Origin of the sequence: Phenylobacterium sp., assembly GCF_035475775.1 — a bacterium.
Lineage (GTDB): Bacteria > Pseudomonadota > Alphaproteobacteria > Caulobacterales > Caulobacteraceae > Phenylobacterium.
The window spans coordinates 1-51570 of record NZ_DATIMC010000091.1; the positions used below are offsets into that span (position 1 = coordinate 1).

Annotated in this window: 52 protein-coding genes, 1 tRNA gene and 1 pseudogene; 30 read left to right on the forward strand and 24 right to left on the reverse strand. The window is 72.0% G+C overall.

Annotated elements, in window-relative coordinates:
- The 10 genes from VLI41_RS11420 to VLI41_RS11465 all read right to left on the reverse strand — a co-directional run.
- A partial coding sequence (locus VLI41_RS11420; protein ID WP_325268201.1) for an MdtA/MuxA family multidrug efflux RND transporter periplasmic adaptor subunit occupies positions 1–1241 on the reverse strand: 1241 nt, incomplete at its 3' end.
- 153 nt (positions 1242–1394) lie between these two features.
- Positions 1395–2687, reverse strand: a complete 1293-nt coding sequence (locus VLI41_RS11425; protein WP_325268202.1) for a 2-hydroxycarboxylate transporter family protein — start codon at positions 2685–2687, stop codon at positions 1395–1397.
- Positions 2688–2692: 5 nt separating this feature from the next.
- A complete protein-coding gene (locus tag VLI41_RS11430) occupies positions 2693–3508 on the reverse strand; it encodes an enoyl-CoA hydratase/isomerase family protein (RefSeq protein WP_325268203.1) in 816 nt (271 codons plus the stop codon).
- Between the two features lie 98 nt (positions 3509–3606).
- Positions 3607–5841 (reverse strand): xanthine dehydrogenase family protein molybdopterin-binding subunit, encoded by a 2235-nt coding sequence (locus tag VLI41_RS11435; RefSeq protein ID WP_325268204.1) that lies wholly within the window; start codon positions 5839–5841, stop codon positions 3607–3609.
- Positions 5838–6314 carry a (2Fe-2S)-binding protein gene (locus VLI41_RS11440; protein ID WP_325268205.1) on the reverse strand — a complete coding sequence of 159 codons (477 nt, stop codon included), beginning with the start codon at positions 6312–6314 and terminating at the stop codon, positions 5838–5840. Before VLI41_RS11440 ends, VLI41_RS11435 begins: the two co-directional genes overlap by 4 nt.
- On the reverse strand, positions 6311–7585 hold the full coding sequence (locus tag VLI41_RS11445) for a cytochrome c (RefSeq protein WP_325268206.1): 1275 nt from the start codon (positions 7583–7585) through the stop codon (positions 6311–6313). The genes VLI41_RS11440 and VLI41_RS11445 overlap by 4 nt, the downstream gene beginning before the upstream one ends.
- Positions 7586–7657: 72 nt before the next feature.
- The gene (locus VLI41_RS11450; RefSeq protein ID WP_325268207.1) at positions 7658–9712 is read right to left on the reverse strand and encodes an NAD(+) synthase; all 2055 of its coding nucleotides are present in this window, start codon (positions 9710–9712) and stop codon (positions 7658–7660) included.
- A 114-nt stretch (positions 9713–9826) separates the two neighbouring features.
- Positions 9827–10273, reverse strand: a complete 447-nt coding sequence (locus VLI41_RS11455; RefSeq protein WP_325268208.1) for a hypothetical protein — start codon at positions 10271–10273, stop codon at positions 9827–9829.
- 89 nt (positions 10274–10362) lie between these two features.
- Entirely contained in the window at positions 10363–10614 is a 252-nt protein-coding gene (locus tag VLI41_RS11460) for a hypothetical protein (protein ID WP_325268209.1), read from the reverse strand.
- Between the two features lie 98 nt (positions 10615–10712).
- Complete coding sequence (locus VLI41_RS11465; RefSeq protein ID WP_325268210.1) at positions 10713–11531, reverse strand: hypothetical protein; 819 nt, start codon at positions 11529–11531, stop codon at positions 10713–10715.
- Positions 11532–11708: 177 nt separating this feature from the next.
- On the opposite strand from VLI41_RS11465, the gene VLI41_RS11470 reads away from it, so the two are divergent.
- Positions 11709–12095, forward strand: a complete 387-nt coding sequence (locus VLI41_RS11470; protein ID WP_325268211.1) for a helix-turn-helix domain-containing protein — start codon at positions 11709–11711, stop codon at positions 12093–12095.
- Positions 12096–12098: 3 nt separating this feature from the next.
- On the opposite strand, the gene VLI41_RS11475 is transcribed toward VLI41_RS11470, so the two are convergent.
- The gene (locus VLI41_RS11475) at positions 12099–12725 is read right to left on the reverse strand and encodes a TlpA disulfide reductase family protein (protein ID WP_325268212.1); all 627 of its coding nucleotides are present in this window, start codon (positions 12723–12725) and stop codon (positions 12099–12101) included.
- On the opposite strand from VLI41_RS11475, the gene argH reads away from it, so the two are divergent.
- From argH to VLI41_RS11495, 4 genes are all read left to right on the forward strand, one after another.
- On the forward strand, positions 12726–14150 hold the full coding sequence (gene argH / locus VLI41_RS11480; RefSeq protein WP_325268213.1) for an argininosuccinate lyase: 1425 nt from the start codon (positions 12726–12728) through the stop codon (positions 14148–14150). It begins immediately after the preceding gene.
- Positions 14147–14464: a hypothetical protein gene (locus tag VLI41_RS11485; protein ID WP_325268214.1), complete on the forward strand. Its 318-nt coding sequence runs from the start codon at positions 14147–14149 to the stop codon at positions 14462–14464. Before argH ends, VLI41_RS11485 begins: the two co-directional genes overlap by 4 nt.
- Complete coding sequence (gene lysA, locus VLI41_RS11490) at positions 14461–15732, forward strand: diaminopimelate decarboxylase (RefSeq protein WP_325268215.1); 1272 nt, start codon at positions 14461–14463, stop codon at positions 15730–15732. The genes VLI41_RS11485 and lysA overlap by 4 nt, the downstream gene beginning before the upstream one ends.
- Positions 15733–15809: 77 nt before the next feature.
- The gene (locus VLI41_RS11495) at positions 15810–17000 is read left to right on the forward strand and encodes a CoA transferase (protein ID WP_325268216.1); all 1191 of its coding nucleotides are present in this window, start codon (positions 15810–15812) and stop codon (positions 16998–17000) included.
- Between the two features lie 34 nt (positions 17001–17034).
- Here the strand turns inward: VLI41_RS11495 and VLI41_RS11500 are convergent, their stop codons facing one another.
- The 4 genes from VLI41_RS11500 to VLI41_RS11515 form a co-directional block, all read right to left on the reverse strand.
- A complete protein-coding gene (locus VLI41_RS11500) occupies positions 17035–17436 on the reverse strand; it encodes a hypothetical protein (protein ID WP_325268217.1) in 402 nt (133 codons plus the stop codon).
- Positions 17437–17507: 71 nt separating this feature from the next.
- Positions 17508–18017 (reverse strand): 2'-5' RNA ligase family protein, encoded by a 510-nt coding sequence (locus VLI41_RS11505; RefSeq protein ID WP_325268218.1) that lies wholly within the window; start codon positions 18015–18017, stop codon positions 17508–17510.
- Entirely contained in the window at positions 18014–18541 is a 528-nt protein-coding gene (locus tag VLI41_RS11510; RefSeq protein WP_325268219.1) for a phosphoribosyltransferase, read from the reverse strand. Before VLI41_RS11510 ends, VLI41_RS11505 begins: the two co-directional genes overlap by 4 nt.
- On the reverse strand, positions 18534–19460 hold the full coding sequence (locus tag VLI41_RS11515; protein WP_325268220.1) for a DUF3426 domain-containing protein: 927 nt from the start codon (positions 19458–19460) through the stop codon (positions 18534–18536). The genes VLI41_RS11510 and VLI41_RS11515 overlap by 8 nt, the downstream gene beginning before the upstream one ends.
- Between VLI41_RS11515 and VLI41_RS11520 the strand changes: the two genes are divergently transcribed.
- From VLI41_RS11520 to VLI41_RS11540, 5 genes are read left to right on the forward strand one after another with little or no spacing between them, the layout of a single operon-like run.
- Complete coding sequence (locus tag VLI41_RS11520) at positions 19431–20159, forward strand: cell division ATP-binding protein FtsE (RefSeq protein WP_325268221.1); 729 nt, start codon at positions 19431–19433, stop codon at positions 20157–20159. The genes VLI41_RS11515 and VLI41_RS11520 overlap by 30 nt on opposite strands.
- Entirely contained in the window at positions 20156–21046 is an 891-nt protein-coding gene (locus VLI41_RS11525) for a cell division protein FtsX (protein ID WP_325268222.1), read from the forward strand. The genes VLI41_RS11520 and VLI41_RS11525 overlap by 4 nt, the downstream gene beginning before the upstream one ends.
- Entirely contained in the window at positions 21043–21672 is a 630-nt protein-coding gene (locus VLI41_RS11530) for a YdcF family protein (RefSeq protein WP_325268223.1), read from the forward strand. The genes VLI41_RS11525 and VLI41_RS11530 overlap by 4 nt, the downstream gene beginning before the upstream one ends.
- A 3-nt stretch (positions 21673–21675) precedes the next feature.
- Entirely contained in the window at positions 21676–22380 is a 705-nt protein-coding gene (locus tag VLI41_RS11535; RefSeq protein WP_325268224.1) for a lysophospholipid acyltransferase family protein, read from the forward strand.
- Between the two features lie 21 nt (positions 22381–22401).
- Positions 22402–22887 (forward strand): hypothetical protein, encoded by a 486-nt coding sequence (locus VLI41_RS11540; RefSeq protein ID WP_325268225.1) that lies wholly within the window; start codon positions 22402–22404, stop codon positions 22885–22887.
- Here the strand turns inward: VLI41_RS11540 and VLI41_RS11545 are convergent.
- Positions 22877–23437: a gamma-glutamylcyclotransferase gene (locus VLI41_RS11545; RefSeq protein ID WP_325268226.1), complete on the reverse strand. Its 561-nt coding sequence runs from the start codon at positions 23435–23437 to the stop codon at positions 22877–22879. The genes VLI41_RS11540 and VLI41_RS11545 overlap by 11 nt on opposite strands.
- Before the next feature lie 31 nt (positions 23438–23468).
- Between VLI41_RS11545 and VLI41_RS11550 the strand changes: the two genes are divergently transcribed.
- The gene (locus VLI41_RS11550; protein WP_325268227.1) at positions 23469–24512 is read left to right on the forward strand and encodes a DUF2125 domain-containing protein; all 1044 of its coding nucleotides are present in this window, start codon (positions 23469–23471) and stop codon (positions 24510–24512) included.
- 1 nt (position 24513) lies between these two features.
- On the opposite strand, the gene VLI41_RS11555 is transcribed toward VLI41_RS11550, so the two are convergent.
- Positions 24514–24783 (reverse strand): BON domain-containing protein, encoded by a 270-nt coding sequence (locus tag VLI41_RS11555; protein ID WP_325268228.1) that lies wholly within the window; start codon positions 24781–24783, stop codon positions 24514–24516.
- 125 nt (positions 24784–24908) lie between these two features.
- Here VLI41_RS11555 and VLI41_RS11560 point away from each other — a divergent pair, with 125 nt between their 5' ends.
- A complete protein-coding gene (locus VLI41_RS11560) occupies positions 24909–25529 on the forward strand; it encodes a class I SAM-dependent methyltransferase (RefSeq protein WP_325268229.1) in 621 nt (206 codons plus the stop codon).
- Positions 25530–25600: 71 nt separating this feature from the next.
- Positions 25601–26500: a Kdo hydroxylase family protein gene (locus VLI41_RS11565; protein ID WP_325268230.1), complete on the forward strand. Its 900-nt coding sequence runs from the start codon at positions 25601–25603 to the stop codon at positions 26498–26500.
- Here VLI41_RS11565 and VLI41_RS11570 read toward each other — a convergent pair.
- Together VLI41_RS11570 and VLI41_RS11575 are read right to left on the reverse strand one after the other, a co-directional pair.
- Positions 26497–27480, reverse strand: coding sequence for a mitochondrial fission ELM1 family protein (locus VLI41_RS11570; RefSeq protein WP_325268231.1), 984 nt, complete (start codon positions 27478–27480; stop codon positions 26497–26499). The two genes, VLI41_RS11565 and VLI41_RS11570, sit on opposite strands and share 4 nt — an antisense overlap.
- 30 nt (positions 27481–27510) lie before the next feature.
- Positions 27511–27587 (reverse strand) — tRNA-Met (locus VLI41_RS11575).
- A gap of 100 nt (positions 27588–27687) precedes the next feature.
- On the opposite strand from VLI41_RS11575, the gene VLI41_RS11580 reads away from it, so the two are divergent.
- The 4 genes from VLI41_RS11580 to VLI41_RS11595 are packed head-to-tail and all read left to right on the forward strand — an operon-like array spanning position 27688 to position 31796.
- Entirely contained in the window at positions 27688–28716 is a 1029-nt protein-coding gene (locus VLI41_RS11580; protein ID WP_325268232.1) for a glycosyltransferase, read from the forward strand.
- A 1-nt stretch (position 28717) separates the two neighbouring features.
- Positions 28718–29644, forward strand: a complete 927-nt coding sequence (locus VLI41_RS11585) for an asparagine synthetase B (protein WP_325268233.1) — start codon at positions 28718–28720, stop codon at positions 29642–29644.
- Positions 29641–30519 carry an asparagine synthase C-terminal domain-containing protein gene (locus tag VLI41_RS11590; protein WP_325268234.1) on the forward strand — a complete coding sequence of 293 codons (879 nt, stop codon included), beginning with the start codon at positions 29641–29643 and terminating at the stop codon, positions 30517–30519. Before VLI41_RS11585 ends, VLI41_RS11590 begins: the two co-directional genes overlap by 4 nt.
- Positions 30520–30530: 11 nt before the next feature.
- Positions 30531–31796, forward strand: a complete 1266-nt coding sequence (locus VLI41_RS11595) for a PQQ-dependent sugar dehydrogenase (protein WP_325268235.1) — start codon at positions 30531–30533, stop codon at positions 31794–31796.
- A gap of 18 nt (positions 31797–31814) precedes the next feature.
- On the opposite strand, the gene VLI41_RS11600 is transcribed toward VLI41_RS11595, so the two are convergent.
- The gene (locus VLI41_RS11600; protein ID WP_325268236.1) at positions 31815–32936 is read right to left on the reverse strand and encodes an NAD(P)/FAD-dependent oxidoreductase; all 1122 of its coding nucleotides are present in this window, start codon (positions 32934–32936) and stop codon (positions 31815–31817) included.
- Between the two features lie 138 nt (positions 32937–33074).
- Between VLI41_RS11600 and VLI41_RS11605 the strand changes: the two genes are divergently transcribed.
- Positions 33075–33995, forward strand: coding sequence for a sulfotransferase domain-containing protein (locus VLI41_RS11605; RefSeq protein WP_325268237.1), 921 nt, complete (start codon positions 33075–33077; stop codon positions 33993–33995).
- Here VLI41_RS11605 and VLI41_RS11610 read toward each other — a convergent pair.
- A complete protein-coding gene (locus VLI41_RS11610; RefSeq protein WP_325268238.1) occupies positions 33983–34480 on the reverse strand; it encodes a hypothetical protein in 498 nt (165 codons plus the stop codon). The two genes, VLI41_RS11605 and VLI41_RS11610, sit on opposite strands and share 13 nt — an antisense overlap.
- A gap of 74 nt (positions 34481–34554) precedes the next feature.
- The gene (locus VLI41_RS11615; protein WP_325268239.1) at positions 34555–38001 is read right to left on the reverse strand and encodes an indolepyruvate ferredoxin oxidoreductase family protein; all 3447 of its coding nucleotides are present in this window, start codon (positions 37999–38001) and stop codon (positions 34555–34557) included.
- 142 nt (positions 38002–38143) lie between these two features.
- Here VLI41_RS11615 and VLI41_RS11620 point away from each other — a divergent pair, with 142 nt between their 5' ends.
- From VLI41_RS11620 to VLI41_RS11660, 9 genes are all read left to right on the forward strand, one after another.
- Positions 38144–38641 (forward strand): Lrp/AsnC family transcriptional regulator, encoded by a 498-nt coding sequence (locus VLI41_RS11620; protein WP_325268240.1) that lies wholly within the window; start codon positions 38144–38146, stop codon positions 38639–38641.
- A 40-nt stretch (positions 38642–38681) separates the two neighbouring features.
- The gene (locus VLI41_RS11625) at positions 38682–39575 is read left to right on the forward strand and encodes a pirin family protein (protein ID WP_325268241.1); all 894 of its coding nucleotides are present in this window, start codon (positions 38682–38684) and stop codon (positions 39573–39575) included.
- Between the two features lie 120 nt (positions 39576–39695).
- Entirely contained in the window at positions 39696–40136 is a 441-nt protein-coding gene (locus VLI41_RS11630; RefSeq protein WP_325268242.1) for a YciI family protein, read from the forward strand.
- 2 nt (positions 40137–40138) lie between these two features.
- The gene (locus VLI41_RS11635) at positions 40139–41317 is read left to right on the forward strand and encodes a serine hydrolase domain-containing protein (protein ID WP_325268243.1); all 1179 of its coding nucleotides are present in this window, start codon (positions 40139–40141) and stop codon (positions 41315–41317) included.
- Positions 41318–41394: 77 nt separating this feature from the next.
- Positions 41395–41793 (forward strand): YciI family protein, encoded by a 399-nt coding sequence (locus VLI41_RS11640; protein WP_325268244.1) that lies wholly within the window; start codon positions 41395–41397, stop codon positions 41791–41793.
- The gene (locus VLI41_RS11645; protein ID WP_325268245.1) at positions 41790–43046 is read left to right on the forward strand and encodes an RNA polymerase sigma factor; all 1257 of its coding nucleotides are present in this window, start codon (positions 41790–41792) and stop codon (positions 43044–43046) included. The genes VLI41_RS11640 and VLI41_RS11645 overlap by 4 nt, the downstream gene beginning before the upstream one ends.
- 61 nt (positions 43047–43107) lie before the next feature.
- Complete coding sequence (locus tag VLI41_RS11650) at positions 43108–43533, forward strand: VOC family protein (RefSeq protein ID WP_325268246.1); 426 nt, start codon at positions 43108–43110, stop codon at positions 43531–43533.
- A gap of 61 nt (positions 43534–43594) precedes the next feature.
- Positions 43595–44278, forward strand: a complete 684-nt coding sequence (locus tag VLI41_RS11655; protein ID WP_325268252.1) for a YceI family protein — start codon at positions 43595–43597, stop codon at positions 44276–44278.
- A 21-nt stretch (positions 44279–44299) separates the two neighbouring features.
- A complete protein-coding gene (locus VLI41_RS11660) occupies positions 44300–44890 on the forward strand; it encodes a DUF2059 domain-containing protein (protein ID WP_325268247.1) in 591 nt (196 codons plus the stop codon).
- Between the two features lies 1 nt (position 44891).
- Here VLI41_RS11660 and pgsA read toward each other — a convergent pair whose 3' ends face one another.
- On the reverse strand, positions 44892–45509 hold the full coding sequence (pgsA, locus tag VLI41_RS11665; protein ID WP_325268248.1) for a CDP-diacylglycerol--glycerol-3-phosphate 3-phosphatidyltransferase: 618 nt from the start codon (positions 45507–45509) through the stop codon (positions 44892–44894).
- Positions 45510–45632: 123 nt separating this feature from the next.
- Between pgsA and VLI41_RS11670 the strand changes: the two genes are divergently transcribed.
- The 3 genes from VLI41_RS11670 (at position 45633) to VLI41_RS11680 (ending at position 51025) form a co-directional block, all read left to right on the forward strand.
- Positions 45633–47177, forward strand: a complete 1545-nt coding sequence (locus VLI41_RS11670) for a tetratricopeptide repeat protein (protein ID WP_325268249.1) — start codon at positions 45633–45635, stop codon at positions 47175–47177.
- Between the two features lie 203 nt (positions 47178–47380).
- A complete protein-coding gene (locus VLI41_RS11675) occupies positions 47381–49066 on the forward strand; it encodes a gamma-glutamyltransferase family protein (RefSeq protein WP_325268250.1) in 1686 nt (561 codons plus the stop codon).
- A 120-nt stretch (positions 49067–49186) separates the two neighbouring features.
- The gene (locus VLI41_RS11680; protein WP_325268251.1) at positions 49187–51025 is read left to right on the forward strand and encodes an ATP-binding protein; all 1839 of its coding nucleotides are present in this window, start codon (positions 49187–49189) and stop codon (positions 51023–51025) included.
- Here VLI41_RS11680 and VLI41_RS11685 read toward each other — a convergent pair.
- Positions 51022–51570: pseudogene (locus VLI41_RS11685) on the reverse strand (hypothetical protein); the annotation flags it as partial. The gene VLI41_RS11680 and the pseudogene VLI41_RS11685 overlap by 4 nt on opposite strands.

Sequence of the window (51570 nt, forward strand, 5' to 3'; positions counted from 1 at the left end):
CGCCGGGAGCCGCCGCGCCCCCCGCGTCCGCCACGGCCGTAGCCGCCCCGCGGCGCCTGGCCGGGCAGCAGGATGCGGCCGCCTTCGGTCAGGCGGTCGCCGCCTTCGGTCACCACCCGCTCGCAGGGGCTGAGGCCCGAAAGGATCACCACCTGCGTCGCGGTGGTCTGGCCGCGCTTGACCGCCCGCATGGTCACGGTCTGGTCCGGCTGGACGATCCACACGAAGTCGCCGTTGGGTCCCGTCCGCACCGCCGTCACCGGCACGACGACGGCGTTGTGCAGCGTATCGAGCTGCACGCGGACATTGACGAACTGATTGGGGAACAGCGCCCCGTCGGTGTTGGGGAAGCGCGCCTTGGCGCGAACCGTGCCGGTGGTCGGGTCCACCTGGTTGTCGAGGGTGGAGAACACCCCGTGGGCGAGCTCGGTCGTTCGCGTGCGGTCGAGGGCGACGACAGGCAGGCTCGCGTGGGCGGCGCGCTGCATGATCGAAGGCGCCTGATCCTGCGGAACCGTGAACTCGACGTCGATGGGGACGACCTTGGTCAGCACCACCAGGCCGTTGGCGTCGCCGGCGGAGATGAAGTTGCCGACGTCGACCGCGCGCAACCCGACGCGGCCGCTCACCGGCGCCACCACGCGGGCGTAGCCGAGATTGAGCCGCGCCGTGCCGACCGCCGCGCGATCGGTGGTGACGACCCCTTCCAACTGCTTCACCGTGGCGGCCTGGGTGTCCACGTCCTGGCGGGCGATGGAGTCCTGGGCGAGCAGGGTGCGGTATCGCCCGAGCGTCAGGCGCGCGTTGGCGAGCTGGGCCTCGTCGCGGGTGAGCTGGCCTTCGGCCTGCGTCAGCGCCATGCGAAGCGGACGGGGATCGATCTCCACCAGCTCCTGGCCTCGGCGGACCGTCTGCCCCTCGCGGAACAGGATCCGGGTGATGGTCCCGGAGACCTGCGGGCGGACGGTGACGGTCGCGGTGGGCGTCACCGTGCCGAGCGCATCCAGCGTCACCGGCACGTCGGCCACCCCGGCCTGGGCGATCCCCACGGTCGTCGGCGGACGCCCGCCGCGGCGGCCGAAGCCGCCCGGGCCGGAGCCGCCGCCGGCGTTGTGGACCAGCGCCCAGCCACCCCAGATCGCGCCGGCCACCAGAAGCAGGACGAGCAGGGCGATCCAGGGACGTGCGGAGGAGATCAGTCTGTAGCGTCGGCGGCGCGGTTCACCTGCCGTCACGTCCATATGGCCTCCACCCGAGCTCGCCGTCGTCCCGTCGGCCCGAAGCTAAACCGTAGCGGACCGCAGAGCGTTCCTCGCCGGTCGCAGATGAGCTCGGCTGAACTGAGGCCAATGGCTTTCAGCGCACGACACTTTGTTTCAAGCGGAAATTACCGCTCATGGGCCAAATCGGGCGAAGGCGATCAGTGCGAGGGTGACGGTGATCGCGCCGGCGATGCGCGTGGCGATCTGCGCGAAGGGCATCAGCTGCATCCGGTTGGCGGCGGTGAGGATCGCCACGTCCCCGGTGCCGCCCTGACCCGAGTGACAGGCGTTCACGATCGCCGCCTCGATCGGATAGAGCCCGACCAGCCGGGCGACCGCGAAACCCGTCCCGACCAGGGTGGCGACGGTGGCCACGATGGTGGCCAGCGTCGGCACGGTGAAGGCGGCGATCAGCTTCTCCCAGGGAGTCTTGGCCGCGCCGATGGCGAACAGCAGCGGATAGGTCACGTTCGCCCGGAAGAAGCGGTAGTTGGCGTAGGCGCCGGCCTCGAGCGCGGGCGAGGCGATGCGGCCGAGCTTGATGGCCACCGCGAGCCCCAGCATCACCACCGGTCCAGGCCAGTCCCAGAGCTTCTGGGTGAGCGCGCCCAGGAGATAGAGCGTCACCACCATGACCAGGGCGGCCCCGATTGTGCGCACGTCCGAGAGCTTGCCTCCCGCCGGAGCCGCACCGCTGAGCGGCGCATCCACCTCGCCGGGCTGCAGACGACCTTCGCCGGTGAGCTGCGGCGCGCGCTTGCCCAGGAAGTTGAGCCCGCCCGCCAGCACGATGGCCGTCAGGCTGCCGAACATCACCGAGGGCAGGACCTCGGCGAAGTAGCCGCCCTGCGGCATGTGGCTGAGCTGGGCATAGCCCACCGACAGCGGGATCGCCCCCTCGCCCACGCCTCCGGCCATGATCGGGACCACGATCTTGAACAGGGTGTGGCTGAAGCCGAGGCCGAGCGCCACGCCTACGGCGCAGCCGACGGCCAGCGCGGCCAGGGAGCCCGCCGCAATCGGCACGATGATCTTCAGGAAGCCCTGGATCAGCACGCGCCGGTCGAGGCCCAGGATCGAACCCACGATGATCGAGGCGATGAACAGGTAGAGGATGTTGGATTGATCGGTGAACCTGCCGACGGCTTCGGTGAGCGGCTTCGGGAGCCATCCGGCATAGACCAGCCACGACGGCAGGAAGGTCGCGAGGATGGCGGGCAAGCCGAGCGTGCGCAGGCCGGGGATCCGCTCGCCGATCTCCGCGCAGGCGAAGCCGCCGAGCGCCAGGACCGCGATGCCCATGGGCAGGTCGGCCGGGACCTGGCCGAGGCTCACGAAGGCGGCGACCAGGCCCGCGATGATCACCGCGACCGGGACCGGCACGATCCCGAGCCGCAGGTCCATCAGCTTCCACCAGAGCGCCACCGGGCTCAGTCGCCCCTGAACTCGGGATCCCGCTTCTCGAAGAAGGCGGCGACGCCCTCCCGATAGTCGTGGCTGCGCGTGGCGAGCAGGAACTGGTCGCGGTCCATGTAGATCGAGGCGTGATGGTTCGCCGCCGCGATGGCCGTGATCGCCTCCTTGGTCATGCGGACCGGCAGTGGCGGCAGCTTCGCGACCTTCGCCGCCCAGCCGCGAGCGGCGGCAAGCGCCTGCCCGTCATCGACGACCTCGTCGCACATCCCCCACACGTCGCACAGGGCCGCATCGGCCGGCTCGCCGAACATCACGAACCGCTTGGCCCGCGCCGGCCCGATCAGGGAGACCAGCCTGGGCAGGGTGCGCCAGCTCATGTTCATGCCCAGCGGGACCTCCGGCAGGCGCACATAGGCTGAGCGGCTCATGATCCGGAAATCACATGCCAGGACCAGGGCGCAGGCCCCGCCGAGGCAGTAGCCCTCGACGGCGGCGACGGTGACCGCCTCGATCGCCTCCCAGGCCTGGCAGAGGTCCGGTCCGCGCATCACCGCGCGGCGGGCCTCCATCAGCGAGGGCTGCGCCGTCCGCCGCCCGGAGCTTCCGAGGTCCGCCCCGGCCGAGAAGTAGCTCTCCGCGCCGGTCAGGATCACCGCCAGGACGTCGGTCCGCAGGCGCAGCAGCCGGGCGACCTCGGTGAGCTCGTCCATCAGGACGGTGTCCAGCGCATTGCGCGCGTCTGGCCGGTGCAGCGCCACCTCGGCGACCGGCCCGTCGCGCCCGACGCGCACCGTCTTCCAGGCTTCCTCGAACAGCCGATCTTCGGCCACAGACACCCCCCAACTGTCATCCCTGATGGCCGCGCCGGCCGTTTGCCGAGGACCCATTGTCGTCAGATGGCGAAGGTTGACCGAAACCGGGGCGACACTCAAACGCCGATGGCGGCCTTCACCTTGTCCGGGCTGATCGGCAGGTCGCGGATGCGCGCGCCGCAGGCGTCGGCGACGGCGTTGGCGAGCGCGGCGGAGGCGGGGCCCTGGCTCGCTTCGCCCGCGCCGAGGAACGGCGCGCCCGGGCGATCGACGACCTGCACCGTCACGGATCGGGGGACATCCTTGAAACGGGCGATGGGATAGGCGCTCCAGTCGAAGCTGGTGCGGTGCGCCTGATCGAAGCCCACCTCCTCCACCGTCGACCAGGAGAGCGCCTGGACGATCCCGCCCTCGATCTGGTTCTGCAGCCCGTTTGGATTGACCACGTCGCCGGCGTCGACCGCGGCGACCACCCGGCCCACCTGCACGGCGCCGGTCTCGTGCTCGACCTCGACCTCCAGCGCCACGGCGCAGTAGCTCGCGAGGTTCTTGTAGCGGGCGAAGGCGAAGCCCGAACCGCGCCGCCCGTCGGAGGGCCGGCGGCCCGCCCAGCCGAACGCCTCGGCGCAGCGGCTGACCACGTCGCGGGCGCGCGGGTCCTCCAGGTGCGCCAGGCGGAAGGCCACCGGGTCGGCCTTCGCCACCCTGGCGAGCTCGTCCATGAAGCACTCGATCGCGAAGCTGTTGAGGTGGGCGCCCAGCGAGCGCAGCGCCGAGGCGCGCAGCGGCGCGTCGCGCACGAAGTGCGAGACCACCCGGCCGGCCGGGACGGCGTAGATCGGAATGGCGTTTCGGTCGCCGCCGCCCTCCGGCATCGGGATCGGGCGCGGCGTCTGCGGCGGAAACGCGGGCTCGACCTCGGCGCCGGCCACGAGGCCGCCCGCGGTGGTCGGCCGACCGTTGTGGCTGTGGCTCCAGACCTCGTAACGGAACTCGGCGATGCGGCCGGACGCGTCGAGGCTGGCCTGCGCCTCGCCGACCTGCGCGCAGCCCAAGGGCTCCCAGCCCATCTCCTGCTCGCGCATCCACTGCATCCGGACCGGCCGGCCGGGAACCGCGAGCGCCGCGAGAGCCGCATCGGCGGCGACGTCGTCGGCGCCGTTGTGGCCATAGCAGCCGGAGCCCTCGACGTGGATGCAGCGCACCTTCTCCGGCGCCATGCGCAGCAGCTGGGCCAGCGCGCCGCGCAGGGGATAGACGCCCTGGGTGTGGGTCCAGACGGTCATCTGGCCGGCCTGGAAGAGGGCCACCGCGCAGGACGGGCCGACCGCGGCGTGCATCAGCCAGGGCCGGCTGTAGCGGGCCTTCACGGTCCGAACGCCGCCTGCGCCGCCGGGCTTGTCGAAGATCACCTGGTCCTGAGAGGCGCCGCCAAGGCCCGCCTGCGGGCGTCCCTCCGGCAGCGGCGGGGCCGTGCGCCGCCAGGGCGCCTGCTGCAGGCGCTGCAGCGCCTGCACCGCCGTCCACTCGCGCTCTGCGATCACCGCGGCGAAGCGGCCGTTCCGCGCGACGGCGACGACGCCGGGCGTCGCCTGCACCGCGGCGAAGTCGGGGGCGGTCAGCTCGGTCCCGAAGCTCGGCCCCCGCACCACCCGGGCGTGCAGCATGCCCGGCAGCCGCAGGTCCTGCACGTAGGCCTCCCCGCCCGTGAGCTTCGCCGGGATGTCCACCCGCGGAAAGTCGCGGCCCATGGTGCGCCGCGGGGCGGCGCGCGAGCGCAGCGGCGCGTTCGGCTGGGCGGCGACGTGCAGCGAGAGGCCCGCCGCGAGCTCGCCGTAGCGGACGGTGCGGCCATCGTGGGATCGGAAGGCGCCGTCGCCGGTCGTGTCGAACGCATCGGGCCCGGAGCCCAATCTCGCGGCGGCCGCCTGGGCGAGCAGCATCCGCACGTTGGCGGCGGCGTTGAGGATCGCCGTGCCGGAATCCTGCATCGAGTGGCTGCCGGCGGTGACCCCCTCGTTGGGGGTGCGGCCGGTGTCGGCGGTGACCAGCCGCAAGCCCTGGGGCGGGACGTCCAGCTCCTCGGCCGCGATCTGGATCAGCGCGGTCTTGATCCCCTGGCCCAGCTCGGCCTTTCCCGTGAAGACGGTGATCCGGCCGTCGGCGTCGACACGGATCCAGGCGTCGAGCCACGGCGTGGTCTTGAGGCTGCCGGGCAGGCCGGGCGCGACCGGCTTTTGCCCGCCGCCCTCCCCGCCGCCTTGGGCGAACGCGGGGCCGGCCAGGCAGAAGGCCACCACCAGTCCGCCGCCCGCCAAGGCCTGGCGGCGAGAGGGCGCCTCCACGCTCATGCCGACGCCGCCTCGACGGGCAGGCCGGCGGCGCGGCGGATGGCGCGCAGGATGCGCATGTGCGTGCCGCAGCGGCAGAGGTTCGGCTGCATGTGGGCGCGGATATGGGCCTCGCTGGGCCTCGGGTTGGCGTCCAGCAGCGCCTGGGCGCGCATGATCATGCCGCCGATGCAGTAGCCGCACTGGGCGGCCTGCTCGTCCATGAAGGCCTTCTGGAGCGGGCTGGGCGCCTCGGGCGCGCCGAGCCCCTCCACCGTGCGGATGGCGCGTCCTTGCGCGGCCGCGACCGGCAGCAGGCAGGAATAGGCGGCCTTGCCGTCCACCTGCACGGTGCACGCGCCGCACTGGCCAAGCCCGCAGCCGAACTTCGCGCCGTTGAGCTGCAGGTCGTTCCTCAGCACGTAGAGCAGCGGCGTCTCGGGGGAGGCGTCCACCGTGTGCTGCCGCCCGTTGACGGTGAGCACGAGGCTCATCCTTCGCCCCCTTGGCGGCGCGCCTTGGCGACGGCCGAAGCCAGGTCCTTCCAGGGCGGCCTGTCGCTATAGCGCGCGCGGACATAGGCGGCGACGTCGGCCACCTGCGCATCGGAGAGCGTCCCCGCGAAGGCCGGCATGTAGGGCCCGCGCGGACCGGTCGCCGGCTGCAGGCCATGCAAGATGACCTGGACCACGTCGGTCGGCCTGTCCTCCTGCGGCGGCGTGGCGAACTGCAGCGGCGGGCGGCCCTCGCGCATCATGGCCGCGCCGGCGTCATGGCAGGCGGCGCAGGCGCCCGCGTAGAGCCTCGCGCCGGCGGGCTGCGCCGCGGCGGCTTGCGCCACGTGGTCGGCCGGGCGCGCCGCGCCCTTGGCCGCCGGCGACGGCTGCATGAGAGTCGCCAGATAGACCGAAAGGGCGCGGACGTCGGCCTCCGGCGCGCGGGCGAGCTCGCGCACCACGCTGCCCATCGGGCCCGCCGCGGCGCTGTGGTCGCGGTCGAAGCCGGTGCGCAGGAAGCTGTACACGTGCTCCGGCGTCCACGGGACGGAGGCCGGCGAGAGCGCGTTGAGGGGCGGCGCGTACCAGCCCTCCTGCACCCCGCCCTGCAGCGGCTTGCTGGTCTCTTCCGCGTCGAGGAAATTGTGCGGCGTGTGGCAGGCCCCGCAGTGGCCGAGGCTCTGGACGAGGTAGGCGCCGCGATTGAACGCCGCGCTGCGCCCCGGCGTCGGCTGGAAGCGGCCCGGATGGAAGAACAGCGCCTTCCAGATCGCGACGGCGCCGCGGATGTTGGCGGGCGGGATCAGCTTGTTCGGCGTGGGCGGCTGGTCCTTCGGCCGCCGGGTCATCAGATAGGCGTAGAGCGCGCCCAGGTCTTCGTCGTCGGCGTAGGCGAAGTGGTCGTAGGGCATGGCCGGATAGAGCTCGGCGCCATCGAAGCGGACGCCGCGGCGGAGCGCGCGGATGAAGGCCTCGCGGCTGTAGCGGCCCAGCCCGGTCCTCGGGTCGGGGGTGATGTTGCGGGTGTAGATCGTCCCGAACGGGCTGTTCAGCGGGCGGCCGCCCGCGAAGGCCTGGCCGCCGTCGGCGGTGTGGCAGCCCTGGCAATCGGCCAGCTTGGCGAGCTCGGCCCCCTTCTCGATCTCCGCGGCGGAGAAGGTCTGCGGCGGAGGCGGCGGCAGGCGCGCCCCGCCCGCGCAGGCGGCCAGCGCCAGCGCCAGGGCGGCGGCGGCCGCCGGCAGCACAGGCGTGTTCCAGGCTGGGCTCATGCGCCGCTCCCGCGCCCCAGGCCGAGCTCGGCCTCGATGCAAGGCAACCCGGGTGACGCTGTACAGTTCCGCTCAGTCGGGAACGTTGGCCTCGAGTTCGTCCACCCAGGTCCGCGCCGTGGCGTCGGAGGGCGCGCGCCAGTCGCCGCGCGGCGAGAGGTTGCCGCCGGAGATCACCTTCGGCCCGTTGGGCAGCGCCGAGCGCTTGAACTGGGAGAGCTCGAAGAAGCGCACCAGGAACACCTTGAGCCAGGCCTTGATGGTCGCCAGGTCGTACTGGTGTCGCGCAGTGTCGGGGAAGTCGGGCGGCCAGGCGCCCAGCGTCCTGTCGCGCCAGGCATGCCAGGCGAGGTACGCCACTTTCGAGGGTCGAAGCCCGAAGCGCGTGATGTAGAACAGGTTGAAATCCTGCAGCTCGTAGGGCCCGACGATCGCCTGGGTCGACTGGATCGCGCCCGAGGCGTCGGCCGGCACCAGCTCCGGCGAGATCTCGGTGTCGAGCACGGAGAGCAAGACCTTCGAGGTCGCCTCGTCGAACTGATCGGTCTTCGCCGCCCAGCGGATCAGGTGCTGGATCGAGGTCTTCGCCACCGAGGCGTTGACGTTGTAGTGGCTCATCTGGTCGCCGACGCCATAGGTGCACCAGCCGAGCGCCAGCTCCGAGAGGTCGCCGGTGCCCAGCACGATCCCCTTCCGCTGGTTGGCCAGGCGGAACAGGTAGTCGGTGCGCAGGCCCGCCTGGACGTTCTCGAAGGTCACGTCATAGACCGGCTTTCCCTTGGCGAAGGGGTGGCCGATGTCCTTCAGGAGCTGCTCGGCGGCCGGGCGGATGTCGATTTCCTCGGCCGTGGCGCCCACCGCCTTCATCAGCGCCCAGGCGTTGGCCTTGGTCTTCTCGGAGGTCGCGAAGCCCGGCAGCGTGAAGGCGAGGATCGCCGAGCGCGGCATGGCGAGCGCATCGCAGGCCTTGGCCGCCACCACCAGGGCGTGGGTGGAATCGAGCCCGCCGGAGACCCCGATCACGATCGAGCGGCTCTTGGTGGCTTTCAGGCGGCGGACCAGGCCCTGCACCTGGATGTTGAAGGCCTCGTAGCAGTCCTGGTCGAGGCGGGCCGGATCGTCGGGCACGAACGGGAAGCGGTCGACCGGGCGGATCAGGCCGACGTCGCTGGTATGCGGCTGGTGCTCGAAGGCCACGCGCCGGAAGCGCATCTCGGGATGGCCCGCGGCGGTCGCGGCGTCGTTGAACGTGGGCGTGCGCAGCCGCTCCAGCCTGAGGCGTTCCACGTCGATGTCGGCGATGGCGATCTGCGGCTTGGCGGGGAAGCGCTCGGTTTCGGCCAGCAGCACGCCGAGCTCGTGAATCGAGCCCTGGCCGTCCCAGGCGAGGTCGGTCGTGCTCTCACCCGGGCCCGCGGCGGCGTAGAGGTAGGCCGCCTGGCAGCGGACCGACTGGGAGGCGCAGAGCATGGCGCGCTCGTCGGCCTTGCCGATCACGATGTTCGAAGCCGAGAGGTTGCACAGGATCAGGCCCCCGGCCAGCGCGCCCAGGCTGGAAGGCGGGGTCGCGGCCCAGAAGTCTTCGCAGATCTCCAGGTGGAAGACGAAATCGCTCAGGTCCGAGGCCGCGAACAGCAGGTCGACGCCGAACGGGGCCGTCTGGCCGGCGAGCTCCATCTCCAGGCCCGCGAGGCCGACGCCGGGGGCGAACCAGCGCTTCTCGTAATACTCTCGGTAGTTGGGCAGGAAGCTCTTCGGGACCACGCCCAGGATGCGGCCCTTCGCGATCGCCACCGCGCAGTTGTAGAGCCGGCCGTTCCGCCGCACCGGCGCGCCCACGACGAGCACGGGGCTCAGCCGCCGGGTGGCCCGCGCGATCTCCGCCAGGCCGGCCTCCACGCGCTCCAGCAGCGCGTCCTGCATGTGCAGGTCGTCCTCGGCGTAGGAGGAGACGCCCAGCTCCGGGAACAGCATCAGGTCGCAGCCTTCGGCGTGGCCCTCGCGCGCCAGCGCCAGGGTCTCGGCGACGTTGGCCGCGGGATCCGCCGTCGACACCCGCGGCGCGCACACGGCCGCGCGCACGAAGCCGTGCCGGTGGATCGAATAGAAGGCGCCCGCGTCAGCCATCCGTGCCCTCGACAGAGCCCGCATGGCGGCGCTCTCTAGCCCTTATCTATTGACGCGCGATCAACCGCGCCACTTTCGGCGCGGCGACCGACCCGAGACAGGGCGGACGCGCAGCTAGTTCGCCGGCATCGGGACTTCGACGTGGTTCGTCGCCGACATAAATCGCACCGCCTTCATCGGCCGCTTCGGCTGCCAGTCGGTCTTCACCTCGATCGCCGTGGGCTTGGCGGCCGCATTGGCGGGCTTGGTCGCGACGACGTCGATCTCATAGACGCCGTCCGGCGGCGCGGCGGGGTAGATCCTCGGCACGAACTCGGGGTCCGTGTAGCCGGGACCGGCCGCCGTGCCAGAGACCTTCAGCGCGAGCACCCCAGCCGTCTTCGCGGGCACGATCGTGGCGGAGTCGATTTTCTCGATCAGGCCCTGCCCCTGGTAGAAGACCTGGGAGCGCCCGAGGTCCCTGGGCTTCGGCGCCGTCTCCTGCGCTTCGCTCGACGACTGCTGGCAGGCGGAGACAAGCATCGCGGCCGTGATGCCTGCGGCCATCATCAGATAACGCATGGGTTCCCTCCCGAATCCCACTTCGCAGGATCGAGGCTGGACCCGCGGACTCATTGTGACAAGGCTGGTGAACAGCGTTCACTCATTCGTTAGGCGTCGCAGGCGCGCACCGCGTGGGCGACATGGAACTCGCCGGTGACCGAGAGCACGATCCAGTCGCCGCAGTGAGCCACCACCGGCCCTTCGGGAGTGTGGACCTGCACCGCGTGCGCTTCGGCCACCGCATGGGCCTCCGCGCCCAGCCACATCCACAGCACGCGCCAGTTCTCGGCGTCGCCAGGCGGCGGCACGCGCAGGGCGGCGCCGTGGTCGAACCGGGGCTGGAAGGCTCTGCCGCGCATGGTCCTTGGGGGGCCGTTTGGGTCCGGGTTGGAATCGCTCGGGTCGGGAGGCCGAATTCGCGGGTGCTTCGGTCACCAAGAGCTTAACCGGCGCGTCTTCAGTGCGGCGGGATGAGGTCGAGCGGCGCCTGCGGGGGCAGGTCGTCGAGCGGCGCGTCGGGTGGATCGTGCAGCTCCGACGGAGGCGGCTCCCACGCCGTCCCGGCGCGCCGGGGCCCATGGACCCGGTGGACGTGAGCCCTGCGTATCGAAAGCTTCGGCTTGTGCGCCGCGCGGTGGGCCGCCGCGTGCTTGCCGGCCCCGGCCTTCGCCCTGTGGAGCTTGGGTTTGGGCGGCACGATCGTGGTGAGGGCCCGCACCTGCCCGAGGCGGTCGGCGGCGTCCGTCCCAGCCGGCAGCGCGGCTCGGGCGAGCGCCAGGTCTCGATCCGGGGCGTCGTGGAACCAGGCTGCGGCGCTGTCGTCGGAACCGTCGGGGGGCACGATGTCGGCCGCGTAGATGTCGAACGCGACGCATTCGTCGAGCCGCGTCGGATCCTGTTGCAGCCGCTTGGCGCATTCGACAGAGGCCTTCATCAGGGCGTTCGGGCCGCCATCGACGAACACCGCACGGACCCGGTCGTAAGCCTCGCGCACCTGCTGCGGTACGGGCTCGGCCGTTGCGAAGCGGACTGGCGATGGGGCCGGCTGCGGCGGCCCTCGGGACTGATCGGGCGGCGGGGTCGCCGCAGGCGGCGGAGCGAGGCTCCGGTCCGACGATCCCAGCCACACGCCAAAGCCGATCGAGGCTCCGAGCGCGAGCAGCGCCGCCAGCACTGCGCCCGGGCGCAAGCCACTCGCCTCCCCATCCTGCGGAGGCGGCGCGATGGGCGCGGCGGGCGTCACCGTCCAGGGATTGAGGTCGTCCGGCATCGTCAAGCCAACTCGGCAGCGGAGCCCGAGGTTGCGCGCTCGGCCACGGTTGCTCTTTTCAAACCCGAAACAATGGCCTTAATCTGGCCTTGCCAGAGCGCGGGCGGTCGTCTGATCGTCACAAGAACGCTCGGCTTTGGGAGCGAGACCGTGCCTGAGCGATCCACAAAGGCGCCTGACCCGATGGATATCGCCCTCGGCGCAGCGGTCCGGATCCGCCGGCGGACCCTGGGAATTTCCCAGGAAGCCCTGGCCGATCAGTGCGGCATCTCCTTCCAGCAGATCCAGAAATACGAGAACGGGGCGAACCGGATCTCCTTCTCGCGGCTGGTGCAGATCGCCCGGGCCCTGCAGTGCCGGGTGGTCGATCTGATGGACGTGCTGGACGGGCCGGACCGGGAGATCGCCGCCGACCTCGACCTCCTGAGCCGCATGCGCACGCCGGGCGCCGTCGAGCTTCTCGCCGCGTTCGAGGAGCTTTCGCCGGAAGCGCGCGCGGCCCTGGTTGCGCTGCTGCGCACCCTGACCGGCCATCCTGACGCCGCGAGACGACTGCGTCAGCTCGCCTGAGGCTCAGCTCGCCAGGGCTTTGTCGATCACCGCCTTGGCGCCGGGTCCGGACCAGTCGGCCTCGCCGGAGATACGGCCGCGCTCCAGGCCATCCTTGCCCAGGATGAGGGTGGTCGGCATGCCGGCCGCCGCGGGCTTCAGGGCCCAGGGCAGCTTGGCGTCGGGATCGTTGTAGAAGGCGAGCGGGGCCTGCTGGGCGATGAAGGCCCTCGCCTCCTTCAGGGCCTCCGGCTTGTCGATGGAGACCGCGACCACCGCCACCGGCTTGCCCTGGTAGGCCCTGGCGAGTCTGGCCAGCGTCGGCATCTCGATCTTGCAGGGGGCGCACCAGGTGGCCCAGAGGTTCATCACGACGACTTTGCCCTTGAAGGCCGCGGCGGTGAGCTTGCGGCCCTTGGCGTCATAGAAGGCGTAGGCGGGTGCGGCCTGGCCGTCGGCCGGATGCTCCAGCTTCCGGGCCACGTCGTGGGTCGGCGCGGCGGGCGCGGAGGCGACGGGCGCCTCAGGGGCCGGCTTGGTCGAAGCCTGCGCCATGATGTACAGAACCGCCGCGACGCCGATCAATGCGGCGCCCCAGAGGGCCCAGGTGAGAAAGCCGCCCCTGGGCTTCGCTGCGGGATGATCGCTCATATGACCGACGACTCCTCCGACGCCCCCAGGACCGCCAAAGCCGGCAAGGGCCAGACCATGTGGGGCGGGCGCTTCTCCGAAAAGCCGGCCGAACTGATGCAGGCGATCAACGTCTCCATCGGCTTCGACCGCCGTCTCGCGGTGCAGGACCTGGCGGGCTCCCGCGCGCACGCGGCGATGTTGCGCAAGGCGGGCGTGATTTCAAGCGACGACGAGGCGGCGATCCAGGATGGCCTGTCGCGGATCGAGGCCGAGATCGCAGACGGGAGCTTCCCCTATCGGGAAGAGTTCGAGGACATCCACATGAACGTGGAGGCGCGCCTCTCCGAGCTGATCGGCCCGGCGGCCGGCCGGCTGCACACCGCGCGCTCCCGCAACGACCAGGTGGCGCTCGATTTCCGGATGTGGGTGCGCGAGGCCTGCGGCCGCACGATCGACCAGCTGAGAGCGCTGCAGCGCGCGCTGCTCGCCAAGGCCGAGGCGCACGCGGCGACCCTGATGCCCGGCTTCACCCACCTGCAGCCGGCCCAGCCGGTGACCTTCGGCCATCACCTGATGGCCTATCTGGAGATGTTCGGCCGCGACGCTGCGCGCTTCGCCGATGCGCGGGTGCGGATGAACGAGAGCCCGCTGGGCGCGGCGGCCCTGGCCGGCTCGTCGTTTCCGATCGATCGCGACGACACCGCCCGCGCGCTGGGCTTCGAGCGTCCGACCGCCAACTCGCTCGACAGCGTCGCCGACCGGGATTTCGCGCTGGAGGCGCTGGCCGCCGGGACCATCAGCGCGATCCACCTTTCGCGGCTGGCCGAGGAGTTGGTGATCTGGATGACGCCGCAGTTCGGCTTCGTGCGGCTCTCCGACGCCTTCACCACGGGCTCCTCGATCATGCCGCAGAAGAAGAACCCCGATGCGGCGGAGCTGGTGCGGGCCAAGGCCGGCCGGCTGCTGGCGGCCTTCACCCAACTGGCGGTGGTCATGAAGGGGCTGCCTCTCACCTATTCGAAGGACATGCAGGAAGACAAGGCGGCGACCTTCGAGGCGTTCGACGCGCTCGAGCTGTCGCTCAAGGCGATGGCCGGCATGGTCGCGGACATGGAGCCGAACGCCGAACGCATGGCCGCGGCCGCTGGCGCCGGGTTCTCCACGGCCACCGACCTCGCCGACTGGCTGGTGCGCGAGCTGGGGCTGCCGTTCCGCGAGGCGCACCACCTTACCGGGGCCGCGGTGAAGCGGGCCGAGCTCCTGGGCTTCGATCTCGCCACACTGCCGCTTTCGGAGTTGCAGGCGCTGCATCCCGGCCTCACAGAAGCGGTGTACGGTGTGCTCACACCGGAAGCATCCGTGGCGAGCCGCAGGAGTTATGGCGGGACCGCGCCCGACCAGGTGCGGGCGCAGATCAAGCGTTGGAAGGAGATCCTCCGATGAGCCGCAGCCGCCCCGCGCCGATCGGCGCGCTCGTCGCGACCGCCCTGCTGGCCTGCGCGCTCTCCGCCTGCGGCAAGATGGGCGAACTCCAGCGGCCGGGCCCGCTGTTCGGCGGCGCGGCCGCGCCCCAGCACGGCCCGATGCAGCGCAACCAGACCCAGGATCCGAACCGGCCGGTGCAGACCGTCGATCCGCGCGACGAGAACGCCACCCCCGCCCCGCCGCGCACCGTGCCGCTGCCCGGGCAGAACTCGCCGGACGCCTCGGGGCCGCCGGGCGCCTTGCCCAATCCCTACGCCAACCCGCCGCGATGAATCACTTCGAGCTCAAGGACGGCGAGCTCACCTGCGAGGACGTGCCGCTCAAGACGATCGCCGAGGCGGTGGGGACGCCGGTCTACGTCTATTCCTCGGCCACGCTGGAGCGGCACTACACCGTGCTGCGCGACGCGCTGCGGGGCGCAGGGCTCGGCGAGCCGCTGATCGCCTTCGCCGTGAAGGCCAACTCGAACGTCGCCGTGCTGCGGACGCTGGCGAGGCTGGGCGCCGGGGCCGACGTGGTCTCGGAAGGCGAGATCCGACGCGCGCTGGCCGCCGCGGTCCCGCCTGAGCGCATCGTCTTCTCCGGCGTCGGCAAGACCGCCGGCGAACTCGCCTTCGCGCTGAACGCCAAGGTCGCCGAGATCAATGTGGAGTCGGAGCCTGAGCTCAGGCTCGTGGACCAGGTCGCCCAGGGGCTCGGGACGCGTGCGCGCATCGCCATCCGGGTCAACCCCGACGTGGCCGCCGGCGGTCATGCGAAGATCGCCACGGGAAAGGCCGAGAACAAGTTCGGCGTCTCCCTCGCCGAGGCCGAGCGGCTCTACGCGAACGCGTCCAACGCCGCGGGCCTAACGCCCGTGGGACTCGCCTGCCATATCGGCAGCCAGATCACCGACCTCGCGCCCATGGAGGCCGCCTTCAGCAAGATGCGCGGCCTGGTCGAGCGACTGCGCGACCAGGGTCTTACGGTCGAGCGGCTCGACCTCGGCGGCGGCCTTGGCGTCCCCTATTTCAACCAGCCCGCGCCGCCGGGGCCTGTCGACTACGCCGCCATGATCGGCCGCGTCATGGACGGCCTCGACATCGGCTTCGCCTTCGAGCCCGGCCGGGTGATCGCGGCCAACGCCGGGGTGCTGGTCGCGCGCGTGATGCACGTGAACGCGCGGCCCGAAGGGCGCAGGTTCCTGGTGCTGGACGCGGCCATGAACGACCTGCTCAGGCCCGCCATGTACGAGGCCTACCACGACATCCGCCCGGTCAGGCCGCGCCCCGGCGAGCCGGTCGCCTACGACGTGGTGGGCCCGGTCTGCGAGACCGGCGACACCTTCACCCGCGACCGGATGCTGCCGCCGCTCGAAGGCGGCGACCTGATCGCCTTCATGACGGCCGGCGCCTATGGGGCGGCGATGTCGAGCGAGTACAACTCCCGCCCCCTCGTCGCAGAGGTGCTGGTGAAGGGCGCCGATTACGCCGTAGTGCGGCCGCGCGAGACCTACGAGGCGATGCTCGCCCGCGAGCGTCCCGCGCCCTGGCTGCAATAGGCGACCGACCGGTTGACCTGGGATTGCGGTTTGGCGCGGACTGGGGCGGATTAGGTTGACGGTGCAGGAGGACGGCGATGTCGAGCGGTCTGTTCGGGGACCTTCTGGTCATTGATTGCGCGAGCTTCATCGCCGGGCCGGCGGCCGCGACGGTGCTCGGCGACTTCGGCGCTCGGGTCATCAAGATCGAACCGCCGGGGATCGGCGACGCCTACCGCAATCTGTTCCGGCTGCGCGGCACGCCCGACGACGTCGACTACTTCTGGACGCTGGACAACCGCAACAAGGAGAGCCTGTCGCTGGACCTCGGGCGGCCCGAGGCGCGGGCGGTGCTGCACGCGCTGGTGACGCGGGCCGACGTATTCATCACCAATGTCCCGATGCCGGCGCGCGGCCGTCTCGGCGTGCGCGCGCAGGACCTGAGGCCGCTGAACCCGCGGCTGATCTACGCGTCGCTGTCGCCTTATGGCGAGCATGGCCCCGAGCGCGACCGCACCGGCTTCGACAGCACGGTGTGGTGGGCCAGGTCAGGCCTGATGGACATGGTGCGGCCCAGCGCCGGGGCGGAGCCCAGCCTCTCGATGCCCGGCATGGGCGACCATCCGACCGCCATGGCGATGTACGGCGCCATCGTCACCGCGCTCTATCGGCGCCAGCTCACCGGCGAGGGCGCGGAGGTGACCACCTCCCTGCTGGCCAACGGCCTGTGGTCCAACTCCTGCCAGGTGCAGGCCGCGCTCTGCGGCTACGAGCTCACCGGCCGGCCGGCGCGTGGGGCGCGCGGCGCGCTCAACGAGATGTACCGCGCCGCCGACGATCGCTACTTCATCATCTCCAGCACCAATCCCGCCCGGGACTGGCCGCTGCTGGCCAGGGCGACGGGCCATGCGGACTGGCTCACCGACCCGCTGTTCGCCACGCCGGAAGCCCGCCTGGCCAACGGAGCGATCCTGGTCGCCCGTTTCGACGAGACGTTCGCCGCTCGGCCGTTCGCGCACTGGGCGAAGATCCTCACCGAGGGCGACGTGACGTTCGGCATCGTCGGCCAGATCTACGACCATCTCGGCGACGAGCAGATCGAGGCCAACGGCTTGTTTCCGGAGATCGCCGACGGCGAAGGCCTGCGCACGGTGGACAGCCCGTTCCAGATCGTGGGCGAGGCCAAGGCGCCGCCGCGCATGGCCCCGGCGATCGGCGCGCACACCGAGGCGCTGCTGCGCGAGCTCGGCTGCTCGCCGGCGGAGGTCGACGCGCTCGCCGCGGGATAGCGGGACCGGCCGCCGCGATCCCCGTCGCCAGCCCCTACATGTCGACGCAGCTGTCCGGATTGACGGCTTTGTAGGCGCTGCGGCTCCAGACGCCTCGGGTCTTCTCGAACAGGGCCGCCGCCGAGGCCGGCTGGGAGGCGCCCTTGTCGTCGAACCCCGACCAGGTCATGTCGGCGACCAGCTTGGCCGAGACGCCCTGGGCCTGCTCCTGCGGCGTGATCACCCGCTGCGCCTTGCAGGAAATGTCGAACATCTCGCATTTCTGGGCGGGGTCCTTCGAGCGGCAGCTCGGATCCGTCGCGGCGACCTCGTTCTTCCAGGCGTGGATCGCGTCCTCGAGGCCGGCGTAGGGATCGTTCGCGCCGCCGTTCGGCTGCCGGCTGCAGCCGGCCAGGAGGATCAGGCCGAGGGCGAGGCCGCCCGTCACGATTTTCAAGAGGTTCGCTCCGATCAGAGGGCCCGTGCTCAAGCCAAAGACTTGCGGCCCAAGTATGGCGAACGACGGCTCTAGGCGAGCAGGAAACGATCCACCTCGCGCCAGCGGCGGCGCACCGTGGTGAACAGGGAGACGGCGTCCACCCGCTGCCGGACCGGCGGATCGAGGCGCCGGCGAAGCTCGGGCTCCAGGGCGCCGAGGTCGAGCCCCTCCCCGAGCGCCACGGTGACGTGCGGGATGACCGTCTCGAACTGGCCGCCGTAGGGCGGGTAGTCCGGGAAGGCGGCCGCGAGCGCGGCGGAGAGCGCGACGATTCCTTCGGCCGGATCGGGCGCGATCCACAGGGCCTCAGGAAAGCGGCCGACCCTGGCGAAGCTGAGGTCGAAGGCGGCGAAGCCGCGGATCACCTCGGCAACGCGCGCCCGCGGCGTGGGGCCGAGCTGGACCGGATCCATGAATGGGTAGAGCACGGTGACGTGCGCCGGCATCCCCTGGCGCGAGGCCGGATCGTGCCGGTCGCGCAGGTCGCCCACGCGCGCGTCGAGCTCGGGAGCCAGCAGCACCAGGCCCGAGGAGCTCAATCGAGCGCCCCGACGTAGGGCAGGCCGCGCAGCGCGCCGGCGACATCCATCCCGTAGCCGACGAGGAAGCGCGCCGGCGCCTCCCAGGCCACGAACTCCGGCTCGATGGCGCGCCGTGCAGGCCAGGGCTTGCGGGCGAACACCGCTGTGGAGACGTCCTTGGCGCCGGCGTCGCGCACCAGGCGGGCGGCCTCGGACAGCGACAGGCCCGTGTCGCAGACGTCGTCGACGATCAGGGCCGTGCGCCCGGCCAGCGGGCGCTGCAGGTCGGCGCGCACCTCGCAACGTCCGAGGCTCGCGCGCTCGTCGCCATAGGAGGCGAGCCACAGCGCATCGAACCCGACCTTGCGTCCGAGCCGCGCGAGGGCGCGGGTGAGATCGGCGCAGAACCAGAGGCCGCCGGTGAGCAGGCAGACCGCCACGGTGTCATCGTCGATGCGCGGCGCGATACGCTCGGCGACGGCGGCCACACGCTGGGCCACCTCGGCCTCGGTGAGCAGGATGGCGGGCGCCTGCTCAGCCATGCTCGGTGAGCGAATCCGGCGTCCCGGGCGGCAGCGGCTGAGCCTCGGCCGGCGTCGGTCCGGACTGCACCGGGAGGCTTGCGCCGACGGCGGCGGCTCGCTGGGCGTCCACGCCCTCGAACCGCACCTCGAGATCCTGCGCGTTGGCCGGCGGATCGGCGATGGCGATGGCGAAATGCCGCTGCGCCTTGGCCGGGATGCGGGCGTCCAGGGGGCGGGCGATCTTGGCCGCCACGGGCTGGCCGGCGCGGTTCAGGAGATTGATGCGGAGCGGCGGGGACTCCACCGCCTCGTCCTTGACGTTGCGGATCGAGCCGGTGACGGAGAGCACCGGCCGGCCGCCCTGGAAGGTGGGCTCCACGTGCACCGCCTCGATGACAAGTCCGAGGCCCTCCACCGGCAGACCGAGGCCCGCGTAGGCGGCCTGGCTCTTCGGCCAGAGCCGCACCACCTGGGCGCGGAACAGGATCGCCGATGTCACCACGGCGATCACGGCCACGGCGGCGGCGGCCCAGATGAAGGCCTTGGCCTTGGCTTCGCGCGCCGGCGAGCCTGCGCGGCCGTCCGGCGCCAGGCGGAACGGCGCGGCCGCGGGTTCGGCGGCGATGAAGGCCAGATCATCGGCGGGAACGGGCGCCGGGGCAGCCTCCGGCGATTCGGCGCTCGCCTCAGGTTCCGGCTCGGCTTCGGGACGAGCCTCGGCGGGCTGCGGCTCCCGGCCAGCCGTCCACCGTGCGCCGCAGTTCGTGCACTTCACGCTCCGGCCCGACGCCGGGATCCGAGAATCGTCGACGAAATAGCTGGTGGCGCACTCTGGACAGGTCAGTATCATTCGAGCGAATCGGACGCTTTCCAGCAACCTCACCCGAGGTCGCCGATTTCGGCCCCCATGTCCAGAAACCCCGACGCCGCTGCGCATCTCGAGAGCGCCCGCGAGATCGTGCGCTTCGATACTGTTTCGATGCGCTATGGCTACGGGCCGGAGGTGCTGCGGGGCCTGGATTTCACCCTGCCGGCCGGCTCGTTTCACTTCGTCACCGGATCCTCGGGCGCGGGCAAGACCTCGCTCTTGCGGCTCATCGCGCTGGCCGCCCGCCCGTCGGACGGCCGCATCGCGCTGTTCGGACACGATATCGGCCGCATGCCGCCCGCCAGCCGGCCGGCGCTGCGGCGGCGGATCGGGGTGGTGTTCCAGGACCTGCTGCTGCTCGACCACTTGTCGGTGTTCGACAATGCGGCCCTGCCGCTGCGCATCTCAGGCGGCAAGGCCTCCAACTACCGGGGCGACGTCGCCGAGCTGCTCGCCTGGGTGGGCCTGGGCGGGCGGATGGATTCCATGCCGCGGACGCTGGCGGGCGGCGAGAAGCAGCGGTTGGCCATCGCCCGAGCCGTGGTCAACCGGCCGGAGATCCTGCTGGCCGACGAGCCCACGGCCAACGTCGACCACGAGATGGCGCTGCGCATCTTCCGGCTGTTCGTCGAGCTCAACCGGCTCGGAACGACGGTGTTGATCGCCACCCACGACCAGGATCTCGTCGCCCGCTCTGGCCGACCGGTGCTGCACCTGGACGGAGGCCGGCTCACCCAGCGGGCCGCCTACGGCGCCGAACCGGCATGACCGCCTTCGATCCCGTCCGCTGGCGCCCGGCGCCCCTGCTGCCGGAGGCGGACGCCCGCGATGGCGCGTTGCTGTTCGTGGTGGCGGTGCTCTGCTTCCTCGCCTGCCTGACGGCGCTTGGCGTGATCGCGTCCGATCGGGCGGCGCGAGGTTGGATCGGCCAGCTCGGCGGCGAGGCGACGGTGATCGTGCGCCCCAGGTCGGGCGAGACGCCGGACGCCGCGGCCGCGCGCGCGGCGGAGGCGCTGGCCGGAACCCCCGGCGTGGCCGAGGCGCGGGCGCTCGAGCCCGCCAAGGCCTACGACCTGATCCGGCCGTGGCTCGGCGACATCGGCGACCTGGAGGACCTGCCGGTGCCGAGGCTGGTCACCGTGACCCTCGACGAAAAGGCGCCCGCCGACGCCGCGCGCCTGGCCGCCGCCCTGAAGGCGCAGGACGTGGACGGCTCCGTCGACGACCACAGCCTCTGGATCGGGGGCGTCAAGCGCTCGGCCAGCCTGGCGCGCGGGCTGGGCGGCGGCGTCTTCCTGCTGATCGGCGCCGCGGCGGCGGCGGTGGTCGCCTTCGCCACCCGGGCGGGGCTGGCGGCGCGCCGCGACGTGGTCGAGGTGCTGCATCTCTCGGGCGCGAGCGGCGCCTTCATCGCGCGTCTCTTCCAGGTGCGGTTCGCGCGCATGGCGGCCATGGGCGGCCTCGCCGGCGCCGTCGCCGCGGCCCTGGTGGGGGCGGTCCTGCGTCTGGCCGGCGGGCCGCACGGCGTGACGCCCGCGCTCCCCGTCTCTTGGGCGGACCTGCTGGCCATCCTGCCCTGTCCGCTGGCGGCCGCCCTGGTCGCCGCTGCGGCCGCACGCTTCACCGCCCAGGGCCTGATCCGGGAGCTCGAATGAGGAGCGTCGCGGCCTTCCTGGTGCTGGCGCTGATCTGGACGTCGGGGCTGCTGGCCTTCGCCGCACGGGTGCAGCAGTCCACGCCCGCGCCCCAGCCGCAGGTGGCCGACGGCATCGTCGTGCTGACCGGGGCGGCGTCCAGCGAGCGGATCGGCGCCGGCGTCGACCTGCTCTCCAACGGCTACGGCAAGCGCGTGCTGGTCTCCGGCGTCAACCGCGAGGCCAGCCGGGAGGACATCCGCAACGTCTCGGGCGCGGTGAAGCGGCTTTACGACTGCTGCGTCGACCTGGGCTTCACCGCCGCGGACACGGTGGGCAACGCGCGCGAAACCGCCGACTGGACCAAGGCCATGCGCTTCAGGAGCCTGATCGTGGTGACGGCGGACTACCATATGCCGCGCGCCATGCTGGAGCTGAAGGCGGTGCTGGGCCGCCAGGGCGTCGCGCTGCAGCCCTTCCCGGTCGCCACCTCGGCGCTCAACGCCCGGCGCTGGTGGCGCTCGCCCACGGCTGCGCGGTTGCTGGTGGTGGAATATTGCAAGTATCTGGCGATCCTCGGCCGCGAGCTCGTCCTGAATCTCGGTCCCCGCGACCGGGGCCCCGCCGCGGCGCCTCAGAAGGCCTGATCCTTGGTCGTCCTCCGCTCGATCCTCTACGTGGCGCTGTTCTACCTCTGGACCGGCCTGGTCGCCGTGGTCTGCACGCCGATCCTGCTCGGGCCGTCGAGCTGGACGCTGGCCATGTTCCACGCCTGGGGCCGCGGCGTCGTCGGGCTGCTGGCGGTGTGCGGCGTCCGGGTGGAGGTGCGCGGCCGCGAGCACATCCCGACCGGGCCCGCGCTCGTCGCGCCGAAGCACCAGTGCATGCTGGACGTGTTCGCCCAGTTCACCTGGCTGCCCGGCTCGGTGTTCGTGATGAAGAAGGAGCTCAACTGGATCCCGTGGTTCGGCTGGTACGCCGCCAAGGTCGGCACCATCGACATCGACCGCGCGGCCGGGGCGAGCGCGCTCAAGCAGATGGTGCGCGAGGCCAAGGCGCTGTTCGCCAGGGGCCGCCAGATCGTGATCTTCCCGGAGGGCCATCGCGGCCAGCCGGGGGTGGCCGGCGACTACAAGCCGGGCGTCGCCGCGCTCTATCGCGAGCTCCAGGTGCCGGTTCATCCGGTGGCGACCAACTCCGGCGTCCACTGGCCCGCCCACGGCCTGATCCGTCATCCCGGGACGATCGTTTTCGAATACCTGGAGCCGATCCCGCCGGGTCTGAAGCGGGCCGAATTCATGCGTGTGCTGGAGGACCGGATCGAGACGGCCTCGAACAAGCTGCTGCGGCTGTAGGGACGCAGAAGAACGGGGGCCGTGATGCAGGGCTGGAGCGAGTTCTACCTAGGCCAGGTCGGCGCTTCGGCGGCGCTGGGCGGGCTGGTGTTCGTGGGTCTGTCGATCAATCTCGCCAAGATCATGGCCTCGCCGCATCTGCCGGACCGCGCCATGGTCGCGCTGGTCCTTCTTCTGTCTGTGCTGCTCGTCGCCTCGCTCGCGCTTGCGCCCGGGCAGCGGCCCTCCGCGTTCGGAGCCGAAGCGCTCGGGGTGGGGCTCGCCGCCTGGGCGGGCGTCTCGTGGTTGCACGCGAGGACGATGCGAAAGGTCGAGCCGGAATTCCGGGCGGCCGCGATTACGGGCGTTCTCCTGGGCCAGGCCTGCGCGATCCTGCTATGGGCGGGCGGCGCGCAACTGATGGCCGGCATGGTTGCGGGCGCCTACGTGCTCGGGACCGGCGTGCTGCTCATCTATGTGCTGGTCTTCATCCATGCCTGGGTGCTGCTGGTCGAGATCAACCGCTGACCGGGCGCGGTGAGGCGGCGGCGAACTCCCGCGCCTCGACCAAGCCCAGCAGCGCCTCCATGCCCTGGTCGCGCACGCCGGCCTCGCGCAGGTGACGCACGAGGTCGCGCAGGTAATCGACGTTGCGGCCCGAGAGGCCGCTGGCGCCGGCGATCAGTTCGGCCTGATGCTCCAGGCTGAGTGCGCCGGCCCACTGGGCGTGGCGAACGTCCGAGACGAACACCAGCGCCTCCACGCGCCGGCCGTCGGCGAGCCGCACGTGGCGGGTGGTCTCGACGTAGGTCTCCGTCGGCTGCTCGCGCTCGCGAAGGTAGGCGTAGACGCCCGGCCAGTCGGTCTCGGTCACCCGGAATCCTGCACCGCGGGTCGCGCCGCCGGGTGCGAGGCCCAGCACCAGGCCCGGCCGCTCGTAGGTGCCGCGATGATGCACCGAATAGATGCAGAAGGCGCGCCGGCGTCCGTGTAGGGTGGCGGCCGTTCGCTCCACATAGGGGAAGCCCGGCCGCCACATCAGCGAGCCATAGCCGAACACCCATCGCTCGCCCGCCATCCGCCGCGCCCGAACCGCCGAAGCCTCAAGCATGTCTCTGCCCGATCCCGCCCCCGCCCGCAAACCGAGCCGCCTCGGGCTCTATGCGCCGATCGCGGTCCTGCTCGTTCTGATCGTCGGCTGGTCGGGGCTCTGGCTGGCGGCGCGGAGCCAGGCGCAATCGCGCATGGACGCCGCCGTCGCGGATCTGGGGCGGGCGGGCTACCAGATCGGCTGGAGAGAGCGCGACATCGGGGGCTATCCCTTCCGGATGGACGTGACGCTCACCGACCTCGAGGTGCGCGAGCCGTCCGGATGGGGCCTCTCCGCGCCCACCCTGGAGGGGGAAGCCTATCTCCTGTCCGCCACCCACTGGATCATCGCCGCGCCGGGCGGGCTCACCTTCGTGCGGCCGCAGGCCGGGCCGGTGAAGGTCACAGGCAGGCTGATCCGCGCCAGCCTCAGCCACTTCGACCAGCGGCCGCCCGCCTTCGACTTCGAGGGCGTCGGCCTTACCTTCCAGCCCGCGCCGGGCGCGCAGCCGTTCTCGCTGTCGGCGGCCGAGCGCGTCGAGTTCCACCTGCGCGCGGGCCCCGACGACCAGGGCGGCGTGTTCCTGAAGGTCGACAACGGCAAGGCCCGGCTGGCGGGCCTGTTCGCGCGCATCGCCGGCGACAAGCCGATCTCCATCGTCTGGAATTCGACGCTCTCGAAGATGAGCGCCTTCGCCGGTCGGGACTGGCCCTCGGCGGTGCGCCATTGGGTCGACGCCGGGGGTCAGATGAGCGTCCGCGAGGCCGGCGTCACGGCCGGCGAAGCCTTGATCGGCTGCAACGCCGGCACGCTGGGCGTGGGCGCCGACGGCCGGCTTCGCGGCGTCCTGGAGGTGACCCTGCGCGAGGCGCCGCGGGCGCTGGGGGCCATGGGCGCGAGCGGCGTGCTGCCGCGCGAGACCGCCGACGAGGCTGCGGCGGTCGCGCAGGCGCGCGAGGGCGCCGACCACGCCGCGCAGGCCACCCTCGACTTCCAGGCGGGCCGCACGACCTTGGGGCCCGTCGCGATCGGACCTGCGCCGAAGATCTATGAGCCGCGTTGAGTTACGGCGCGAGCAGTCCCGTGCCGACGCTGCCGCTCTTGGCCTGCACCAGCAGCCCATTGCGGACGCGCTTGACGCCCAGCACCGCGGCCGCCACCTCCTGGGCTTGCCGGCAGTCGGCCTCCGACCAGACGACGCCGCTCAGGCGGACCTCCCCGTGGTCTGAGGTGACGGAGATATCGGAGGCGTCGAGCCCGGGCGCGTGTCGCAGCCGATCCAGGACCTCCAACCGGATCCGAAGATCGGACGTGGGATATATCGGCTCGGGCATCGCGCGCACCTCCGTACAGACCACCGGCCCTCCAGCCCCAGGATCGTACGCCCGTTGCGAGCTCCACCGGGCTCACAGCTTCGCGACTGCCGCAAGGTAACCCAAAAGCCGTGCGAAAAGATGGCATGGCTTCGCTCTACGACCGCTTGGTCCTGCCGAAGATACTGTCCTGGGCCTGTTCGCAGAACCCGATCATGCGCCAGCGGCAGAAGGTCGTCCCCGCCGCGGAGGGCCGGGTCCTCGAGCTCGGGATCGGGATGGGCCACAACCTGCGCTACTACGATCCCGGCAAGGTGAGCTCGGTCACCGGCGTGGACCCCTCGCCGGAGCTGCGCGCCTACGCCGTCGCGGCCGAGCGGGATCCGAGGCTTTCGGTGACCGTGCAGGACGGAACGGCCGAGGCCTTGCCCTTCGAGGACGCCAGCTTCGACAGCGTGGTCTGCACCTTCACCCTCTGCTCGGTCTGCACGCCGGCGGCGGCGCTTTCCGAGGCGCGGCGCGTGCTGAAGCCCGGCGGTCGCTTCCTGTACTGCGAGCACGGGCTTTCGCCGGACGAAGGCGTGGCCCGGTGGCAGAGGCGGATCGACCCGCTTTGGTCCCGCCTGCTCGGCGGCTGCCACGTCACCCGCCCGGTCACCAAGAGCATCGCGGCGGCGGGCTTCAAGGTGGAGCGGGTCGAGACCATGTACCTGCCGAAGACGCCGAGGATCGCCGGCTGGAACGAGTGGGGCATGGCGCGGCCGTGAGCCCGGCGCGGGGCCGTCGCGGCTCGCCGCGGCCCGGTGTATGGTCGCTGCCCGCAAGTCGCAGGATTTCCGTGAGCCCCCGCCTCCAGAACCGAAGCCGCCGCACGCCCTCCACGCCGCCCACCGAGCGGCCGGTCGCGACCGTGGCCCGCACCGACGTTCACCGCGCCATGGCGCTGCTCGAACACGGCCACGTGCTGATGCTGCCGGACCTGGCGTTCGAGACCGCGGGCGCCGAGGCCGTCATGTACGCCGCGACCTCCGAGGCCGGCGTCAAGAACGTCAGCTTCAATCCGGCGACCGGCGAGCTGAAGGGCGCATCGCTGGAGGGCGAGCCGCGCCAGCGGCTGACGGGCGTGGTCGCCCGCTACTCCGACTGGGCCGAGGCGCTGGTGCGCGATCTGCTGCCGGCCTACGGCAAGGGCCTGCAGAAGGGCCGTGCGAGCTTCCGGCCGCGCGCGGCCGACCACAACCTGTCCAAGCGCAAGGACGACCGGCGCCTGCACATCGACGCCTTCCCTTCCCAGCCGGTGCAGGGACGGCGCATCCTGCGGGTGTTCCGAAATGTCAATCCGGCCGGCGAGGCGCGGAACTGGCGGGTCGGCGAGCCCTTCGCGGACTATGCGGCGCGCTTCCTGCCCCATGGCCGGCCCATGGCGCCGGGCATGGGCGCGATCCTGCAGGCGCTGCACGTGACCAAGGGCCGGCGCACCGCCTACGACGCCCTGATGCTCCGGCTGCACGATGCGGCGAAGGACGACGATGACTACCAGGCGCATGGCCCGCGCTGGGAGGTGGACTTCCCGGCCGGCGCCACCTGGATGTGCTTCACCGACTGCGTGGTGCACGCCGCGCTCGGCGGCCGCTACGCCTTCGAGCAGACCTTCTACCTGCCGGTCGCGGCGATGGGCGATCCGGCCGTCTCGCCGCTCAGGACCCTGGAGGCGATGACCGGCCGCCGCCTCGTCTAACCGGCGCTTCGCCGGGCCAGCATGGCGCGCACCGCCGCGGCGGCCTCGACCGTGGCGTCGAGCGGCGGATGGGACGGAGCCTCGACGCCGTCCTGCAGGAGGCCGATGACACCGCGCTCGGCGAGCGTCTGGGCGAAGCCCTCGTGGCGGCGGCGCAGATTGAGCGCGAAGACCTCCACCGGATGCGGCGTGGCCAGCGCTTCGGAGACCATCGACACCGAATCGCCGGTGACCACCAGCCGGTCGGCCAGCGCCAGCGCGCCGAGATAGGGATTGTCGCCGCTGCGGTCCCAGACCCACGCGGAGGGATCCGCCCGGCCGGCGTCGCGGAAGACGGCGAGCGCCGCTTCCGGGGTGCGCCGGGACGGCACGACGACAAGGCCGCCGCCGTTGCGCGCCCGAAGCGCGCCGAGCCGCCGCTGGAGCTCGCGCGCCTCGGCGTCCCCGAACGGGCTGTTGCTGGTCGGGCCTCCGAGCAGCACCGCCGTCAGCGGCCGCGGCAGACGGGCGAGCCGTTCGCGCCAGGCCCCCGCGGCCTGCGACAGCCGCTCGGGCGTGATGTCGTGCATGGCGGTCAGCACCTTGACCACCTTGGGCCCGGCGATCTCGTCGTGGGCCATGGCGATCACCAGGTCGAAGCCCGCCAGCGGCGCGCGCGGGTCCTGCACGTGGACCAGGGCCGCGCGGCCGCCGGAGGCCCGCTTGACGGCCAGGCCGACGATCGCCGAGCGCCGGCCGCAGGTGACGATCAGCTCAGGCCAGGGCGGGCGGATGTCATCGCCCTTCGCGGCGTCGATTCCCGAGAGCACGCCCGGCCAGCCGGCCGGCAGCCAGCGTTGCGGCCAGCGCAGCGCGACCACCTTCTCGACCACGGTTTCGGCGACGGCCGCGGCCAGCCCGCGCGCCTGGGTCCGCATGCCCGCCTCGCCGGTGGTGATCGCCCAGGCGGTCAGCGGCGAGGGGCGGGACGGCTCGGCCAAGGATCCGATCGCTTGCGTTGCGGAAGGCCGTGGTAGCTGGGGGCGGGCTCGAACCGCCGACCTGCGGGTTATGAATCCGCCGCTCTAACCAGCTGAGCTACCCAGCCACGGCTCGCGCCGGGGCGCGAGGCGCGGGTTATAGGGTTTCGGTTCCGGGCCTTCAAGCGGCTTGGGTTCGCTCTTCAGAACCGCTAGCTTCCGCCCGGGATGAGCGTCCTTCACCTCTTGGGCACGGCCCGCGAAGGCGGCGCGGAGACCTATTTCGTCGACCTGGTCACGGCGCTGAGGCGCGCCGGCGTGGCGGAGGCCGCGGCCATCCGGGCCCATTCCGGCCGCGAGGCGGCGCTGCGCGGAGAGGGCGTCGCGGTGGAGGCGTTCGGCTTCGGGGGCCCGCTCGACCTCCTTACCCGCCCGCAGGCCGCCGGATTCGCCAAGCGTCAGGGCGTCAAGCTGGCGCTGGCCTGGATGAGCCGCGCCGCACGGCACACGCCGAAGGGCCCTTGGGCGCGGATCGCCCGGCTCGGCGGCTACTACAACCTCAAGTACTACAAGGGCTTCGACGTCCTGGTGGCGAACACCGAGGACATAGCCGACTGGATCGTGGGCCAGGGCTGGCCGGCGGGGCGGGTGCGCTACATCCCGAACTTCGCCGCCGCGCCGGAGGCTGTCGCGCCGATCGCGCGGGCGAGCCTGGACACACCGGCCGACGCCCCGCTGCTGCTTGCCATGGGCCGCCTGCACGAGGCCAAGGCGCACGACGTCAGCCTGGCGGCGCTCGCCAGGCTGCCGGGGGCCTATCTGTGGATCGCCGGCGTCGGGCCCGAGGAGGCCAAGCTCAGGGCGCTGGCGCAAGCCCATGGCGTCGCCTCGCGCGTGCGGTTCCTGGGCTGGCGAACCGATCCCTCGGCGCTCTACCGCACGGCCGACGTCTGCCTGTTCCCCTCCCGCTACGAGCCGCTCGGCAACGTGGTGATCCAGGCCTGGGCGCACGGCCTGCCGGTGGTGGCCGCGGAGAGCCAGGGGCCGAAGGCGCTGGTCCGGCCGGAGGAGGACGCCCTGCTGGTCCCGATCGACGACGCCGATGCGCTGGCGCAAAGCGCGCGGCGGCTGATCGAGGAGCTTCCGCTGCGGGCGAAGCTCGCGGCCAGGGGCCTGGCGCGCGTCGAGGCGGAATTCTCCAAGGACGCCGTGGTCGGCCAATGGACCGACCTCTTCGCCGACTACGGGGCGGTCTGAGATGTGCGGGATCGCGGGCCTGCTGGGCGCCCAGCCGGCGGCGCGCGCGGTCGCGCCGCAGATGATCGCGGCGCTGAGCCACCGCGGTCCCGACGGGATCCGCACCGAGGATCTGGCGGGCGCGGCCCTGGCCCATGCGCGGCTCTCGATCATCGACCTGGAAGGCGGCTGGCAGCCGCTGCATGCGGCCGGCTCGACGGTGATCGGCAACGGCGAGATCTACAACTACCTGGAGCTCGACGAGGCGTTCGGGTTCAATGGCGAGCTGGCCACCGGCTCCGACTTCGAGCCCCTCCTGCACCTCTACGCCCGCGAGGGCGAGCGCGCGTTCGACCGGCTGCGCGGCATGTACGCGCTCTGCCTGATCGGCGCCGACGGGCGGGCGTGGCTCGCCCGCGACCCGTTCGGCATCAAACCCCTCTACATCATGGAGCACGAAGGCGGGCTCGCCTTCGCCTCGGAGCCCCGGGCCTTCTTCAAGGCCGGCCTGATGGCGGCGGTGCTGAACGAGGGGCCGGCGCGGGAGCTCGTGGAGCTCAACTATACGCTCGGCGAACGGACGGCCTTCCAGGGCCTGCGGCGCGTCGCCCCGGGCGAGGTCATGGAGGTCCGCGACGGACGGATCGTGAGCGGGCGGCGGCGAACATGGCTCCTCCCCCGTCCCGGAGAGGACCGGGGAGGTGTCGCAAAAGCGACGGAGGGGGCGCAGCCCGACGCCAACACCCCCTCAACCGCTCCGCGGTCCCCCTCCACCGTCCTCTCCGGGACGGGGGAGGAGCGGGAGCTCCTCGACCGCCTCGACGCCGTTCTCGAGGACAGCGTGCGTGTCCACCAGCGCTCGGACGTGCCCTATGGGCTGTTCCTGTCCAGCGGCATCGATTCGGCCGCGATCGGCGCCCTGATGGCGCGGCTCAACGAGCGGCGGTGACCGCCTTCACCTGCGGCTTCGAGGCGGAAGGCGCCAAGGACGAGCGGGCGGCGGCGGAGAAGGTGGCGCGGGCGCTCGACCTCGACTGGCGGGAAACAAGCTTCGGTGAGGCGGATTTCTGGCGGATCCTGCCTGAGGTCGCCTGGGCGCTGGACGATCCCACCGCCGATTATGCGACGCTGCCCACCTACAAGCTCGCCGAAGCCGCCAGGGGGACGCTCACGGTGGTGCTCACCGGCGAAGGCGGCGACGAGCTGTTCGGCGGCTACGGCCGCTATCGCCGGGCGCTGCGGCCGACATGGCTCGGCGGCCGGCCTGCGGAGCCCCGGCCGGCGGACGCCCAGGTCCTCGCCCGCTGGCGCGCCGAGGCCAAGCCGCCGCCCGGGCTTACCGCGCTGCAGCAGGCCCAGTGGGCCGACGTGACGACCTGGCTGCCCAACGATCTGCTCCTGAAGCTCGACCGCTGTCTCATGGCGCACGGGCTCGAGGGCCGCACGCCGTTCCTCGATCCGGAGGTCGCGGCCTTCGCCTTTCCGCTGCCCGACCGCTTCAAGGTGCGCGGGCGCTACGGCAAGTGGATCCTGCGCAAGTGGCTGGAGCGCACCTGTCCGGCCGCCGAGCCGTGGGCGCGCAAGCGGGGGTTCACCGTGCCGGTGGAGGCCTGGATCGCGCCGCGGGCGAAGGCGATCGGAGACCGCATCGCCGGATTCGAGGCGCTCAGGCGTTTGAAGGGAACGGACGAGGTCAAGGCCCTGTTCGCCAACGAGGGCGCGGCCGGGCGCTGGCCGCTGCTGTTCTTCGCGGTCTGGTCGCTGATCCACCTGGAGGGCGCGGAGCCCAGGGCCGCGCTGGAGGCCGCGGTCGGCGCCATCTGAGGAGACGGAGCATGCGCATCTTCCTGTCGATCCTGGTGCTGGCGCTGCTGGCCGCCTGCGGGGCGCCCGACGCCAAGTCCCACGCCAAGGCCGCTGCGTCCCCGGCCTCAGCCTCGGCAGCAGCGTCCGGCGACAACGCCCCCGAGGAGACCGATCCGCCCAACGGCCGCGGCCAGCACCCGGCCTTCCCGGGCCAGACCCGCGCTCCGGCGCTGCACGCGAACGTCGCCTTCCAGATAGCCACCGTGGCGCGCGGGCTCGACCATCCCTGGGGCCTCGCCTTCCTGCCGGACGGGCGGATGCTGGTGACCGAGCGCGTGGGACGATTGCGGATCGTCAGTCGCAACGGACAGATCTCGCCGCCCGCCGCCGGCGTCCCGCCGGTGGTCACCGGCGAACAGTCCGGCCTGTTCGGCCTGGCCCTCGATCCGGGCTTCCGGGCCAACCGCCTGGTCTACTTCGCCTATATGGAGCGCCGCGCCGGCGGATCGGGCCTGAGCGTCGCCCGCGCCCGGCTGACCGAGGCGGGCGGCAAGCCTGCGCTGCAGGGCCTGGCCGTCATCTTCCGCGCCGAGCCTGCGCTCTCGGGCGACGCCAACCTCGGCGGGCGGCTGGTGTTCGCCCCCGACGGGACGCTGTTCGTCACCGTCGGCGATCGCTTCTCGCCGCAGAACCGCGCCAAGGCCCAGACCCTCGACAACGACATCGGCAAGATCGTCCGCATCAAGGCCGACGGCTCGATCCCCGCGGACAACCCGTTCGTCGGCAAGGCCGGCGCGCGCGGCGAGATCTGGTCCTACGGCCACCGCAACCCGGAGAGCGCGGCGATCAATCCCTGGACCCACAAGCTGTGGATCGTGGAGCACGGCCCGCGCGGCGGCGACGAGATCAACATTCCCGAACCCGGCAAGAACTACGGCTGGCCGGTGATCACCTACGGCATCGACTATTCGGGCGCGCCGATCGGCCGGGGGATCACAGCCCACGCCGGCATGGAGCAGCCCATCTACTACTGGGACCCGGTGATCGCGCCCTCCGGCATGGCCTTCTACGACGCCGACCTGTTCCCCGCCTGGAAGGGCAGCCTGTTCGTGGGCGGCCTCGCCTCGACGCACCTGGCGCGGCTGACCCTGAAGGGCGACCGGGTGATCGGCGAGGAATGGCTGCTGCAGGACATGGGCATGCGCATCCGCGACGTGGTCGTGGGGCCCGACGGGGCGCTCTGGCTGCTCACCGACGACTCCGATGGAAAGCTGCTGCGGCTGGCGCCCAAGTGAACGCCCGGAGGAAAGCGGCTACGCCGCGGATTCCAATCCGAGACGAGCCGCGACCTCCTCGCCGATCGCCAGCGAGGAGGTGAGTCCCGGGCTCTCGATGCCGAACAGGGCGACGAGCCCCGCGATCGCATGCGTCTTCGCGCCATCGATGCGGAAGTCGCCCTGCGGCTCGCCGGGGCCGTGCAGCTTCGGGCGGATGCCGGCGTAATCGGGCGTGAGCGACCCGTCCGGCAGGCCGGGCCAGAACTTGCGGATATAGGCGTAGAAGCCGTTGGCCGCGGCGGGATCGACGCCGTAGTCCAGCTCGTCCACGAAGATCAGGTCGGGCCCGAACACCGCCTGGCCCCCGAGATCGCGGCGATAATGGGTGCCGAGCGCGCCCGCGATCGGCGGCGGATAGATCAGGCGCGAAAACGGCGCCTTGCCCACCAGCCGGAAATAGCGGCCCTTTCCATAGTGGCCGGCCGGGATGCTCGCCGGCGGGAAGCCCTCGATGGCGGCGGCCACCGCCTGAGCCGAGAGCCCCGGCGCGGTCACGAGGTAGCGGCAGGTGAGCGTCGCGGGCTCCACGCCCCCGGCCCGGATCTCGAACCCGCCGGCCGGCAGCGGGCGGGCTCCCTCGAACGGGGTGGCGACCACCACCGCCCCGCCCGCGGCCTCGATCTCGCCCTGCAGGGCCAGCATGTAGCCATGGCTGTCGAACACCCCGCTCTGCGGCGAGAGGAGCGCCGCCTCGCAGCTCAGCTCGGGCTCCAGGGCGAGCGCCTCGGCCCTGGAGAGCCTGGCCATGCCCTCGACGCCGTTGGTCGTCGCCTGGGCGAAGATCGCCTCGAGGCGCGCGACCTCGTCCGGTGCGGTCGCGACCACCAGCTTGCCGCAGCGGTCGTAGGCGACCTTGTGCTTGTCCAGAAAGTTGTAGAGCCGGCGGCGTCCCTCGACGCAGAGCCGCGCCTTCAGCGAGCCGGTCGGATAGTAGAGGCCGCCGTGGATCACTTCGGAATTGCGCGAGGAGACGCCCTGGCCGATGGCCGCCTCACGCTCCAGCACGGCGACGGAGAGGCCGCGTTGCGACAACGCATAGCCGACCGCCAGCCCCACGGCGCCCGCGCCGACCACGACGGCCTCGAAGTCGAATTCCATGGCCCCGCCTAGCCTGCCTGACGGGGCAAGGAAACCTCGAGCGCCTCGCCAAGGCGGCCTGACGGTGCGAAGAACGGCGTTCCCTGTGCTGCTCGGGATCGTGTAGGCTCCGCCCGAAGCACCCGGGGGAAAGCCGCCATGGACCAAATCGCGCCGCATCGCGCCCGCAGCCTGGCGGAGTTCGCTGCAATCGCGGGCAAGATGTTCGCGCCGGAAGACGTGGCCGCATCGGTCGCCAGCTACCGGCCGCGAGCGAGCGATGTGATCATCTCGCCGTTCGGCAAGTGCGGCACCACCTGGCTGCAGCAGATCTTCCACACCTTGCGCACCGGCGGCGATCTGGACTTCGACGATATCTCGCGCGTCGTCCCCTGGATCGAGACGGCGGCGATCACCGGGGTCGACCTCGAGGCGCCGCAGAAGGCCGAGCCGCGCGGCTTCAAGAGCCACCTCGGCCATGACCGCGCGCCCAAGGGCGCCCGCTACATCGTGGCTTTCCGGGACCCGAAGGACGCCCTGGTCTCCATGTACCACTTCATGTCGGGCTGGTTCCTCGAGCCGGGGGCGGTCTCGATCGGCGAATTCGGCATGACCTGGTCGGGCCGGGCGGAGCGGGGCTCGGCCTACTGGAGTCACCTGACAGGCTGGTGGGGCCGGCGCGACGATCCGAATGTCCTGCTGCTCTCCTACGAGCAGATGCTGGCCGATGCGGAGGGGACGATCCGGCGGGTCGCCGCGTTCTGCGGCTTGCCCCTCGACCAGGCCCTGCTCGAGCTGACCCTGGAGCGCTCTTCGATCGGCTTCATGCTGGAGCACAAGTCAAAGTTCGACGACCTCCTGATGCGCACGGCCTCGGAGCGGCGCTGCAACCTGCCGCCGGGCAGCGACTCGGCGAAGGTTCGCAAGGGCGGGTCGGGCGCCGGGCGCCAGGAGCTGCCGCCCGAGATCGCCGAAATGCTCGACGAGCAATGGCGGACGCTGGTTGCGCCGCAGCTCGGGTTCGCCGATTACGCGGCCTTCGAACAGGCGCTGCGCGAACGCGCCGTTCAGCCGGCGTAAAGCCGATGCCGGCCGGTCACCACGCACCGGACGCCTGAGGGCCTGGCCTCCACCTCCGCCGTGAGGCCCGGGCCAATGTCGAAATAGGCGGCCTTGCCCGCCGCCCGCACGCCGACGGCGGCCGGCGTGGTGAACCGGCAAGCCGGATAGGGCGGCCCGAGCGGCCCCGCGTGCAGCACCGTGCAGTCGGCGTCGCCGCGCCGACGCGAGAAGGCCGCGCCCTGGAACACGAAGGTGCGCGGCGGGTCCTTCCAGCCACGCTCGAACTCCGCCTGGCTCACCGGCCGGCAGGGCGCGCCCGTTGCGCCCCGTTTGGGGTTGTCGGGATCGGGGGCGCCGGCGGCCACGCCGATCAGGGTCGGGATCACCGCCAGCGTCAGGATCGGGCCGCCGACGCCCACCGCCATGCCGAGACGGGCGATCAGCGCCAGCGCGCGGCCCTTCCGCCGGGACGGCGCGCGCCGGTCGCCAAGATCTCGCGCCATGGCGCGCTCCTCGGTCCTGGGGAGAGACCGGTGAGAGAGTACAGTCGTAATTTATTACGTCAATAAATTTCAGTTCAGGCGCGAACCGGCTCGCGTGCGGCCGCCACCTGGTCCCACTCGCGCCACAGGCGCGCCGCCTCCGCCGCAGCGGGGCCGACCGAGGCCTGCTTGACGTGGCCGAAGCCGCGGATCTGGGCGGGAACCGAGGCGATCTTCACCGCGCTCGCCAGGCGTTCCGGCGTGAGGCCCTCCACCAGACGGGCGAGGCTCGCCTCGTAGTCGGCCAGGAGCCGCCGCTCCATCTTGCGCTCGGCGGTGCGGCCGAAGAGGTCGAACGGAGTTCCGCGCAGGCGCTTCAGCCGGGCGAGCGCCGGGAAGGCGAGGTCCAGCATCCAGCCGCCGAAGGCGATCTTCTTCGGCCGGCCGGCGGCGTCCTTCGGCGCGAGGATCGGCGGCGCGAGCCAGACCTTGGCCTTGCCGCCGCGGAAGGTCTCGGCCCGGTAGGCGGCGAAGCGGCCGTCGGCGTAGAGCCGCGCCACCTCGTACTCGTCCTTGTAGGCCATCAGCCGGTAGAGGTTCACCGCCGCGGCGCGCGCCAGCGCGCCAGACCCGCCGGCCCTGGCCTCGGCCGCCCGGACCGCCGCCACGCGGTCGAGGTAGCGGCGGGCGTAGGCCGCGTCCTGATAGGCGGTGAGCTCCGTCGCCCGATGCTGGATCAGCTCGTCCAGCGGCATGGTCTCAGGGGTCGGGACATCGTCCTCGCGCCGGCCGCGCGCCGCCGGGTCGTGGGCCGCCTTGCGGCCCAGCTCGAACGCCTGGAGGTTGGCCTCGGCGTCGACGCCGTTCAGCCGGATGGCGCGATAGACGGCGCGGCTGGAGACCGGGATCGTGCCCTTCTGCCAGGCGAAGCCCAGCATGATCATGTTGGCGTAGATGGCGTCGCCCAGCTCGGACACCGCCAGGGTCTGGGCCGGCAGGGAGTCGTAGCTCTTGACCGCCGCTTCGATGCGCCGCGCCTGGGCTTCGGAATCGAAGCGCACGTCGCGCTCGGCGACGAAGTCGGCGGTGGGCGTGAAGTCGGCGTCGCCCAGCGCCTCGGTGCGATCCTTGGCGTAGAGGGCCATCGCGTCGGGGCCGGCCGCCACCAGGATGTCGCAGGCGATCAGGACATTGGCGCTGGCCGCCGGGATGCGGCCGCCGAGGTTGGTCTCCTCGGTCTCGCCGAGCCGCACGTGGCTGAACACCGCCCCGCCCTTCTGGGCCAGGCCCGTCATGTCGACCACGGAGGCCGCGCGGCCGTCCACGTGGGCGGCCATGGCGAGGATCGAGGCGACGGTGGTGACGCCGGTGCCGCCGACCCCGGTGAACAGGATGTTCTTCACCCCGGTGAAGCTTTCGAACTCCGGCAGCGGCGTGGACTCCGCGGTCAGCGCCGGCATCGCCTTGCGGTGGGCGTTCTCAGCCCCCTCGAGGGTGACGAACGAGGGGCAGAAGCCCTCCAGGCAGGTGTAGTCCTGGTTGCAGGTGGACTGGTTGATCTTCCGCTTGCGGCCGAACTCGGTGTTGAGCGGCTCCACGGAGACGCAGTGAGAGGTCCGCGAGCAATCGCCGCAGCCTTCGCACACCAGCGGGTTGATCATCACGCGCTGGGCCGCCTGGGGCATCGTCCCGCGCTTGCGGCGGCGGCGCTTTTCGTTGGCGCAGACCTGATCGTAGAGCAGGACCGTCACGCCCTGCACGGCGCGGAGCTCGCGCTGCACCTTCATCAGCTCCGAGCGGGGCTTCACCTCCACGCCGGGCGCGAGATCCGTGACCGCGTCGTAGCGCTCGGGCTCGGCGGCCACGATGACGATCTTGGCGACGCCCTCGGCGGCGAGCTGGCGGGTGATCTGGGCGGGCGAGAAGCCGCCTTCGGCCTGCTGCCCGCCGGTCATGGCGACGGCGTCGTTGAACAGCAGCTTGTAGGTGATGCGGGTCCCCGCCGCGACCGAGGCCCGGATCGCCAGGATGCCGGAGTGGGCGTAGGTGCCGTCGCCGAGATTGACGAAGACGTGCTCCTCCTCGGTGAACGGCGATGCGCCGGTCCAGGTGACGCCCTCGGCGCCCATGTGGCTGGTGAGGTCGGTCTGCGGATCGGAGAAGCTCGCCATGTAGTGGCAGCCGATGCCGGCCAGCGCGCGGCTGCCCTCGGGCAGGCGCGTGGAGGAGTTGTGCGGGCAGCCGGAGCAGAAATAGGGCTTGCGCTGCTGGTCCGACGACAGCGTCACCGCCGCCATGGAGGCCGCCGAGACGCGGGTCAGGTAGTCGTGCACCCGATCCATGTGCGGGCCCGGCGGCAGCCGGTCGGCGATGGCCAGCGCGATTTCCGCCACCGACAGGGCGCCGAGTTCGGACAGCAGCGGATGGCCGTGCTCGTCGGTCTTGCCGATGATCCGCGGCCGGGCGTGGGCGGGTAGGTCGTAGAGCACAGCGCGGGCCTGGGTCTCCACCAGCGGGCGCTTGTGCTCGATCACCATCAGCCTCTGCTGGCCGGCGGCGAAGGCGCGCAGGCCCGCCGGCTCCAGCGGCCAGGGCATGCCCACCTTGTAGATCGAGACGCCGAGGTCGGCGGCTTCGGGGAGCGAAATTCCCATCGCCGCGAAAGCCTCGATCACGTCCTTGTAGGCCTGCCCCTGGCAAACGATGCCGAGCCGCGGTCGCGGCGAGGCCAGCATCACCTTGTCGAGGCGGTTGGCCCGGGCGAAGGCGAGCGCCGCCGGCAGCTTGTGGGCGCGCAGCCGGCGCTCCTTGTCGAGCGGCTGGTCCTTCAAGCGGATGCCGAGCCCGCCGGGCGGCATGCGGAAGCTGTCAGGAAGGATGATCCTGTGACGGGCGAGCGACACGTCGATCGTCGCCCCGGAATCCATGGTGTCGGCCAGCGCGATGAGCGACACCCACAGCCCCGAGAAGCGGCTCATGGCGTAGCCCATCAGCCCGAAGTCCAGCACCTCCTGGACATCGGCCGGCGACAGCACCGGGATCTCGGCGTCCTGGAAGGCGAACTCCGACTGCGAGGGCAGCGTCGAGGACTTGCAGAAGTGGTCGTCGCCGGCCACCGCCAGCACGCCGCCCTTGGGCCAGACGCCGGCAAAATTGGCGTGCTTGAAGGCGTCGCCCGAGCGGTCGACGCCGGGCGCCTTGCCGTACCACATGCCGAACACGCCGTCGTAGCGGGCGCCGGCGAACAGGTTCGCCTGCTGGCTGCCCCACACGGCGGTGGCGGCGAGGTCCTCGTTGAGGCCCTCCTTGAAGACGATGTCGGCCTCGCTCAGGAACCTCTCGGCCCGGTGCGCCTGCTGGTCGAGGCCGCCGAGCGGCGAGCCGCGGTAGCCGGAGACGAAACCGGCCGTGTTGAGCCCCGCCTGCCGGTCGAGCCGGCGCCGGTCGAGCAGCACCCGGACCAGCGCCTGCACGCCGGTGATGAAGACCCGACCCTCAGTGAGCACGAATTTGTCGTCGAGGGTGACTTCCGAGTGCCGCATCGCAATATTCTTCCTTTCGGCCCTCGCGCGCGAATTAGAATGATCATATAAGAACGGAGCAATTGCTTACCAAAAGCGTGCCCGGCCTTCCCTGTTCCGGGGCAAGAACAACGCCTGGAAGCGGCGAGAGAAGGAGGAAAACTTGTCGGAGGCCTTAGACGCCGTCGATGCCAAGATTCTCGACCTGATCCAGCACGACGCGGCCTTGTCGGTCGCCGAGATCGCCGATCGGGTCGGGCTGTCGTCGAGCCCCTGCTGGCGGCGCATCAAGCGGCTGGAGGACGCCGGCGTGATCCAGCGGCGCGTGACCATCCTCGACCGCGAACGCCTGGGCCTCGGCTTCGAGGTCTATTGCACCGTCAAGCTGTCGCTGCCGACCAAGGACAATCTGGACGCCTTCGAACAGGCGATCGCCCGGCTGGCGGAGGTGGTGCAGTGCGCGACCGTGACCGGGGCGGCGGACTACGAGCTGCGCATCGTGACCCGCGACATGCATGCGTTCGACGACTTCCTGCGCGACAAGATCCTCTCGCTGGGCCTGGTCTCCAATATCGAGAGCCGCATCGTCATCCGCTCGGTGAAGAACACCACGGCGGCCCCGCTCGGCCTGATCAGCCCCTATGTGAGCGCGCAGGGCTGAGGCGCCTCCCGCCGCGCCCGAGGCGGGTGTAGGAGGGGCCATGATCTCCCTGGTGATCGACCAACGGCGGCGCGACCTGGGCGGCTTCGAGGTGGGGCGCGTGCTGCCGCACCACGGCGGCAAGATGGTCGGCCCGTTCATCTTCTTCGACCACATGGGCCCGGCGGAGTTCCAGCCGGGCTTTCCGCGCGACACCGATGTGCGCCCGCATCCGCACATCGGCCTTTCGACGCTCTCCTACCTGTTCGAAGGCGAGATGACCCATCGCGACTCCACCGGCGTCGCCCAGGCGATCCGCCCCGGCGAAGTCAATTGGATGACGGCGGGGTCGGGCGTCACCCATTCCGAGCGGTTCGAGGCGCTGCGCGCGCAGGGCGGACGCATGGACGGCATCCAGACCTGGATCGCCCTGCCCCAGGAGGCCGAGGAGTCCGAGCCCTGGTTCGCCCATTACGCGGGCGCGGAGCTGCCGACCTACGAGGGCTCCGGCCTGTGGGCGCGGCTGATCGCCGGCGAGGCTTTCGGGGCGAGCTCGCCGGTCAAGGTCTCCTCGCCGCTGTTCTACGTCCACTGGCGCCTGGACGCCGGCGCGACCGCGCAGCTGGCGGCCGAATACCCGGAGCGGGCGGCCTATGTCGCCGAGGGGCTGATCGAAGTCGACGGCCGCCAGTTCCATGGTGGCCAGATGCTGGTCTTCGAGGCCGGACAGCCGGTCTTGGTGAAAGCTCTCACGCCGGCGGTCATTATGCTGCTGGGCGGCGAGCCGCTGGGCGAGCGGTTCATCGAATGGAACTTCGTCGCCTCGTCCAGGGCGCGGATCGATCAGGCCAAGGCCGACTGGCGCGCCGGGCGCATGAAGCTGCCGGCCGGCGACGACAAGGAATGGGTCCCGCTTCCCGGCGATCCGCCGCCGCCCGCGGGCCCGATGAGCTGAGCGCTGCGACCTCCGGGATCCGAGCTCGGACCTTGGCGGCGCGGAATGAGCGGTTTCTTGGATGAACCTGTCGGGCCGCCGTGCTCTCGTCCGTCCTCGGGGCGAACAAGGAGGAAGACCATGCGCTATCTGATGATCGTCAAGGCCACGCCGATGTCGGAGCGGGGCGAGTTCGGACCGGACGCCGAGAAGATGTTCGCCGAGATGAACGCCTTCAACAACGAGATGATCGCCGCCGGCGTGATGCTGGACGGCGCCGGGCTGAAGCCCAGCTCGGCCGGCAAGCGAATCCGCTTCGAGGGCCGCGGCAAGACCATCGTCACCGACGGTCCGTTCGCCGAGACCAAGGAGCTGATCGCCGGCTACTGGCTGATCGAGTGCAAGTCCATGGACGAGGCGCTCGGCTGGGCCAGGCGCATCCCCTTCGACGACGGCGAGGTCGAGCTTCGGCCGTTCCACGAGCCGGAGGATTTCCAGGGCGTCGCGCCGGACGAGGTGATCGCCCAGGAGCAGGCCTGGCGGGACGAGCAGGCGAGCAAGGCCGCGAAGACCCCGGCCTGATCGTGGCCGCCTTCAGCCCCTCCGGTCTCGGGGCCCTGCAGCGTGTCGTCGACGAGACGGCGGCGCGCGGCGAGGCGCCGGGGCTGGTGGGCCTGGTCTCGCGCGGCGGGGAGACCCACGTCTTCACCGCCGGGACGCTGGCGATCGGCGGCGATCGGCCGATGCGGCGCGACACGCTGTTCCGCATCACCTCCATGACCAAGCCGGTGACCGCCGCGGCGGCGATGATGCTGATCGAAGAGGGCGCGCTGGCGCTCGAGGACCCGGTGGGCCGGCTCGCGCCGGAGCTGGCGGTGATGACGGTGCTGCCGAGCCTCGATGCGCCGCTCTCCGCCGCCGCGCCGTCGCCGCGGCCGATGACGGTCGAGGACGTGATGAGCTTTCGCCTCGGCTGGGGGGTGATCATGGCGCCGCCGGGAACCTATCCCGTCCAGCACGTCATCGCCGAGCAGCAGCTGGTGGGCTTCGGACCGCCCGACCCGAGCGTTCCCTACGGACCGGACGAGTACCTGCGCCGGCTGGGCCAGCTGCCGCTGTTCAGCCCACCGGGCCGCGACTGGCGCTACACCACCGGCTCCAACGTCATGGGCGCGCTGATCCCGCGCGCCGCCGGCCGGCCGCTGCCGGAGGTGTTCAAGGAGCGCATCTTCGAGCCTCTGGGCATGAGCGACACCGCCTTCCATGTCCCGCCGGATAAGCTGCCGCGGCTGCCGCCCGCCTACTCGGCGCAAGGCGTCTACGATCCGCCGGACGGCGCCTGGAGCCGCAGGCCCGCTTTCCCGCAGGGCGACTCGGGGCTGGTCTCCACGGCCGACGATTTCGCGGCCTTCGCCCGCTTCCTGGAGACCGGCCGCGACGCCCGCGGGCGCGCCCTGCTCAGCCCGAAGAGCCTCGCGGCGATGAAGGCTAACCACCTGACCCCCGACCAGGCCAGGCGCGGCGCGCCCTTCCTCGCCCCCGGCCAGGGCTGGGGCTATGGCGTGGGCGTGATGTTCGATGAGAATCCGCAAGGGCTGCCGGTCGGGACCTACGGCTGGATGGGCGGCTTCGGCACCTCCTGGATGACCGAGCCGGGCCGCGGGCTGATCGCCCTGCTGATGACCCAGAGGATGCTCGACGGACCGGGCGGGGCGGCCATGCACACCGCGTTCCACGGCGCGGCGCTCGCCGCCGCGGCCTGAGCCGCTTCGCAAATTTTCGCTTGGCCTTGTCGGCCCCGCGGGGGCTCACTCGTCCTCCAGACAGCGAGGATCGTCCGATGCTCTACACCCTGCTCTGCTACCACTCCGAGGACGTGGTCTTCTCCTGGAGCCAGGAGGAGGACGAGGCGGTGATGGCCGGCCTGAACAAGGTCCAGGCCAAGCTGCACGAAGCCGGCAAGCTCGGCCCATCGCTGCGGTTGATGGCGACCACGACCGCGGCGACGCTTCGCAAGTCCGACCCGCCGGTGGTCATCGACGGCCCGTTCGCCGAGACCAAGGAGCAGCTCCTGGGCTTCTACGTCGTGGACGTGGAGAACCTCGACGAGGCCCTGGCCATCGCCAAGGAGCTCGGCAAGGCCAATCCCGGCGGCGCCTACGAGATCCGGCCCGTGCGCCTGTTCCTGCCCGGCCACCTTCCCGAGACCGCCTTGGAAGGCGTCAAGGAAGACGCATGAACGCCGATCTCGCCTGGATCGATGCGGCGCTGACCTCGGCGCGGCCCCAGGCGATCGGGGCGCTGCTGCGCTATTTCCGCGACCTGGAGACGGCCGAGGAAGCTTATCAGGACGCCTGCCTGAGGGCGCTGAAAGCCTGGCCGCAGAACGGGCCGCCGCGCGATCCCGCCGCCTGGCTGATCATGGTCGGGCGCAACGCCGCGCTCGACGCCAAGCGCAAGAGCGCGCGGCTGGACGAGCTCCCGTCCGAGGAGCGCCTGTCGGACCTGGAGGACGTCGAGGCTCCCCTCGCCGAGCGGCTGGACAGCGCCAACTATCGCGACGATATCCTGAGGCTCCTGTTCATCTGCTGCCACCCGCAGCTCCCCGCGACCCAGCAGATCGCGCTGGCGCTCCGCGTCGTCTCGGGGCTTTCGGTGAAGCAGATCGCCCGCGCGTTCCTGGTGTCCGAAGCGGCCATGGAGCAGCGGATCACCCGCGCCAAGCGCCAGGTGGGCCGCGCCGACATCCCCTTCGAGACGCCGAGCGAAGAGGAGCGCGACGCCCGCCTCTACGCCGTGATGGCGATGATCTACCTGGTGTTCAACGAGGGCTATTCCACCGCCGCCAAGGACGCCGCCGCCCGCATCCCGCTCTGCGACGAGGCGATCCGGCTGGCGCGCCTGCTGCAGCGGCTGTTCCCGTCGGAGCCGGAGGTGATGGGGCTCGCCGCCCTGCTCGTGCTGCAGCACTCCCGCGCCGCCGCCCGGTTCGACCGCGAAGGCAATGTGATCCTGCTTGACGAGCAGGACCGGTCGCTCTGGAGCCGCGAACTGATCGGCGAGGGGCTGGCGCTGATGGACAAGGCCATGCGCCACAACCGGCCCGGGCCGTACCAGATCCAGGCCGCCATCGCCGCCCTGCACGCCCGCGCGGCGCGGCCGGCCGACACCGACTGGGCGCAGATCGAGCGGCTGTACCTGGCCCTCGAGCGGCTGACGCCCTCGCCGGTGATCACGCTCAACCGCGCCGTGGCGGTGAGCAAGGTGGAGGGCCCGGCCGCGGCGCTCGCCGTGGTCGAGCCGCTGGCGGCCGCGCTCGACGGCTACTTCCACTTCCATGGCCTGAAGGGCGCGCTCCTGAAGGAGCTCGGCCGCAGGACCGAGGCGCGGGCCGCCTTCAACCGCGCCATCGCGCTCGCCAACACCGCCGCCGAGGCCGCCCACATCCGCGGCCACCTCGACAGCCTGGCCAAAGATTCCACTGCAGCCTGACGGCCCTGTCGGGATCCGGCGGCCCCGTTCGTCCTGGGGTCGCAAACTGGAGGACCAGACCATGACCACCGACACGATCGAAGCCCCCAACCCGCAGGCGCTCGCCGAAGTGAAGGGCGGCGTCTCGCCCTATCTGACCGTCGATGGCGCGGCCAACGCGTCGGAGTTCTACCAGCGCGCGTTCGGCGCAGAGGAGGTCACGCGCCTCGGCGGCCCCGACGGCAAGTTCATGCACATCCACCTCTACATCAACGGCAGCTCGGTGATGCTGTCCGACGCCTATCCCGAGCACGGCCACCCCTGGCGGCCGCCGGCCGGGTTCACGCTCACGCTCGAGGTGGACGACGCCGACGCCTGGGCCGATCGGGCCGTCAAGGCCGGCGCCACGGTGGTGAACCCCATCTCCGACATGTTCTGGGGCGCCCGCTGGGGCACGGTGCGCGACCCGTTCGGCGTCGAATGGGCCTTCAATGCGCCGAAGGCCTGAGGCAAGGTCCGGCGCAGATCAGGCGGCGAGGGACGTCCCCATGAGAGCGATCGGCTTGTTGATGCTCGCGGGGGTGTCGCTCGCCGCCTGCTCGCCGCAGACCGGAGCGCACAAGGCGGCCCAGCCGCCGCCCGCGGCCGCGCCGGTCAAGGGCGAGCCGGTGGCGCCGGGGCCGCCCGGCCAGACGCAGGCTCCGGCCGCGACCTACACGCTGGACAAGAACCACTCGACGGTGGTGTTCCGCCTGAACCACCTGGGCTTTTCGCACTACACGGCCCAGTTCACCAAGCTCGACGGTCAGCTCGCCTTCGATCCGGCGCATCCGGAGGCCATGCGGGCGAGCGTCTCGATCGACCCGAACTCGCTCGCCCTGCCGCCGCCGCCGACCGGGTTCAGGGCGACCCTGCTCGGCCCCATCTGGCTGGACGCCGGGAAGTATCCGCAGATCCGCTTCGTCTCGACCAAGGTCGAGCGGACCGGGCCGAACACGGCGCGGGTCACCGGCGACCTCACGCTGCACGGCGTCACCAAGCCCATCGTGCTGGAGACCACCTTCAACGGCGGCTATCCGGCCAACATCTACGATGGCGCGCGGGTCGGCTTCTCGGCCCACACCAGCTTCCGCCGCTCGGATTTCGGCGTCGCCTCCGGCCTGCCGGCGCCGGGCACTAACCTGGGCGTGGGCGATCGGGTGGACGTGATCATCGAGACCGAGTGGAATAGCGGCAAGCCGACCGGCAAGTAGCGGCGGCGAAGGAGTCCTGAAATGCGCCGTCGTGGATGGCTTTGCCTCGGCCTTGTCGCCGCGCTGACTGGGGTCTCGCCGGCCGCCCTGGCGCAGGCCCCGCAGGCCGATCCCGCCTTGCGCGCCTCCTGCCGGCGTCTGGTCACGGCGCAGGCCGGCGGAATGGACTTCGGCGCGGTGATCCTGACCATGAGCCAGCGTTTCCTGCCCGCCCTGACGCCCGAGCGGCGCAGCGCCCTGCAGGCCGCGTTCGCACGCCATTCGGATGAGCTGACCGAGGTTGCCGCGGGGGTTTGCGCGAGCAGCCTGACGGCCGACGACGTCGCCGCGCTCACGGACTTCTATGGGACGCCGCTCGGCCAGTCGATCGCCCGCAAGGCGTTGAGCGGCGACCCGCTCACGCCGGAGGAGCACGAGGCGCGGGCGCGCTTCGAGGCCAGTCCGGCCGGCGCGGCGGTCAAGGCCAAGCAGGCCAGGATAATCGTCCAGACGGTGCAGGCCGAGCAGCCGATCTACCGCAAGGCCATGGCCGAGCTGTGCGCCGAGTCCGGCCAATGCCCGGCCGGGCCGCAGACGCCGGCGCCCGGCGCTGAGCCCGCGCCCGCCCACTGAGCTATCGCAGCGCCTTGCGGGTCTGCTCCCAGTACTGCGCGCCGGTGATCAGGGTGACCAGGGCGGCGAGCCAGAACAGCGCATGCGCGCCGGCCGTCGCGGGGCCGCGCAGCGCCGGATCGTCCGGCAGCGAGAAGGCGCCCCAGGCGGCGACGATCAGCTCCAGCGCCAGCGCCGTGAGCTGAAGCGTGGTCTTCCACTTGGCGAGCCGGGTCACCGGCAGCTTCACGCCCTTGCCGGCCCCCACTTCGCGAAGCGCGCTGACCGTGAACTCGCGGAACAGGATCAGGCCGGCCGGCAGCACGACCATCGGCTGGGGGCCGAGCGCCAGCAGGCCCAGCACCGCGCCGCAGACCAGCACCTTGTCGCCGATCGGGTCGAGGATCGCGCCCCAGACGCTGGTGGCGTTCAGCTTGCGGGCCAGCCAGCCGTCGAAGAAGTCGGTCACCGCCGCCACCACGAAGGCGTAGACGGCCCAGCGCTCCAGCGCGAACTGCTGCGGCGCCTCGAGCCGGTCGGCCAGGCCCGGCACCGAGCCGGACGCGGCGGCCAGGGCCACGAACATGAACAGCGCCAGCACCAGGCGCGTCGAGGTCAGGATGTTCGGCAGGGCCTTCATCGACACTCCTTCCGCGGCGCCACTATGGCGCACGGCCCGATCCGCACAACGCGTCTTCAGCGGCCGCGTCTGCGGGGCTATCCTCGACGCGGCGGGGCGGCCCTGAGTTCGAGGAGGCGTCCGGTGCGCGTGTGGTTGGCGAGTCTTCTGGCGGGCGGCGCGGTCCTGGCGGCCGGGTCGGCCCAGGCGCAGCTGCTGCAGTCCTGGCACGACTGCGTGGGCGACGGCCAGGCCGGCCCGCTGCAGCAGATCAACGGCTGCAGCGAGGTGATCCGCTCGGGCCTGGAGACGCCGCCGCACCTGGCGGTGGCCTTCTACAATCGCGGCGTCGTGCTGCAGAGCCAGGGCGAGATCGAGCGCGCCATCGCCGACTACGATCGCGCGGCGAGCCTCGACCCGACGCTGCCCGATCCGCTCGCGGGCCGCGGCGCGGCCCGTTTCGCCAAGGCCGATTTCGCGGGCGCGCTGGCCGACTACGACGCTGCGCTGCGGAGCCGGCCGGCCAAAGTCGACGCCCTGATCGGACGCGGCGCGGCGCACGCGGCGCTCGGCGACTTCCCGGCGGCCATCGGCGACTACGACCGGGCGCTGGAGATCGCACCCGCCTCCACCGAGGCGCTGGAGGCCCGCGGCCTGGCCTACGCCAGGCTCGGCGAGGCCGAGCGGGCGGCGGCGGACGAGAGCCGCGCCATCGCCATCGATCCGCGCGACGCCGCGGCCTACCGCAACCGCGCCAGCCTCGAGGCCGCGCGCGGGGCGCTGCAGCCGGCGCTCGCCGATTACGGGGCGGCGCTGCGGCTCGCGCCGGGCGACACCTATGCCCTGGCCGGCCGCGCCTGGGTCCTGACCCGGACCGGCGATCGGGCGGGCGCGGCGGCCGACTATGCCGCGGTGCTCAGGCTCCGGCCGAACGACGCCTCGGCCCAGTTCGACCAGGGCTTCGCCCGCGCCGCGAACGGCGATGCGGCGGGAGCGGTCGCCGCCTACACCGCGGCCATCGCGCTCGATCCGAAGGACGCCGGCGCGTTCAACAACCGCGGCGACGCCGAGGCGGCGCAGGGGCAATTCCGGCAGGCCAAGGCCGACTTCGACCAGGCGCTGGCGCTTCGGCCCGGCTACCGCCTCGCCCTCGCCAACCGCGCCAGCCTGGCGCTGCAGGCCGGCGACTTCGCGGCCGCCGCGGCCGACTACTCGGCGGTGCTGCAGCAGGATCCGGCCGACCTGGAGGCGCGGCTCGGTCGGGCGATCGCCTATGGCGCCGACAAGAAGCCCACCCTGTCCCTGGCCGACGCCGACGCCGCGGTGCGCCTCGCGCCGGCTTCTGCCGAGGCGCTCAACACCCGCTGCTGGAGCCGCGCGCTGGCCGGCCAGGCGCTGGAGGCGGCGCTCGCCGACTGCGACCGCGCAGTGGCCCTGAAGCCCGACGCGCCGGAGGCCTACGACAGCCGCGGCCTCGCCCGGCTGCGGCGCGGCGACTACGCCCCGGCGCTGGCCGACTACGAGACCGCCCTGAAGCTCAGGCCGCAGATGGCCAGCGCCCGCTTCGGCCGCGGGCTGGCGGAGCTGAAGCTGGGGCGGAGCGAGGAAGCCCGCGCCGACCTCGCCGCCGCGGCGAAGCTCGATCCGGACGTCGCGGCCAACTACGCCCGCTTCGGGGTCACGCCCTAAGCCCTGCGCCGCACCTGATCGCCTACAAGAGAGTCGCGGATATTCCACGATTTGTGGAGCCAAAACCCGCCGCGAGCGGCGACGCAAGCTCATGATACACCTGAGAAAGAACGGCCGGACTGTTCCTGGTTCGTTCAGTATAGCACAACACGGTGCGGCGCCGGCGAGTTGACTCCGCCGTAGCCGCGCGATGGCATCGCGGCATGCCGCAGCTTGGCTTTCCCGCTCCGCTCACCGCGCCGCGCCCGGCCTGGCCGAGGCGGCGGACGCATCCGGTCGTGGGCCGCCGCGGGATGATGGCGGCGGCGCACCCGCTGATCGCCTCGACCGGGCTGAACGTGCTGCGGCGCGGCGGCAACGCCGTGGACGCGGCGGTGGCGGCGGCGCTCACCGCGGCGGTGGTGATGCCGGAGATGTGCGGCCTGGGGGGCGACCTGTTCGCCATCGTCCATCCCGGGCCGGGCGCGGGCGAGCCTCTGGCCTTCCTCGGCAGCGGCGCGGCGCCGGCGGAGGCGAGCCTTGCGATGGTCCGCGCCCGGGCCGAGCGCGGGGCGGACGGGACGCCGAGGATGCCGCTCCGCGGCGGCCTCTCGATCTCGACGCCCGGCATGGTCGACGGCTACCGCGCGCTGCTGGCCCGCTTCGGGAGCCGGCCGTTCGGCGAGCTGGCGGAGGATGCGATCCGGCTGGCCGACGAGGGCGCGCCGCTCAGCCCGCTCGCGGCCCACGTGATGAGCCTGTTCCGGGAGGTGCTGGCCTCGCACACCGCCACCGCGGCGGTGTTCCTGCCGGGCGGAGGGCCGCCGGCCCCAGGCGCCCTGCTGCCGCAACGCGATCTCGCCGCCACCCTGCGGACCCTGGCCCGCGAGGGCCCGGAGGCGTTCTACCAGGGGGCCCTCGCAGGCCGGATCGCCGCCGGGGTGCAGGCCGCGGGCGGCGCGCTCACGGAGGGCGACCTCGCCCGCCACGCCACCACCGTCGAGGCGCCGCTTTCCACCACCTACCGCGGCCGCACGGTCCTGCAGACCGGTCTGCCCAGCCAGGGGTTCATCCTGCTGGAGGCGCTGAACATCGTCGAGCATGCGCCGACCGCCATGCTCGCCCGCGGCGACGCCGAGGCCCTCCACCTGATGGCCGAGGCGCTGAAGCGCGCCTACGCCGACCGCCTGGCCCACGCCCGCGACCCGGCCGCCGGCCCCACCCCGCTCGAGCGGCTGCTCGCCAAGCCCTACGCGGCCGAGGCGTTCGCCCGCATCGATCCGGCGCGAGCGTCCGACGCGCCCGCGCCGGCCCTGCAGGACGGCGACACCACCTACCTCTGCGCGGTGGACGCGGACGGCATGATGGTCTCGCTGATCCAGTCGGTCTCCTCGGCGTTCGGCAGCGGGGTCGTCGCCGGCGGCACCGGCGTGCTGATGAACAACCGCGCCGGCCGCGGATTCGAGCTCGATCCCGCGAGCCCCAACCTCTACGCGCCCGGCCGGAAGACCATGCACACCCTGAACTGCTGGCTGCTGCTGGACGAGGCGGACGTCCCCGTCGTGGTCGGCGGCACCCCGGGCGGCGACGGCCAGCCGCAATGGGGCCTGCAGCTCGTCTCAGGGCTGATCGACGGCGGCCTCGACGTCCAGCTCGCGAGCGAGGCGCCGCGCTGGCAGGTCTGGCCCGGCACCGACCCGCACGACCGGCCCAACCCCTGCCGGCTGCAGATCGAGACGCGGATCGGCGAGGCGGTGCTGGAGGGCCTGGACGCCAAGGGCCACCGCATCGAGCGGCTGCCCGGCTGGGCTGGCCAGGGCGCCGCCCAGCTCATCGCCCGCGACCCCGCGACCGGGGTGCTGATGGGCGGCTCCGACCCGCGCGTGGAGGGGCTGGCGCTGGGTTGGTAGCGGCGGCGGCCCCGCCGCGCGCCCCCGCTCCCCGGAATGGGGAGCAACGCAGCATGGTGAAGAGGTCTCCAACCATGTCGGTTCATGCTCCGGCAGGCCGCGCGGGGCCAGGATGGCGGCATGGAGAGCTGGTTCGACGAACGGTTCGCGCAGGCCACGTCGCGCGACCGGCGCCAGGCGAGGCTGCGGTTCGGGGCGAGCCTGGCCATGACGCTGGTGCTGGCGGTGGCCGGCGACTGGCGCGCCGCGCTGGCCTGGGCGGCGCCGGCGCTGGCTCTGGAGGGCGGGCTGCAGGCGATCATGCGGCCGATCGCCGAGGGCGAGCCGCCGACCCCGCTGCGCGGCTGGGGCGCGGTGATCCTGCGCATGCTGCAGAGCTATGTGTGGATCGCCGCCGGCTTCATCCTGTGGAGCGCGGGCGGGCCGGCGGGACGCGCCTGCGGCATGGGGGTGTTCTCCGCCCTGCTGCTCTATCTGATCGCCCGCAAGGACCGCTCGCCGGCGCTGGCCATCGCCCAGGCCCCGGCGCTGTTCGCGCCGCTGCTGACCGCCATCCTGTTCCCCTCGCGCTGGGGCGCGGAGATGGCGCTGATCCTGATCTCCCTGATCCAGGGCGGGCTGGCCGGCTATGTGCTGCTGGGCGACCTGCAGCGCGGGGCCCAGTCTCAGGCGCCCGTGCGGCGGACGGCTCGGGTCGCGCCGGCAGTTGCTGAGGCCGCCGGCCCGGCGAGCCTCGCCGAAGACACCCCCAGCCTGGAGAGCCTGATCGAGGCCAAGCGCCAGGCCGAGGCCGCCAGCCAGGCCAAGAGCGCCTTCCTGGCGGTGATGAGCCACGAGATCCGCACGCCGCTGAACGGCGTGCTGGGCATGACCCAGGCGCTGGCCGCCGACCCCGCCCTGACCCAGGCGCAGCGCGCCCGACTGCACACCATCCGGGACTCCGGCGAGTCGCTGCTGGCCATCCTCAACGACATCCTCGACCTCTCGAAGATCGAGGCCGGCAAGCTGGAGCTGGAGCACGTGGCCTTCGAGATCGGCGACGTGGCCGAGACCGCGCACGCCTCGTTCAAGGCGCTCGCCCGGCAGAAGGGGCTGAAGTTCAAGCTGTTCGTGGCGGATCGTGCGAAGGGCGCCTACCTGGGCGATCCGACCCGCGTGCGGCAGCTGTTGTTCAACCTGGTCTCCAACGCGCTCAAGTTCACCGACGAGGGCGAGATCAGGCTCGCCGTCGAGGCCGGCGCGAAAGGCGGGCTGGTGCTCAGCGTTTCCGATACCGGCGTGGGCATCGCCCCCGACCGGCTGGAGCGGATCTTCGACAAGTTCGAGCAGGCCGACCTGTCGGCGACGCGCCGGCACGGCGGCGCGGGCCTGGGGCTGGCGATCTGCCGCGAGCTCTGCACGTTGATGGGCGGGACGATCGGCGCCGAGAGCGAGCTGGGCAAGGGCGCCCGCTTCACCGTCGCGCTGCCGCTGGAGCGGCTGGGGGCCGGCGCGGCGAAGCCGGCTGCAGCCCCGAAGCCCGCGGGGCCGGCCGAGGCGCAAGACCTGCGCATCCTGGCGGCCGAGGACAACCCGACCAACCAGCTGGTGCTGAAGGCGCTGCTCGCGCAGGTTGGCGTCGAGCCGGTGGTGGTGGAGAACGGCAGGCTGGCGGTGGAGGCCTGGGAGAGCGGCGGCTTCGACCTGATCCTGATGGACATCCAGATGCCGGAGATGGGCGGCATGGAGGCCGCGCGCGCCATCCGCGCGGCGGAGGCCGCGCTGGGCCGTCCGCGCATCCCGATCGTGGCGCTGACCGCCAACGCCATGGCCCATCAGGTGGCCGAATACGAGGGGGCCGGCATGGACGCCCACGTGCCCAAGCCGATCGACACGGCGCTGCTGTTCGGGACGATCGAGCGGCTGCTCAGCGAACCGGCCGAGGCCGGCGAAGGCGAGCCGGCGCGCCAGGCGGGCTAACCGCGACCCACGCGTGGCGCGGGCCAGCCGATGGAGGCTTCGTGGCCGCGGAAGTTGCGGAGCCACCAGGCCCAGTCCTCCGGCACCAGGCCGAACGGGTCGTCGCGGCCGAGCTCGCGGGCCGCCCACACCGGCCAGTGCGGATTGGCGAGCGCCGGGCGGCCGAGCAGGACGAGGTCGATCAGCTCGTCGCGGATCGCGCGGTCGGCGACCTCGGGCTGCCCGAGGTTCCAGCTGACGCCGACGGGCACGCCGACCTCGCGGCGCACGCGGGCGGCCTTCTCGACCATGAACGCCGGGTCGTTGAACGGGCGGCGCTGGAGCTCGGGGGTGTTCAGGCCGAGACTGAGATCGGCGATGTCGAGGCCGTGGTCCTTCATCCGGCGCACGGCCTCCAGCGCGTCGTCGAACTGGACGCCGTCCTCGTGCAGGTCGTCGGAGCCCAGGCGCATGGAGAGCGGCAGGCGCTCCGGCCACACCTCGCGCACCGCGTCGAGCGCCTCGAGGTGGAAGCGCAGGCGGTTGTCGAACGAGCCGCCATACGA

Excerpts from the sequence above, each read along its gene's own strand:
- VLI41_RS11485 (WP_325268214.1), top strand. The coding sequence starts at position 14,147 with ATGAGCCGCAGCCGCCCCGCGCCGATCGGCGCGCTCGTCGCGACCGCC.
- VLI41_RS11595 (WP_325268235.1), top strand. The coding sequence starts at position 30,531 with ATGCGCATCTTCCTGTCGATCCTGGTGCTGGCGCTGCTGGCCGCCTGC.
- VLI41_RS11580 (WP_325268232.1), top strand. The coding sequence starts at position 27,688 with ATGAGCGTCCTTCACCTCTTGGGCACGGCCCGCGAAGGCGGCGCGGAG.
- VLI41_RS11585 (WP_325268233.1), top strand. The coding sequence starts at position 28,718 with ATGTGCGGGATCGCGGGCCTGCTGGGCGCCCAGCCGGCGGCGCGCGCG.
- VLI41_RS11550 (WP_325268227.1), top strand. The coding sequence starts at position 23,469 with ATGTCTCTGCCCGATCCCGCCCCCGCCCGCAAACCGAGCCGCCTCGGG.
- VLI41_RS11650 (WP_325268246.1), top strand. The coding sequence starts at position 43,108 with ATGACCACCGACACGATCGAAGCCCCCAACCCGCAGGCGCTCGCCGAA.
- VLI41_RS11630 (WP_325268242.1), top strand. The coding sequence starts at position 39,696 with ATGCGCTATCTGATGATCGTCAAGGCCACGCCGATGTCGGAGCGGGGC.
- VLI41_RS11605 (WP_325268237.1), top strand. The coding sequence starts at position 33,075 with ATGGACCAAATCGCGCCGCATCGCGCCCGCAGCCTGGCGGAGTTCGCT.
- VLI41_RS11470 (WP_325268211.1), top strand. The coding sequence starts at position 11,709 with ATGGATATCGCCCTCGGCGCAGCGGTCCGGATCCGCCGGCGGACCCTG.
- VLI41_RS11615 (WP_325268239.1), bottom strand. The coding sequence starts at position 38,001 with ATGCGGCACTCGGAAGTCACCCTCGACGACAAATTCGTGCTCACTGAG.
- VLI41_RS11475 (WP_325268212.1), bottom strand. The coding sequence starts at position 12,725 with ATGAGCGATCATCCCGCAGCGAAGCCCAGGGGCGGCTTTCTCACCTGG.
- VLI41_RS11435 (WP_325268204.1), bottom strand. The coding sequence starts at position 5,841 with ATGAGCGTGGAGGCGCCCTCTCGCCGCCAGGCCTTGGCGGGCGGCGGA.
- VLI41_RS11680 (WP_325268251.1), top strand. The coding sequence starts at position 49,187 with ATGGAGAGCTGGTTCGACGAACGGTTCGCGCAGGCCACGTCGCGCGAC.
- lysA (WP_325268215.1), top strand. The coding sequence starts at position 14,461 with ATGAATCACTTCGAGCTCAAGGACGGCGAGCTCACCTGCGAGGACGTG.
- VLI41_RS11495 (WP_325268216.1), top strand. The coding sequence starts at position 15,810 with ATGTCGAGCGGTCTGTTCGGGGACCTTCTGGTCATTGATTGCGCGAGC.
- VLI41_RS11625 (WP_325268241.1), top strand. The coding sequence starts at position 38,682 with ATGATCTCCCTGGTGATCGACCAACGGCGGCGCGACCTGGGCGGCTTC.
- VLI41_RS11440 (WP_325268205.1), bottom strand. The coding sequence starts at position 6,314 with ATGAGCCTCGTGCTCACCGTCAACGGGCGGCAGCACACGGTGGACGCC.
- VLI41_RS11460 (WP_325268209.1), bottom strand. The coding sequence starts at position 10,614 with ATGCGCGGCAGAGCCTTCCAGCCCCGGTTCGACCACGGCGCCGCCCTG.
- VLI41_RS11600 (WP_325268236.1), bottom strand. The coding sequence starts at position 32,936 with ATGGAATTCGACTTCGAGGCCGTCGTGGTCGGCGCGGGCGCCGTGGGG.
- VLI41_RS11450 (WP_325268207.1), bottom strand. The coding sequence starts at position 9,712 with ATGGCTGACGCGGGCGCCTTCTATTCGATCCACCGGCACGGCTTCGTG.
- VLI41_RS11455 (WP_325268208.1), bottom strand. The coding sequence starts at position 10,273 with ATGCGTTATCTGATGATGGCCGCAGGCATCACGGCCGCGATGCTTGTC.
- VLI41_RS11640 (WP_325268244.1), top strand. The coding sequence starts at position 41,395 with ATGCTCTACACCCTGCTCTGCTACCACTCCGAGGACGTGGTCTTCTCC.
- VLI41_RS11655 (WP_325268252.1), top strand. The coding sequence starts at position 43,595 with ATGCTCGCGGGGGTGTCGCTCGCCGCCTGCTCGCCGCAGACCGGAGCG.
- VLI41_RS11530 (WP_325268223.1), top strand. The coding sequence starts at position 21,043 with ATGAGGAGCGTCGCGGCCTTCCTGGTGCTGGCGCTGATCTGGACGTCG.
- VLI41_RS11560 (WP_325268229.1), top strand. The coding sequence starts at position 24,909 with ATGGCTTCGCTCTACGACCGCTTGGTCCTGCCGAAGATACTGTCCTGG.
- pgsA (WP_325268248.1), bottom strand. The coding sequence starts at position 45,509 with ATGAAGGCCCTGCCGAACATCCTGACCTCGACGCGCCTGGTGCTGGCG.
- VLI41_RS11660 (WP_325268247.1), top strand. The coding sequence starts at position 44,300 with ATGCGCCGTCGTGGATGGCTTTGCCTCGGCCTTGTCGCCGCGCTGACT.
- VLI41_RS11555 (WP_325268228.1), bottom strand. The coding sequence starts at position 24,783 with ATGCCCGAGCCGATATATCCCACGTCCGATCTTCGGATCCGGTTGGAG.
- VLI41_RS11525 (WP_325268222.1), top strand. The coding sequence starts at position 20,156 with ATGACCGCCTTCGATCCCGTCCGCTGGCGCCCGGCGCCCCTGCTGCCG.
- VLI41_RS11545 (WP_325268226.1), bottom strand. The coding sequence starts at position 23,437 with ATGGCGGGCGAGCGATGGGTGTTCGGCTATGGCTCGCTGATGTGGCGG.
- argH (WP_325268213.1), top strand. The coding sequence starts at position 12,726 with ATGACCGACGACTCCTCCGACGCCCCCAGGACCGCCAAAGCCGGCAAG.
- VLI41_RS11675 (WP_325268250.1), top strand. The coding sequence starts at position 47,381 with ATGCCGCAGCTTGGCTTTCCCGCTCCGCTCACCGCGCCGCGCCCGGCC.
- VLI41_RS11610 (WP_325268238.1), bottom strand. The coding sequence starts at position 34,480 with ATGGCGCGAGATCTTGGCGACCGGCGCGCGCCGTCCCGGCGGAAGGGC.
- VLI41_RS11445 (WP_325268206.1), bottom strand. The coding sequence starts at position 7,585 with ATGAGCCCAGCCTGGAACACGCCTGTGCTGCCGGCGGCCGCCGCCGCC.
- VLI41_RS11515 (WP_325268220.1), bottom strand. The coding sequence starts at position 19,460 with ATGCGCAGCGGCGTCGGGGTTTCTGGACATGGGGGCCGAAATCGGCGA.
- VLI41_RS11520 (WP_325268221.1), top strand. The coding sequence starts at position 19,431 with ATGTCCAGAAACCCCGACGCCGCTGCGCATCTCGAGAGCGCCCGCGAG.
- VLI41_RS11510 (WP_325268219.1), bottom strand. The coding sequence starts at position 18,541 with ATGGCTGAGCAGGCGCCCGCCATCCTGCTCACCGAGGCCGAGGTGGCC.
- VLI41_RS11645 (WP_325268245.1), top strand. The coding sequence starts at position 41,790 with ATGAACGCCGATCTCGCCTGGATCGATGCGGCGCTGACCTCGGCGCGG.